The sequence below is a fragment of the Nocardia sp. CC213A genome, from assembly GCF_030766805.1.
In the GTDB taxonomy this organism is placed as follows: Bacteria; Actinomycetota; Actinomycetes; order Mycobacteriales; family Mycobacteriaceae; genus Nocardia; species Nocardia otitidiscaviarum.
In genome coordinates this window covers 1-56,524 of record NZ_JASFXA010000019.1, presented here as the reverse complement: position 1 = coordinate 56,524, position 56,524 = coordinate 1, and the positions used below count along the sequence as shown (strand labels likewise).

General features: G+C 69.2%; 58 protein-coding genes. 21 read left to right on the top strand and 37 right to left on the bottom strand.

The window, feature by feature from the left end; all coding sequences use genetic code 11:
* The first annotated feature begins 101 nt into the window (after positions 1–101).
* Both QJS31_RS28770 and QJS31_RS28765 read left to right on the top strand, forming a co-directional pair.
* Positions 102–647, top strand: coding sequence for a YdcF family protein (locus QJS31_RS28770; protein ID WP_372341721.1), 546 nt, complete (start codon positions 102–104; stop codon positions 645–647).
* Positions 648–756: 109 nt separating this feature from the next.
* Positions 757–2,346: a GMC oxidoreductase gene (locus QJS31_RS28765; RefSeq protein ID WP_282782132.1), complete on the top strand. Its 1,590-nt coding sequence runs from the start codon at positions 757–759 to the stop codon at positions 2,344–2,346.
* 13 nt (positions 2,347–2,359) lie between these two features.
* On the opposite strand, the gene QJS31_RS28760 is transcribed toward QJS31_RS28765, so the two are convergent.
* The 9 genes from QJS31_RS28760 to QJS31_RS28720 are packed head-to-tail and all read right to left on the bottom strand — an operon-like array spanning position 2,360 to position 10,798.
* Entirely contained in the window at positions 2,360–2,938 is a 579-nt protein-coding gene (locus QJS31_RS28760) for a hypothetical protein (protein WP_282782130.1), read from the bottom strand.
* 13 nt (positions 2,939–2,951) lie between these two features.
* Positions 2,952–3,908: an MlaD family protein gene (locus QJS31_RS28755; RefSeq protein ID WP_306358176.1), complete on the bottom strand. Its 957-nt coding sequence runs from the start codon at positions 3,906–3,908 to the stop codon at positions 2,952–2,954.
* Positions 3,905–4,966 (bottom strand): MlaD family protein, encoded by a 1,062-nt coding sequence (locus QJS31_RS28750; protein ID WP_282782126.1) that lies wholly within the window; start codon positions 4,964–4,966, stop codon positions 3,905–3,907. The genes QJS31_RS28755 and QJS31_RS28750 overlap by 4 nt, the downstream gene beginning before the upstream one ends.
* A complete protein-coding gene (locus QJS31_RS28745; RefSeq protein WP_282782124.1) occupies positions 4,963–6,048 on the bottom strand; it encodes an MlaD family protein in 1,086 nt (361 codons plus the stop codon). Before QJS31_RS28745 ends, QJS31_RS28750 begins: the two co-directional genes overlap by 4 nt.
* Complete coding sequence (locus QJS31_RS28740) at positions 6,048–7,064, bottom strand: MlaD family protein (RefSeq protein ID WP_282782122.1); 1,017 nt, start codon at positions 7,062–7,064, stop codon at positions 6,048–6,050. The genes QJS31_RS28745 and QJS31_RS28740 overlap by 1 nt, the downstream gene beginning before the upstream one ends.
* Positions 7,061–8,056, bottom strand: a complete 996-nt coding sequence (locus QJS31_RS28735) for an MlaD family protein (RefSeq protein WP_282782120.1) — start codon at positions 8,054–8,056, stop codon at positions 7,061–7,063. Before QJS31_RS28735 ends, QJS31_RS28740 begins: the two co-directional genes overlap by 4 nt.
* Positions 8,053–9,072 carry an MlaD family protein gene (locus QJS31_RS28730; RefSeq protein WP_306358175.1) on the bottom strand — a complete coding sequence of 340 codons (1,020 nt, stop codon included), beginning with the start codon at positions 9,070–9,072 and terminating at the stop codon, positions 8,053–8,055. The genes QJS31_RS28735 and QJS31_RS28730 overlap by 4 nt, the downstream gene beginning before the upstream one ends.
* Before the next feature lie 17 nt (positions 9,073–9,089).
* Positions 9,090–9,956, bottom strand: a complete 867-nt coding sequence (locus QJS31_RS28725; protein ID WP_029926564.1) for an ABC transporter permease — start codon at positions 9,954–9,956, stop codon at positions 9,090–9,092.
* Entirely contained in the window at positions 9,953–10,798 is an 846-nt protein-coding gene (locus QJS31_RS28720) for an ABC transporter permease (RefSeq protein ID WP_029926563.1), read from the bottom strand. The genes QJS31_RS28725 and QJS31_RS28720 overlap by 4 nt, the downstream gene beginning before the upstream one ends.
* A 369-nt stretch (positions 10,799–11,167) precedes the next feature.
* Here QJS31_RS28720 and QJS31_RS28715 point away from each other — a divergent pair, with 369 nt between their 5' ends.
* A complete protein-coding gene (locus QJS31_RS28715; protein ID WP_039810794.1) occupies positions 11,168–11,395 on the top strand; it encodes a hypothetical protein in 228 nt (75 codons plus the stop codon).
* Between the two features lie 19 nt (positions 11,396–11,414).
* On the opposite strand, the gene QJS31_RS28710 is transcribed toward QJS31_RS28715, so the two are convergent.
* Positions 11,415–12,506, bottom strand: coding sequence for a calcium:proton antiporter (locus QJS31_RS28710; RefSeq protein WP_282782114.1), 1,092 nt, complete (start codon positions 12,504–12,506; stop codon positions 11,415–11,417).
* A gap of 91 nt (positions 12,507–12,597) precedes the next feature.
* Here QJS31_RS28710 and QJS31_RS28705 point away from each other — a divergent pair, with 91 nt between their 5' ends.
* Positions 12,598–13,323: a VIT family protein gene (locus tag QJS31_RS28705; protein ID WP_282782112.1), complete on the top strand. Its 726-nt coding sequence runs from the start codon at positions 12,598–12,600 to the stop codon at positions 13,321–13,323.
* 7 nt (positions 13,324–13,330) lie between these two features.
* Here the strand turns inward: QJS31_RS28705 and QJS31_RS28700 are convergent, their stop codons facing one another.
* From QJS31_RS28700 to QJS31_RS28690, 3 genes are all read right to left on the bottom strand, one after another.
* A complete protein-coding gene (locus QJS31_RS28700; protein ID WP_282782110.1) occupies positions 13,331–13,735 on the bottom strand; it encodes a hypothetical protein in 405 nt (134 codons plus the stop codon).
* A gap of 32 nt (positions 13,736–13,767) precedes the next feature.
* A complete protein-coding gene (locus QJS31_RS28695; RefSeq protein ID WP_306358174.1) occupies positions 13,768–14,250 on the bottom strand; it encodes a hypothetical protein in 483 nt (160 codons plus the stop codon).
* 178 nt (positions 14,251–14,428) lie between these two features.
* Complete coding sequence (locus QJS31_RS28690) at positions 14,429–14,932, bottom strand: nuclear transport factor 2 family protein (protein WP_282782812.1); 504 nt, start codon at positions 14,930–14,932, stop codon at positions 14,429–14,431.
* Positions 14,933–15,052: 120 nt separating this feature from the next.
* Between QJS31_RS28690 and QJS31_RS28685 the strand changes: the two genes are divergently transcribed.
* Positions 15,053–15,946, top strand: a complete 894-nt coding sequence (locus QJS31_RS28685; RefSeq protein WP_282782810.1) for a LysR family transcriptional regulator — start codon at positions 15,053–15,055, stop codon at positions 15,944–15,946.
* 122 nt (positions 15,947–16,068) lie between these two features.
* On the opposite strand, the gene QJS31_RS28680 is transcribed toward QJS31_RS28685, so the two are convergent.
* Positions 16,069–16,677 (bottom strand): NAD(P)-dependent oxidoreductase, encoded by a 609-nt coding sequence (locus QJS31_RS28680; protein ID WP_282782808.1) that lies wholly within the window; start codon positions 16,675–16,677, stop codon positions 16,069–16,071.
* A gap of 33 nt (positions 16,678–16,710) precedes the next feature.
* On the bottom strand, positions 16,711–17,469 hold the full coding sequence (locus QJS31_RS28675; protein WP_282782806.1) for an enoyl-CoA hydratase-related protein: 759 nt from the start codon (positions 17,467–17,469) through the stop codon (positions 16,711–16,713).
* Positions 17,470–17,584: 115 nt separating this feature from the next.
* Between QJS31_RS28675 and QJS31_RS28670 the strand changes: the two genes are divergently transcribed.
* Positions 17,585–18,256: a PadR family transcriptional regulator gene (locus tag QJS31_RS28670; RefSeq protein WP_282782804.1), complete on the top strand. Its 672-nt coding sequence runs from the start codon at positions 17,585–17,587 to the stop codon at positions 18,254–18,256.
* Between the two features lie 195 nt (positions 18,257–18,451).
* Positions 18,452–19,657 carry an FAD-dependent monooxygenase gene (locus QJS31_RS28665; protein WP_282782802.1) on the top strand — a complete coding sequence of 402 codons (1,206 nt, stop codon included), beginning with the start codon at positions 18,452–18,454 and terminating at the stop codon, positions 19,655–19,657.
* 83 nt (positions 19,658–19,740) lie between these two features.
* Here QJS31_RS28665 and QJS31_RS28660 read toward each other — a convergent pair whose 3' ends face one another.
* Together QJS31_RS28660 and QJS31_RS28655 are read right to left on the bottom strand one after the other, a co-directional pair.
* Positions 19,741–21,768: an MDR family MFS transporter gene (locus QJS31_RS28660; RefSeq protein ID WP_306358173.1), complete on the bottom strand. Its 2,028-nt coding sequence runs from the start codon at positions 21,766–21,768 to the stop codon at positions 19,741–19,743.
* Between the two features lie 61 nt (positions 21,769–21,829).
* Positions 21,830–22,495 carry a TetR/AcrR family transcriptional regulator gene (locus tag QJS31_RS28655; protein ID WP_282782798.1) on the bottom strand — a complete coding sequence of 222 codons (666 nt, stop codon included), beginning with the start codon at positions 22,493–22,495 and terminating at the stop codon, positions 21,830–21,832.
* Positions 22,496–22,603: 108 nt separating this feature from the next.
* Between QJS31_RS28655 and QJS31_RS28650 the strand changes: the two genes are divergently transcribed.
* The 5 genes from QJS31_RS28650 to QJS31_RS28630 all read left to right on the top strand — a co-directional run bounded on the left by QJS31_RS28650 (position 22,604) and on the right by QJS31_RS28630 (position 26,960).
* The gene (locus QJS31_RS28650; protein WP_306358172.1) at positions 22,604–23,461 is read left to right on the top strand and encodes an RNA polymerase sigma factor RpoD/SigA; all 858 of its coding nucleotides are present in this window, start codon (positions 22,604–22,606) and stop codon (positions 23,459–23,461) included.
* 123 nt (positions 23,462–23,584) lie between these two features.
* Entirely contained in the window at positions 23,585–25,012 is a 1,428-nt protein-coding gene (locus tag QJS31_RS28645) for a lipase family protein (RefSeq protein ID WP_306358171.1), read from the top strand.
* Between the two features lie 121 nt (positions 25,013–25,133).
* The gene (locus tag QJS31_RS28640) at positions 25,134–26,009 is read left to right on the top strand and encodes an oxidoreductase (RefSeq protein ID WP_282782792.1); all 876 of its coding nucleotides are present in this window, start codon (positions 25,134–25,136) and stop codon (positions 26,007–26,009) included.
* A gap of 70 nt (positions 26,010–26,079) precedes the next feature.
* A complete protein-coding gene (locus QJS31_RS28635) occupies positions 26,080–26,571 on the top strand; it encodes a transcriptional regulator (protein ID WP_306358170.1) in 492 nt (163 codons plus the stop codon).
* Entirely contained in the window at positions 26,568–26,960 is a 393-nt protein-coding gene (locus QJS31_RS28630) for a DUF3817 domain-containing protein (RefSeq protein WP_372341780.1), read from the top strand. Before QJS31_RS28635 ends, QJS31_RS28630 begins: the two co-directional genes overlap by 4 nt.
* Before the next feature lie 74 nt (positions 26,961–27,034).
* On the opposite strand, the gene rdgB is transcribed toward QJS31_RS28630, so the two are convergent.
* The 10 genes from rdgB to clpS form a co-directional block, all read right to left on the bottom strand.
* Positions 27,035–27,643 (bottom strand): RdgB/HAM1 family non-canonical purine NTP pyrophosphatase, encoded by a 609-nt coding sequence (gene rdgB / locus QJS31_RS28625; protein WP_306358169.1) that lies wholly within the window; start codon positions 27,641–27,643, stop codon positions 27,035–27,037.
* Positions 27,640–28,407, bottom strand: coding sequence for a ribonuclease PH (rph, locus tag QJS31_RS28620; RefSeq protein WP_282785438.1), 768 nt, complete (start codon positions 28,405–28,407; stop codon positions 27,640–27,642). The genes rdgB and rph overlap by 4 nt, the downstream gene beginning before the upstream one ends.
* A 41-nt stretch (positions 28,408–28,448) precedes the next feature.
* Positions 28,449–29,213 (bottom strand): cyclic nucleotide-degrading phosphodiesterase, encoded by a 765-nt coding sequence (locus QJS31_RS28615; protein WP_282785437.1) that lies wholly within the window; start codon positions 29,211–29,213, stop codon positions 28,449–28,451.
* Between the two features lie 68 nt (positions 29,214–29,281).
* A complete protein-coding gene (locus QJS31_RS28610) occupies positions 29,282–29,968 on the bottom strand; it encodes a rhomboid family intramembrane serine protease (RefSeq protein ID WP_372341781.1) in 687 nt (228 codons plus the stop codon).
* A 64-nt stretch (positions 29,969–30,032) separates the two neighbouring features.
* Complete coding sequence (locus QJS31_RS28605; protein WP_306358168.1) at positions 30,033–30,995, bottom strand: PLP-dependent cysteine synthase family protein; 963 nt, start codon at positions 30,993–30,995, stop codon at positions 30,033–30,035.
* A gap of 4 nt (positions 30,996–30,999) precedes the next feature.
* Positions 31,000–31,275: a MoaD/ThiS family protein gene (locus tag QJS31_RS28600; protein ID WP_282785434.1), complete on the bottom strand. Its 276-nt coding sequence runs from the start codon at positions 31,273–31,275 to the stop codon at positions 31,000–31,002.
* Positions 31,276–31,322: 47 nt separating this feature from the next.
* Positions 31,323–31,748, bottom strand: coding sequence for a M67 family metallopeptidase (locus QJS31_RS28595; RefSeq protein WP_282785433.1), 426 nt, complete (start codon positions 31,746–31,748; stop codon positions 31,323–31,325).
* 85 nt (positions 31,749–31,833) lie between these two features.
* Positions 31,834–32,898, bottom strand: a complete 1,065-nt coding sequence (locus QJS31_RS28590; protein WP_306358167.1) for a P1 family peptidase — start codon at positions 32,896–32,898, stop codon at positions 31,834–31,836.
* A 26-nt stretch (positions 32,899–32,924) separates the two neighbouring features.
* The gene (locus QJS31_RS28585) at positions 32,925–33,494 is read right to left on the bottom strand and encodes a DUF2017 domain-containing protein (RefSeq protein ID WP_282785431.1); all 570 of its coding nucleotides are present in this window, start codon (positions 33,492–33,494) and stop codon (positions 32,925–32,927) included.
* 22 nt (positions 33,495–33,516) lie between these two features.
* On the bottom strand, positions 33,517–33,873 hold the full coding sequence (gene clpS / locus QJS31_RS28580; RefSeq protein WP_029926511.1) for an ATP-dependent Clp protease adapter ClpS: 357 nt from the start codon (positions 33,871–33,873) through the stop codon (positions 33,517–33,519).
* A gap of 229 nt (positions 33,874–34,102) precedes the next feature.
* On the opposite strand from clpS, the gene QJS31_RS28575 reads away from it, so the two are divergent.
* Together QJS31_RS28575 and QJS31_RS28570 are read left to right on the top strand one after the other, a co-directional pair.
* Entirely contained in the window at positions 34,103–35,410 is a 1,308-nt protein-coding gene (locus QJS31_RS28575) for a nicotinate phosphoribosyltransferase (RefSeq protein WP_306358226.1), read from the top strand.
* 264 nt (positions 35,411–35,674) lie between these two features.
* The gene (locus tag QJS31_RS28570) at positions 35,675–36,241 is read left to right on the top strand and encodes a nicotinamidase (RefSeq protein WP_282780554.1); all 567 of its coding nucleotides are present in this window, start codon (positions 35,675–35,677) and stop codon (positions 36,239–36,241) included.
* 159 nt (positions 36,242–36,400) lie between these two features.
* Here the strand turns inward: QJS31_RS28570 and QJS31_RS28565 are convergent, their stop codons facing one another.
* Positions 36,401–37,261, bottom strand: a complete 861-nt coding sequence (locus QJS31_RS28565) for a metallophosphoesterase (protein WP_282780556.1) — start codon at positions 37,259–37,261, stop codon at positions 36,401–36,403.
* Positions 37,262–37,386: 125 nt separating this feature from the next.
* Here QJS31_RS28565 and QJS31_RS28560 point away from each other — a divergent pair, with 125 nt between their 5' ends.
* Positions 37,387–39,444 carry an ATP-dependent DNA helicase gene (locus QJS31_RS28560; RefSeq protein WP_282780558.1) on the top strand — a complete coding sequence of 686 codons (2,058 nt, stop codon included), beginning with the start codon at positions 37,387–37,389 and terminating at the stop codon, positions 39,442–39,444.
* A gap of 165 nt (positions 39,445–39,609) precedes the next feature.
* Here the strand turns inward: QJS31_RS28560 and QJS31_RS28555 are convergent, their stop codons facing one another.
* From QJS31_RS28555 to glgP, 3 genes are all read right to left on the bottom strand, one after another.
* A complete protein-coding gene (locus QJS31_RS28555; protein ID WP_282780560.1) occupies positions 39,610–40,158 on the bottom strand; it encodes a DoxX family protein in 549 nt (182 codons plus the stop codon).
* Between the two features lie 166 nt (positions 40,159–40,324).
* Complete coding sequence (locus tag QJS31_RS28550; RefSeq protein WP_282780562.1) at positions 40,325–41,689, bottom strand: NCS2 family permease; 1,365 nt, start codon at positions 41,687–41,689, stop codon at positions 40,325–40,327.
* 128 nt (positions 41,690–41,817) lie between these two features.
* Positions 41,818–44,391 (bottom strand): alpha-glucan family phosphorylase, encoded by a 2,574-nt coding sequence (gene glgP, locus QJS31_RS28545; RefSeq protein ID WP_282780564.1) that lies wholly within the window; start codon positions 44,389–44,391, stop codon positions 41,818–41,820.
* A gap of 112 nt (positions 44,392–44,503) precedes the next feature.
* Here glgP and QJS31_RS28540 point away from each other — a divergent pair, with 112 nt between their 5' ends.
* A complete protein-coding gene (locus tag QJS31_RS28540) occupies positions 44,504–45,154 on the top strand; it encodes a PaaI family thioesterase (protein WP_282780565.1) in 651 nt (216 codons plus the stop codon).
* A gap of 158 nt (positions 45,155–45,312) precedes the next feature.
* Entirely contained in the window at positions 45,313–47,316 is a 2,004-nt protein-coding gene (locus QJS31_RS28535; RefSeq protein ID WP_306358166.1) for an alpha-1,4-glucan--maltose-1-phosphate maltosyltransferase, read from the top strand.
* A 24-nt stretch (positions 47,317–47,340) separates the two neighbouring features.
* Here QJS31_RS28535 and QJS31_RS28530 read toward each other — a convergent pair whose 3' ends face one another.
* A complete protein-coding gene (locus QJS31_RS28530; protein WP_306358165.1) occupies positions 47,341–48,207 on the bottom strand; it encodes a class II glutamine amidotransferase in 867 nt (288 codons plus the stop codon).
* A 216-nt stretch (positions 48,208–48,423) separates the two neighbouring features.
* Here QJS31_RS28530 and glgB point away from each other — a divergent pair, with 216 nt between their 5' ends.
* Complete coding sequence (gene glgB, locus QJS31_RS28525) at positions 48,424–50,577, top strand: 1,4-alpha-glucan branching protein GlgB (protein ID WP_306358164.1); 2,154 nt, start codon at positions 48,424–48,426, stop codon at positions 50,575–50,577.
* Positions 50,578–50,724: 147 nt separating this feature from the next.
* The gene (locus QJS31_RS28520; RefSeq protein ID WP_306358163.1) at positions 50,725–50,946 is read left to right on the top strand and encodes a hypothetical protein; all 222 of its coding nucleotides are present in this window, start codon (positions 50,725–50,727) and stop codon (positions 50,944–50,946) included.
* Positions 50,947–51,021: 75 nt separating this feature from the next.
* Here QJS31_RS28520 and QJS31_RS28515 read toward each other — a convergent pair whose 3' ends face one another.
* From QJS31_RS28515 to QJS31_RS28505, 3 genes are all read right to left on the bottom strand, one after another.
* A complete protein-coding gene (locus tag QJS31_RS28515) occupies positions 51,022–51,873 on the bottom strand; it encodes a tetratricopeptide repeat protein (protein WP_282780575.1) in 852 nt (283 codons plus the stop codon).
* Positions 51,874–51,931: 58 nt separating this feature from the next.
* A complete protein-coding gene (locus QJS31_RS28510) occupies positions 51,932–52,345 on the bottom strand; it encodes a DUF3817 domain-containing protein (RefSeq protein WP_306358162.1) in 414 nt (137 codons plus the stop codon).
* Positions 52,346–52,453: 108 nt separating this feature from the next.
* The gene (locus tag QJS31_RS28505) at positions 52,454–53,632 is read right to left on the bottom strand and encodes an acetyl-CoA C-acetyltransferase (RefSeq protein ID WP_306358161.1); all 1,179 of its coding nucleotides are present in this window, start codon (positions 53,630–53,632) and stop codon (positions 52,454–52,456) included.
* A 114-nt stretch (positions 53,633–53,746) separates the two neighbouring features.
* On the opposite strand from QJS31_RS28505, the gene mce reads away from it, so the two are divergent.
* Both mce and QJS31_RS28495 read left to right on the top strand, forming a co-directional pair.
* Positions 53,747–54,217: a methylmalonyl-CoA epimerase gene (gene mce, locus QJS31_RS28500; RefSeq protein WP_282785999.1), complete on the top strand. Its 471-nt coding sequence runs from the start codon at positions 53,747–53,749 to the stop codon at positions 54,215–54,217.
* An 86-nt stretch (positions 54,218–54,303) separates the two neighbouring features.
* Positions 54,304–55,296 (top strand): hypothetical protein, encoded by a 993-nt coding sequence (locus QJS31_RS28495; protein WP_029926480.1) that lies wholly within the window; start codon positions 54,304–54,306, stop codon positions 55,294–55,296.
* Between the two features lie 123 nt (positions 55,297–55,419).
* Here the strand turns inward: QJS31_RS28495 and QJS31_RS28490 are convergent, their stop codons facing one another.
* A complete protein-coding gene (locus QJS31_RS28490; RefSeq protein WP_143982548.1) occupies positions 55,420–55,722 on the bottom strand; it encodes an ATP/GTP-binding protein in 303 nt (100 codons plus the stop codon).
* A gap of 9 nt (positions 55,723–55,731) precedes the next feature.
* A complete protein-coding gene (gene nucS / locus QJS31_RS28485; protein ID WP_282786000.1) occupies positions 55,732–56,409 on the bottom strand; it encodes an endonuclease NucS in 678 nt (225 codons plus the stop codon).
* Between the last annotated feature and the right edge of the window lie 115 nt (positions 56,410–56,524).

The window sequence follows — 56,524 nt, the reverse complement described above, 5'->3', positions numbered from 1 at the left end:
TTGAGCTGGGCCGATGGTACCGGGCGGTAGCCCCGGAGGGAACGCGCGGGGAGGCGGCGGGGAGCCAAAGGGGCTCGGGGACAGTCGGTATCGTCGATACCGTGCCCGCGTTCCGGCGAGCCGTCGCCACCCTCGTCGTACTGGTCGCCCTGGTTGTAGGAATCGGCATCGCCGGGGTGCCGGTGTTCGTCCATCCGCAGGTGGACCCGCTGCGGCCCGCCGACGCCATCGTGGTGCTCGGCGGCACGGCCTACGAGCGCTTCGATCTGGGCCTGCGGCTGGCCCGCCAGGGCTACGCGCCGGAACTGGTCATCTCGCGATCCACCGGCATCGACGACCACGTGATGGACCGCTACTGCGACGGGACGTTCGACTTCCGGGTGTCGTGCTTCGTGCCGGAGCCGTGGACCACCCAGGGCGAGGCGCAGGAGATCGCCCGGCGGGCCGCCACCGGGGACTGGCGGCACATCATCGTGATCACCTACACCCCGCACGTCTCCCGCGCCCGGTACATCGTGGGCAAGTGCTTTCGCGGCGAGTTGACCATGGTGGCCAGCCCCGCGGACTCCGGTCCGCTGTTCTGGGCGTGGATGTACGTGCGCCAGTCGGCGGGGTACGTCCGGGCGTTTCTGCAGCCCGGCTGTTGAGCCGGGTGAAAGATGGGCCACGAACGCGCAATCGAGCGGTTACGATGAGCCCGGACAGTCACTGCGCGTCCGTCTCGGGGGTGGATGCGGGGATCGGAAGGACATTCCGGTGCGTATCGACGACCTGCGGGGGTTGCGGGACGAGGAGCTCTCCGCCGATGTCTGCGTGATCGGTTCCGGACCGGCCGGGTTGACCATCGCCACCGAACTGGCGGGGACAGCGCTGCGGGTACTGGTGCTGGAGAGCGGAGGCCGCGCGGAGCAGCCGGACACCGAGGAGCTCAACGACATCGACAATGTCGGTGCGCCGCGCTCCCTACCGCACCGCCATGCCCGCAATCGGGTGCTGGGTGGCAGCTCGCACACCTGGGCCGGGCGCTGCGCGCCCCTCGACGAGCTGGACTTCGCCCGGCGGGAATGGGTTCCGGACTCCGGCTGGCCGATCGGCGCGAGCGAAATGGAACCGTATCTGGAGCGGGCGGGCGCGCATCTGGGCCTCGGGCACGGGGTCGGGTTCACCGACGACCGGTTCTGGACCCTGGCCGGACGTTCCGCGCCGGCGGCCGAACTCGACCGGCGCTGGCTGCGCCCCTACTTCTGGCAGATCAGCAAGGACCCCGCGGATCCCTTCGACTGCAAGCGTTTCGGCAGACATGCCCCGGCGATCTCCGCCGCGAATGTCCGAGTCGTCCTGAATGCCACCCTGGCCCATATCGATACCGATCCGGACGGCACCCACGTGCGGGCGCTGCGGGTCCTGGACGCCGAGGGCGGCGAACGTCTGGTTGTCGCCCAGCGAATCGTGCTGGCGGCCGGGGGGCTCGAGAATCCGCGCCTGCTGCTGGCCGCCAACCGCATCGTGCCCGCCGGACTGGGCAACCGACACGACATGGTCGGCAGATATCTGCTCGACCATCGCTGCGGCGCGGTCGGGACGCTCGATCCCGCGACCTCCGCCACCGCACGCGACCGCTTCGGCAAGTACGTCGTGAAGGGTCGCGGCGGGAAGCACACCTTCCTGCACGGCGTCGCGCTCTCCCCCGCGATCCAGAAACGCGAGGGACTGCTCAACTGCGCCCTGTGGATTCAGGAGGTGCCCGCCGACGACGACCCCTGGGAATCGGTCAAGCGGCTGTTGCGGGGACAGCTGACCCTGCGGGATACGCGCATCGTGTCGGCCCATCCCGGCCTGCTGCTGTCGGGGGTGCGCCGCCGCCTGGTGCACGGCACCGGACTGCCGCGCAAACTCGCCGAAGTGGAACTGCGCTGCATGGTCGAGCAACAACCCGATCCGGACAGCCGGGTCACCCTGAGCGACAAGGTGGATCGGCTCGGCATCCCCTTGGCCCGGGTGGACTGGAAGGTACATGAAATCGAGGACGCCACCGTCCGGCGCACCGCCGCCCTGGCGGCCGGCGAATTCGCGCGCCTCGGCTTCGATCCCCCGCACCTGCACCGATGGGTGTGCGAGAACAGTTCGGAGCCGGTGCAACTCACCGACTGGGCGCACCCCACCGGCGCGACCCGCATGTCCGCCGACCCGCGCACCGGCGTGGTGGACGCGCGGTGCCGGGTGCACGGGATGGACAACCTGTATATCGCGGGCAGCTCCGTCTTCCCGACCAACGGGCACGCCAATCCCACACTCATGATCGTGGCGTTGGCGATCCGGCTCGCGGACACCCTGCGCACGGGGTGAGGGAGCCCGGCCGCTACTTCCGCGGCAGCGTCATATCCATGCCGCCGACGTCGGCGATCGTCCAGCCGTCGGGGTTGACCGTCACGTTGTAGGTGACGGTGGTCTTGACGCCCTGGGGATTCTGGGCATTGGTACTGGTGACATCGAGGAAGACGTCGACCAGGTACGCGTCGCCGTCCCGACCGGTCACCTTGGCCGCGATGGGCGTGGCACTGGAGGTCCACTTCAAGACGGTGAGCGCCTCGGACAGCTTCGGCCCCGCCGCGTCGAACTGCTCGGACAGCTTGCCGGTGGTGTTCGCCTTCAAGCGGCCCTGCCAGGCGCCGAGATCGGCGAAGTCGATATTCGACGCACCGACCGCGTAGTCGGTGGCGACCTGCTCGGCGTGCTGCTCGGCGGCGGTCGCGGCATGGATGTCGTCGAGGTCGCCGCGCGCCGACAGCCACATGCCGGTGGTCACGACGGCCACGGCGACGAGCACCGCCGCGACGGCCCCCGCCACCAGGGTGGACACCGGCAGCGATACGGTCTTGCGCGCGGTCGCCGCGGTGGCGTCGCGCTTCTCGGCGTCCTTCTCGGCGTCCTCGGACATCCGCTTCCTCCTACTACTTCACATTCACCCGCACGCGCACGGCATCGTCACCGGTGTCGGCGAGCGCCTGCGAGATCAGGGTGCTGATATCGATCTGGGGTCCCGTACCGCGCACCGCGTCCGCCAGGGGTTGCAGGGCGGGTGCGACGGTCTGCAATTCGGGTCCGGCCTGCCGCAACCAGTCGTTCAGCCGTGCCAGGAAGGTAGCCAGCCCGTTGTCGGCCAGATACGCATCGGGTCCGGGGGCACCGTCGACCAGTCTACCGACCGCCTCGACCAGGGCGGTCAGAGCATGCGAGAACTCGACAAATGCCGGGGCGGCGGCGCCCGTGGCCTCGCCCATACCGTCGATATCGGCCGCCGCGGCCTGGAAGCTGTTCAGTAGCTGGGCGATCTTGGGCTCCCGGCTCATAATGGCCGCGGCCAGCAGATCACCGGACCGCTGCAGGGCGGGCATGGCGCCGTCGGTGCCGATGAAGGCCTCGCCCAGGGTGCTCACCAGGGAGCCGACCGCCTCCGGATCGAGCTGGTTCATGGTCTTGGTGACCAGCCGGGCGACCTCAGGGATGGACAGCGGCGGACGCACCGCGGAGGCGTCCAACCGCTGGCCGTCGGCGAGATACGGTCCACCGGGGCCGTTGGGGCGGAACTCCACGTACGGTTCGCCCAGCGCCGACAGGTGTTCGATGACGACGGTGCTGTCGGTCGGCACCCGCCGATCCGCGGCCACCCGGAAGCGCACCTCCACCCCGTCGGCGGTGCCCCGCACGGCGGTCACCTCACCGACCTCGACACCGGTCAGCAGAATCGGCGAACCCACCTCGAGCGATCCCGAATTCGGCAGCACCATGGCGGCGTCGGTGAACTCCGCGAACGGATCCGCCCGCACCACACCGAAGGTCAGATAGCTCGCGCCGACCACGGTGACGACGCCGATACCGGCCAGCGAGGCCAGCGATCCCCATTTCATCGCACGGCTCCGATCATGCGCAGGGTGGCGACCATGCGATCCACCTGCTCGTCCTTGCCAACCGAATCCACCGACACCCCGGTGACATTCACCTTCGCGCCCTGTTCGAAGAACGGAATCACCTTGTCCCGCAACAGCGCGATGAGCAGATTCAGATTGCCCGGCGCGGACAGATCCAGCGGCGCACCCGACATCGCCAGCGGCACGAACGCCTGCGCGGCCGCATCACCCGAGGTGGCGATGGGGGCCAGCCAGGTCAGCGAGGTGCCCAGCGTGCCGAGCGCGGTGAACAGGCCCGCCACCCCGTCGATGGAATGGGTGATGCCGTTCATCTGGTCCACCGAGACCTGGCTCAGCTCATGGTCCAGGAAGCCCATCTTGTCGTGCAGCACTTGCGCATTGGTGCCGAGTCCGTTGAGCAGCAGATCGACCTGGTCCAGGTTGGCGGCCAGGTCGACGGCGTCGGCGGCGAGCACCTGCGCGATGCGCTTGGTCTCGGCCGGATCCTGCGGCAGCACCGCGTTGAACCGGTGGATGATGTCCTGGAGTTGGTCGATGGCGCCGCCCTGGGTGAAGGTGGCCAGCGCGGCCATGGTGTCCTCGAGCTGCACCGGCGGCGCGGTGCGCTCGAGTGGAATGGTGCCGCCGTCGGTCAGCAGATCGCCGAAACCGTCGGTCGGAGTGGTCAACGCCAGGTGGATGTCGCCGAGCACGGTGTTCTGCCGCAGTTCGGCCACGGTGGTGGCGGGCAGCCGCACCGCGCGGGAGATGTCGACATCCACCACCACGTAGCCGCCGCGACCGGCGGGGGCCTGCGCGGCGTCCACCACCCGCACCCCGGCCACCGTGCCGACCATCGCGCCATTGGCGATGACCTTCGCCTTGGCGGGCAGGTTCAGCACATTGTCGAACTCGATGTGCAGCCGATAGGTGGGCCCCGACACCGTGGTGCCGGGCACCGGCACCGAGGCGGGATCGAAGCCACAACCGCCGACACCGGCCAGCAGCGCCGCCGCCAGCACCGCGATTCCGGTGCGGCGCAAGAGTTTCGCCGTCATCGCGCACCCGCCGTTCCCAGCACCAGCTGAACCAGAGGAATCTCGACCATGCCGTTCGCCGCACCGGCGCACCGTCCGGGTGCGACGGCATCGATCGCCGCGCACACCTGCTCGGCGTCCGGCGCGGGCAGTGCCACCCGCGGCGACCCGTAGGTGATGCCGTCGGGACCGGTGACCGCCTGCGCCACCGAGGTGATCACCGGCAGCTTGCGCACCACCTCCGCCAGCGAACCGATATTCGCGCGCAGCAGCCGCACCATGGGCACGGCGTCGTTGAGCGCGTCCATGATCGGATCGCCCGCCAGCACGACCAGGTCGTTGAGCATCGGCAGCACCGCGCCGAGCCGGTCGACCAGCACCGCGCCGGGACCGATCAGCTCGTCGCTGGCGATGGTGAGCGCCGGAGCCAGCCGCAGCAGCATGCTGCGCAGGTCGCCCCAGTGCGTCTCCACCTTCTCGGCCACCGAGGCGAAGGAGTCGAAAATGCCCACCAGATGCGCGATATCGGCGTCCGGTGCGGCCATGGCCGCACCCAGCTTGTTGACGATGTCGTTGATCTCGCGGCCGGTGCCCCGGGTGGCGTCGTCGAGCGCGATCAGGCCGCGGCCCAGCGCGTCCGGGGCGTCGGGGCGCTGGATCTCGGCGGACAGATCCGCCAGCGCGGTCAGCGTCTCGGTGATGCTCTTGGGGGTGAGGGTATTGGTGATGGGCCGGGCCGGATCCCACAGCGCCCGATCCGCGCCGCTGGACAGCACCGCCAGATTCCGGTCGGCCACAATCGATTCGGCGACGGTGGTGGCGGCGGCGTCGGCGTACACCGGATGGTCCGCGTCCACCGAGAAACCGACGGTCACCTTGCCGTTCTCCGGCTCGACCGAATCCACGGTGCCGACCGCGATGCCGCGCATGGTCACCTTGTTGCCCACGTACAGGCCCACCGCGTCGGGCATGATCGCGGTGTAGGAGATGGTCTTCTTCATCGGGTCGAAGATGACGACATAGCCGACCAGGGCGACGAGCACGATCACCAGCGCCCCGGCGACCGACATGAACGCCTGCGATCCGAGCATCCGCTTGAACATCAGCAGTCCCTCCCGGGCAGCGGTACGCAGATGGCGGCCGGCGCGGTGATGGTCTGGCCGGACCGGTCCACACCCACCCCGCCGTCGGGAATCACCAACTGCGACAACTTGTCCTGCAAACTCTGCGCGGCGGTGAGCATGGGCTGGAACTCGCCGCTGAGGCCGCGCAGCGCCGCCACCGCGTCGGTGACCCTGGTCTTCAGCTGGTCGTTCCACACCGGGCCCAGCACGGCCACCCGGTCGAGCACGCCGCTGAGCAACCGGATCGCCTCGGCCATCTCGGCGTGCTTGTCGAGCAGCACCGTGACCAGCAGGTTGGCATTGTCCATGAGGCGGCCGAGATCGGTCTTCGCGCCGTCGTACATGCGCACGTACTCGTCCAGCACCGCGACGGCGTTCGAGACCTGGGTGCGCTGCCGGTTCAACGCGTCGACGTAGGTGCCGAGCGTGTCCAGGGTGGTGCGCAGGGTGTCCGGCGCGGTCTCCAGCGAATCGCCGAGCGCGGTCAGATTGCGGTGCAGCGAGTCGCCGTCGAGCTGCTGCAACGGCGCGGCCGCGGCCTGGAAGGTCTGGATCAGGCTGTAAGGCAGCCGAACTCGGTCCGCGGGGATCGGGGCGTCGCCCAGCGGCCGCTCCCCCGCCGGGAACATCGCCACGTAATGGCCGCCGACCACGGTGAGCATGCGGATGTCCAGCGAGGTCTGATCACCCACGAACACATTGGAATTCACGGTGAAGCGCATGACGACCCGGTCCGGCTTCAGCTCCAGCGATTCCACCTCGCCGACCGAGATGCCGGCGATGCGCACATCGTCACCGGCCTTCACCGACTGTGCCTCGGTCAATTCCGCGGTGTAGGTGTGCTTTCCGAACGGCACCACGTACAGCGCGCCCACCGCCAGCAGGCAGATGGCGAGCAGGATCGCGCCGACGACGCCGCGGCGCAGCTCCCGGCGCTTGCGGGTGTGGTCGTCGATGACCCTGCTCTCGCGGGGCAGCAGGCTCGACAGTCTCATCCGTTGCACAGCACCACCCGCTGACCGGAGACCAGCACCTGGAGCAGACCCGGCAGCTCCGCGGTTCCCCTGCTGCACTGCGGTGTCCAGCCCGAGGCCGACGGCAGCGCGGCGTCCGCGGCGGCCAGCACCGCGGGCAGCCGCCCGAACACCGCCACCGCCTCCTGCGGATCGGGGAACAGCCGCCGGATCAGCTCGTCCACGTCATTGCCCTCGGCCAGGCCCAGGGTGCGCAGCAGCGAGTCGACGGGGGCCAGCACCGACGGCGCGGTCACCGCGAATTGCGCCAGGCCGCCGATGTTCTCGCGCAGCGATTCGAAGATGTCCGACAGTCGAGCCAGCAGCGGCACCAGGTGGTGCACCCGGCCGCCGACCTTGTCCGACAGCTCCGACATATTGCGGATCAGGGTGCCGATCACCTGCTGGCGGTTGTCCACATAGGAGGCGAGTTGGCCGATGGCGTCCAGGGCCGGGCCGACGCCGCTGCCGTCACCCTCGATCACCGCCACCATACTGGCGCTGAACTGGTTGATCGCCTCGGGCGAGATGGTGGCCAGCACCGGCCGTAGGCCGTTGAACAGGCTGGTGACATCGAAGGACGGCACCGTCTGCTCGACGCCGACGGTGGCGTCGGCGGGCAGGCGCACCCCGGGCCGCGGCTGCTGTTGCAGGTCGATGTAGCGCTGCCCGGTCAGGTTCTGGTAGCGGATGGCCAGCGTGCTGTTGTCGTAGATGGCCGCGTCGGTCTTGACGGTCAGGCGCACCCGCGCCCGGGTGCCGTCCAGGTCGATGCCGCGCACCTTGCCCACCTGCACGCCGTACATGCGCACGTCATCGCCCACCTTGAGGCCGTTGGCATCGGTGAACAGCGCGTCGTGCGCCTCGGTCTCGCCCGCGACGGGCCGTTCGATGAGCTGGATGACCATGGCCAGCACGGCCACGATCACCACCGCGAACAGTCCCAGCCGCCAGGCGGCGGCCCCCACCTTCATCGGCCACCTCCCGCACCCAGGAGCGGCACCGCCACGGCGGGCACGCCGCGCAGGTCCACTTCGACATTCAGCACCGGTCCGTTCGGGGTGTCCGGCATGGCGGCGCGCAGCCGGTGCAGCAGTTCGGTCAGCTCGGCGGCGGTGCGCTGCGGCGCGGGCACCATCTGCGCCAGCACCGACAGAATGGCGGCGAGGGTGTCGGTGGTGGCCGAGAGCTGGGTTCCGGCCTGCCCCAGCGTTTCCGACAGGGTGGGCAGCAGCTTGTTCACCACGATGTCCACCCCGTGGTCGTAGGATTCGCGATCCTGTTGCAGCCGTTCGATACTGCGGATCACGTCCACCACCTCGACCGCCGCGCCCGCGAACCGGCCGCCGCCGTCGAAGGCCGGGCCGAGATTGCCGAACAGCTGCGAGGGCGGCATCTTCTGGTTGTCCACCACGGTGCGCGAGGCGGTCACGATGGCCTGCGCCAGCGGCGTGAACGCCTCCACATCCGCCGCGACCTGCGCGATGACCGTGGCCAGCTGCGGAGTCAGCACCGAATCGCCGACCTGCGACATGCTGCGCAGCAGCGAACCCATGGTGGCGTCGTAGACGGCCGCCGACTTGGCGCCGGTCAGGTCGATCTCGGTGCCGGTGCGCAGCGGCGCGCCGCCCGGGCCCCGGCGCAGCTCGATCTCGCTGATGCCGAACAGGTTCTGCGGCGCGTAGTCCACCAGCAGCGAGTCGTCCAGGCCGTACAGCCGCGACTCGTCGAGTCGCAGGGCGATGCGCTGGGTGCCGCGCGCGGCGGGCGTGATGTCCACGACCTTGCCGACCAGCACGCCGTCCAGGCGCACCTGGGTGCCCGCCAGCACGCCGTCACCGATCTGCTCGGTGTGCAGTGAGATGCGCAGTCCCGCATCGGCGGTCATGGCGCGAATGCCGTACCAGGCCGCGGTCACGGCCACCACCACCGCGACCGCGATGGCTCCCACCTTCATCGCCCGGCCGCGGTCCACCGCGACCCCGGGCATTCCGTAATTCGGCATCCCTACCCCGTGAACGTGATCGCCGAGTTGAAGCCCCACAGCGCGATGGACAGCACCATGTCGATGGCGACGATCGCCACGGAGCTGGCCCGCACCGCCTTACCCGACGCGATGCCCACACCCTCCGGGCCGCCGGTGGCGAAGAACCCGTAGTAGCAGTGGATGAGGATGACCACGGTGGCGAAGATGGCCACCTTGATCACCGCCGCGATCACGTCGAATCCGGTGACGAACTGGAAGAAATAGTGGTCGTACACGCCCGCGGCGGACCCGTGCACCAGCGTGATCAGGCCACGGCAGGACAGGTACGACAGGATGAGCGCGATCAGGAAGGTCGGGATGATGGCGACCGCACCGGCCAGCACGCGGGTGGTGACCACGAACGGCACCGAGCGCAGGCCGAGCGATTCGATGGCGTCGATCTCCTCGGAGATGCGCATGGAGCCGATCTCGGCGGTCATCCGGCAGCCCGCCTGCGCGGCGAAGCCGATGGCGGCCGCGATGGGCGCGAGTTCGCGCGTGGTCGCGTAGGCCGACACCAGGCCGGTCACCGGTCCCATGCCGAGCATGTCCAGGGTGGCGAACGATTCCACCGCCACCGACGCGCCCATGACCAGGCCGAGCACGATCATCATGGGGACGGTGCCGCCGCCCACGATGACCGAGCCGCGGCCCCAGGTCATATTGGTGATGGCGCGCATGGTCTCGTCGCGATAGCGCTGCAGCGTCAACGGAATCGACGACAGCACCTGCCAGACGAAGGCCAGCACGAAGCCGAGATTCTCGATGCGGCGCAGGATCAGCCCGCGGCGGCGATAGAAGCGCGCGAACCAGCCGAGTCCCTTGGGGACGTAGGTCGATGTGGTCATGCCAGCCTCGTGGGCAGGAACATGGCGGTGATCTGAGTGGCGACCAGGTTCACCACGACGATGGACACCACCGAGAGCACCACCGCGGCGTTCACGGCGTCGGCCACGCCGCGCGGGCCGCCCTTGGCCTCGAGTCCGCGCTGACAGGCGATGACGACCACCAGGAAGCCGAAGATGACCGCCTTCACCAGCGACACCCACACGTCGGCGGTGGTGGCGAAGGAGCCGAAGGTGGCCCAGTAGCTGCCCGGCGTGACGTTCTGGCCGCCGACCGCCACCGCGTATCCGGCGAGGACGCCGACGAAGATGATGAGGATGTTCAGCAGCGGGGCCACGAACAGCATGGCCACCATGCGCGGGATGACCAGCCGGTGAATCGGGCTGATGCCCATGGTGTTCAGCGCGTCGATCTCCTCGCGGATGGTGCGCGCCCCGAGGTCGGCGGCGATGGCCGCCGCGCCCGCACCGCCGAGCAGGAAGCCGGTAGCCAGTGGCGCTCCCTGTTTGATGACGCCGAGCCCGCCCGCCGCGCCCAGCAGCGAATCCGCGCCGAGGGTGTGGATGATATTGCCGACCTGCACCGAGACGATGACGCCGAACGGGATGGCGATGAGGATCGCGGGCAGCGCCGTGACGGTGATGAGCCGCCACGCCTGGATGATGGCCTCCCGCCACTGGAACTGCCCGCGCGCGATATCGCTCACCGCGCCGGTGACGGTCTCCTGGGCGATACCGGCGGCCCGTCCGAAGGTACGCAGGGAGGACACGACGGTTCCGGAGAAGTTGTCGCGCACGATCCGTGCGGCGGATGGGGTCGGTAGCGACCGGGTGTCGGGCTTCAAATCATTCTTCTCCGTGATCGGCAACACTGCCTGCCATCAAAGCTAATGGTTACGGGCAGTTACAACAAATCGGGTTACGGTGTGACCGACACCGCCAAGCTACCGGCCGGTATCAACGCCGACCCCCAGGTCAAGAGGCTATATCTGCATGTTAAGGCGTGTTCTGGAACCCGTTATCAGCGGTAACAGCTATCGCTGTGGCGGATATCACCGCCCCGGCGAACCGCCGGCATCGAGGTTTCGGAGCCCTCGGTCATACCTCGGCCGCGCAGTAAGTGAACTGTCAGCAATCGCGATGGCCGTCGTCAGCGCCGTACGAATTCGCGTGAATCGGCTCCCCCGCACCGCTGGGAGGAGTTCACTGGCGGTGTGGATCAGACAGTGACCGCGATCCTGGGGGCCATCGAAGCCGACGACTGGACCACATTCGCGAAACTCGTTCACCCCTACGTGCACTGGTCCGAGAGCGGCCACATCACCCGGGGCCGCACCCGGGTGATGGCCATGCTCGCCGGACGTCCGCACAATGGCGATTCGACACCGCCCGCCCGCGCCTACGAACTACGCGACGGACAGGTGTACCGCTGGACCTCGTGAAGCGCGAGGCTCGTGAAGCTCAGGGACTGACGGCCAGGAACAGGAAGCCGGAGAACACCACCAGGTGCACACAGCCCTGGAGCAGCGTGGCCCGGCCGGGCACCACCGTGAGCGCGCCGACCACCACCGTCAGCGCCAGCAGCACCATCTGAGTGGCGCCGAGCCCCAGCATGAGCGGCCCCTCGATCCAGATCGAGGCCAGCGCGATGGCCGGAATCGTCAGCCCGATACTGGCCATGGCCGAGCCCAGCGCCAGATTCATGCTGATCTGCACCCGGCCCCGCCGGGCCGACCGCACCGCCGCGAGCGCCTCCGGCAGTAGCACCAGCAGCGCGATCACCACACCGACCGCGGACTGCGGCAGCCCAGCCGAGGCGATGGCGGATTCGATATTCGGGGATACGGTCTTGGCCAGACCGACCACGCCGACCAGGGCCAGCAGCAACAGGCCCAGGCTGGCCAGCGCCCGCCCACCGGTCGGCGGCTGTTCGTGCTCATCGTGGACCACGGTGGCGGGACCGCCCTCGACCGGCAGGAAATCGTCCGGATGCCGGACCGTCTGGACCATGACGAAGACGCCGTAGAGCACCAGCGCCGCCACCGCCGCGAAGGCCAACTGCCCACCCGAGAACACCGGACCCGGTTCACTGGTGGTGAACGTCGGCAGCACCAGGCACAGGGTGGCCAGGGTCGCCACCGTGGCCAGCGCCGCGCCGGTGCCCTCGGCGTTGAAGACCGCCACCCGCCGCCGCAACGCACCCACCAGCAGCGACAGACCGACGATGCCGTTGCAGGTGATCATCACCGCCGCGAAGACGGTGTCGCGGGCCAGCGATGCCGCCTTGTCACCGCTGGAGATCATGAGCGTGACGATCAGGCCGACCTCGATGACCGTCACCGCGACCGCGAGCACCAGCGCGCCCAGCGGTTCGCCCACCTTGTGCGCGACCACCTCGGCGTGATGCACCGCCGACAGCACCGCCCCTATCAGGGCCGCGCTCACCAGAATCACCGCTGCCCCGTTCAGATCGCGACCCCAGGAAACCGCCAGCACCAGGGCGGCGAAGAGGGGAACGAGCGTGGACCAGTGACGCAGAAAGAAGCGGGCCATACTGTCCAGTTTCGCAGCTAATCCGGTGCACACCTGGAAAGGAGAGCTTTACCTCGCTTGATTCATGGGAGGAATCACTTAGGCTGCGGTCGTGGACCAGACAACCGGGCCCCAGGCGCACCCGCACGAACCGCATGCAGAAGGGTTCGCATCCAAGCTCAACTGGCTGCGGGCCGGGGTGCTCGGCGCCAACGACGGCATCGTCTCCACCGCCGGTCTGGTGGTGGGCGTCGCGGCGGCGACCACGGACGCCACCAATATCCTCACCGCGGGCGTCGCCGGACTCACCGCCGGTGCGATCTCCATGGCGGCCGGCGAGTACGTCTCGGTGAGCACCCAGCGCGACTCCGAGAAGGCGTTGCTGGCCAGGGAGAGACGCGAACTGGCCGAGCAGCCGGACTACGAACTCGACGAGCTCACCGATATCTACCGGGCCAAGGGACTCTCACCGGAGACCGCTCGCAAGGTCGCCGAGGAACTCACCGCCCACGACGCCTTCGCCGCGCACGCCGAGGCCGAACTGCGTTTGGACCCCGACGAACTCACCAATCCGTGGCAGGCCGCGCTCTCCTCGGCCGTGGCGTTCACCGTCGGCGCGCTGCTGCCGCTGCTGGCCATCCTGCTGCCGCCGGTGTCGTGGCGGATTCCGGTCACCTTCGCGGCAGTGGTGGTGGCACTGGCCATCACGGGTTCGGTGAGTGCGCGGCTGGGCGGCGGCAACCCGCGCCGCGCGGTGCTGCGCGTGGTGATCGGCGGTGCGCTGGCCATGGCCGTCACCTACGGAATCGGCCAGCTCGCGGGAGTCTCCGGAATCTGACGCGCGGTCAGCGACCCGGGTACACCGCCTCGGCCGGAATGTAGTTCTCGGTGCCCGGCGGCTTGGGCACACAGACCCAGTCGCCGTCCCGGAACTCCCACGCCGAGATGACATTGTCGTGCGTGCAGTCGTCACCCACGCGGCGGTCGGCCAGGTCTATCGGCGGCGCCACCGGAGTGGGAATGCGCACGGCGGGTGCGGGTTCCGGGGCGAACGCGGTGGTCGTCGGCGCGAGCGCGGTGGTGGACGGCGCGAGCGTGCTCGCGGGGACTCGCTCACCGCCCGTTCGCGTGTCGTCGCGACCGGTGAGCAGCATGCCCGCCGCGACGGCGAGCACCAGCACGCCCGCGATCACCACGACCACCGCGAGGGCGCGCGGTGTGATGTCACCATCGCTGTGTCCTTCGGCCATACCTGGACTCCTTCGATGCGCGGCCGCCCGGACTACGGGGCGGGCGGCGGGGGCGGCGGGGGCACCAGCCAGGGTGGCAGGAACGGCACCAGCACCTCCGGTACCGGGGGCGGCGGGGGCGGCGGCGGGGGTGCGGGAGCCGGTTCGGGGGCGGGCGGCGGCTCGGGCGCCGGTTCCACGTAGACCGGTTCCGGCGCGGGAGCCGGTTCCGGCGCGGGAGCCGGGGCCGGGGCGGGAGCCGGGGCCGGGGCGGGCGGGGCCTCGGCGGACGAGCGGGCGGGTTCGACGGGGGCGGTCCGCGTCGCACTCGACGCCGGGGGCACGGTGCTCTCCTCGGTCCGACCGTGACTGCCCTCGAACCAGGTCAGCGGATTGCCGCCGAGGACGGCGAAGGTGAGCACCAGTGCCGCCGCGACCATGAGTCCGACGGCACGCGGCGGTACGGCACCGTTGGCGGACACGCCGAGCATGCCCTCGGTCTCCCGGGTGCCGCGCCCCTGCGTGCCGCCTGCCATTTGCTGAGACTCCCTCGGTTCCAAGCACCTGCTCCAGTAATCCGAAAAGCTCCTCCCCCAGACGCTACACAGATTTGCTGCGAGACAGTGGCAGCAGATCCCAAGGCTAATATTCCAGCTGAGTATCTATTGCATACGTTTGCGAGAAATTAGCGCAATAGCATTCGCCGAGCCGTGCTCACGCGCCGAAGATCGCGCGCGGATCGCCCTGGTACCAGACATTGTCGATGCGGATGCGCCGCAGCAGCCAGCGCCCGCCATCTCGCACCAGCTCGACGTCGTAGAGGTTCTTCAGCAGGGCGAAGGTGTCGTGCTCGACCGTGAGCAGGTGCTGCGCCTCCACCAGAGCGGTCAGGCGTGCGGTGTCATCGTCGACGACGATGCGCGGATTGGTGACCTGATGGGTGGTGTCCACGCGGCCGACGAAGCCGTCGAGGATGGTGGTGACGATGGCGTCGCGACCGGTCATGAGCGGGACGACGCCACCCCACGCCGCGGCGGCCGGCTGGAAGTCGAGTTCGGCGTCCGCGGCGAAGGCCGAGGCGAACAGCTCCTTGTCCTGGAGATCCTGGCCGAGGCCGAATCGGTACAGCGCATCCAGAATCTCGGCCCGGTCGGCGAGTTCACGAACGGCGGCCTCGGCGGTGCCGGCGGCGAGGGCGCGGGTCTCGGTGACGTACATGGTTCCTCCTGGTGGAGCGCTATCGGACTCCTACAACCTCGCTCGCCACGCGATCGGGAACAATGAGAACCTGCGCAATGATCATCAAGCTTGGATTAACGATCGAGGGGATCACCCGGCATGCTGGAGCGGCACGAACTCGAGACGTTCCTCGTCCTCGCCGAGGAGCTGCATTTCGGCCGCACCGCCGAACGGCTGCGCGTCACCACCGCGCGGGTGAGCCAGACCATCGCGAAAATGGAACGGCGACTGGGGGTTCCGCTGTTCGAGCGCAGCAGCCGCCGGGTGCGCACGACACCGGCCGGGCGGGAACTGTACGCCGAACTGCGCCCGGCCTGGGATCGCGTCACCGCCGCGGTGCGCCGCACCATGGACACCGGCCGCGGCCGCGCCGGCACCCTGGAGGTCGCCTTCGTGGACGCGGCGACCGGACAGCTGCTGGTGCGCGCCGCCGAACAGTTCCGCGCACGCCTGCCCGATGTCGCGGTGCGGCTGCGCGAAGCCCAACCGGCACAGGTGATCCCGTGGCTGCACGCGGGGGAGATCGATATGGCGCTGGATATGGTGCCGTTCCCGGCTGAGGGCATCACCGCCGGTCCCGACCTCGTCACCGAGGCGCGCCTGCTGGCGGTGCCGGCCGCCCACCCCTTCGCCGCCCGCACCGCGATCACCCTGGCCGAGCTGGCCCGGGTCACCGTATTGCGGCTGCCGCCCGAGATCCCCGCGGCCATCCGCGATATCCGCACTCCCCCGGCCACGCCCGCGGGCCATCCGATTCCGGCCGGACCCACCGCCGCCACCTACGGCGAACTGCTCACCCTGGTGGCCGCGGGGCAGGGCGTCTTCCCGATCGGGGCGCACGCACGCCGCTACAACGCCCGGCCCGACGTGGCGTTCGTTCCCATCCGCGACGCACCGCCGGTGCGCTGGGCGCTGCTGTGGCGTACCGCGGGCGAGAACGCCTCGGTTCGCGAATTCGCCCGCGCCGCCGCCGACCTCGCGCGGACCTCATGACTTCCTTCTACAACCTGCGGGCCGATGTCCCGGGGTTGCCGACCGAACCCGAGGCGGTAGTCGCACGCGTCGACGATCTCGCCCCTGGTCATGGGCCGGTCGCCTCCCGACGGTGCCGAGGCCTACTCGACGGGCTCGATATCGCGCGCCGAACCGTCGACGAGGCGGTAGACCCCCGGCGTGAGGTCGAGGGCGAGCAGACTGCGGTCGGCGGCCTCGGCGACGTGGATACGCGGATCGTCGGGCATGTCGTCGGGGTAATACGTTCCGGGACCGTAGAATTGGCCGTACCGCAACACCACCCCGTCGACCGCCAGCACCGCGTCCTCCAGGAACTCCGCGGCCCGCTGCCCCTCACCACCCAACTCCCACGCCACGCTCTGGGCGATGACGCGCGGCGCTCCGGCCGCGGCGGCGGCCGCCAGCAGATTGCGGGTGCCCTCGACGCGAATCCGCGCGTTCGCACCGCGCCCCTCGGCGATCCGGGCCGGATCGTCGGGCAGATCGGTGAGCTGGTGCATGATCAGGTCCGGAGCGTAGGCGACGACGGCATCGGTCAATGCCGCGGCGTCGTACACATCGCAGACCACCGGTTCCGCGCCCGCGGCGCGCACACCGGCCGCCTTGTCCGCCGACCGCGTCATACCCGCCACCTGATATCCCGCCGCGATGAGCAGCGGCACCAGCCGACCACCGAGGACGCCGGTCGCGCCCGCCAGGAAGATGCGCATGTCACCGACCCTAGGGGACGTGAGGACCGATGATCACTCCGGCCAGACCGGCGGACGCTTCTCCAGGAAGGCGGTCATGCCCTCCTTGGCGGCGGGGAGCTGCGATGCCTGGGCCATGGCCTCGAGCGCGATGTCGTAGGCGTCCGCCTCCGGGCGGTCCAACTGCGCGTAGACGGTGCGCTTGCCCAGCGCCTTGCTGGCGCGGCTGCCCCGGGTGGCGCGGGCCAGCAGTTCGTCCACGGCGGCGTCCAGATCCGCGAGCGGCACCGCGCGGTTGATCAGGCCCCATTCGGCGGCAGTGGCGGCGTCGACGGGGTCGCCGGTGAGGACGAGTTCCATGAAGCGTTTGCGGCCGACCGAGCGGGCGACCGGTACCGCCGGGGTGTGGCAGAACCAGCCGCCCTTGCCGCCGGGCAGGGCGAAGGCGGCGGTGTCGGCGGCGATGGCGAGGTCGCAGGAGGCCACCAGTTGGCAGCCCGCCGCGGTGGCCAGCGCGTGCACGCGGGCGATCACCACCTGGGGGACGCTCTGCACGGTGCGCATGAGCTCGGTGCACAGGTGCAGCAGTTCCCGCACACCCTCGAGGTCGCGCGTCGCCACATCGGCGAAATCGTGCCCGGCCGAGAACACCGGGCCCTCGGCGGCCAGCACGATGCCGGTGGCATCCGACTCGCCCGCCGCCCGGAAGGCCGTCAGCAACTCCTCCAGGTGCTGGTGGGACAGGGCGTTGCGCTTGGCCGGGCGGTTCATGGTGATGCGGAGGGTGGATCCGGATCGCTGCACGTCAACCATGCCTTCGCAGGCTACCGGAGCGGGGGTGCGAGCCGCCGGAAAAGCCGAATCGGGGATTGCTTGCCGATGAATACTCGTAGGCGTATATTCGTCTACGAGTAAGGAGGTGAACGGGATGGCCCGCAAACGCAAGGTCGGCAATCTGCTCGCCCTCGGCGTGCTGTCGGTCCTGGTCGAGCGGCCCATGCACCGCTACGAGATCGCCGCCACGCTCGAGGCCCGCGGCAAGGACCGGGATATGGCGATCAAATGGGGATCGCTGTACACCGTCGTCGGAAATCTGGCGAAGCACGGCTTCCTCGAGGTCGTGGGCAGCGAGCGCGACGGCGCCCGCCCCGAACGCGTCATCTATCGCATCACCGCGGCCGGACGCGCCGAACTCGCCGACTGGACCCGTGAACTCATCGCCGACCCACAGCCCGAGCCGCGCCGCTTCGTGGCCGGGCTCTCCGTCATGTCGGGACTGGCTCCGGACGAGGTGATCGAACTGCTGGGGCAACGCCTCACCAAGCTGGAGGCCGAGATCACCTCCGGCCGTGCGCAATTGGCCGACCTCGACGGCACCCTGCCGCGACTCTTCCTGGTCGAGAACGATTTCGAGTTGGCCATGCTGGAGGCCGAGGCGGCCTGGGTGCGCGCCCTGCGCGACTCCTTCGCCGACGGCAGCTTTCCCGAGGTGGAGCTGTGGCGGCGCTGGTACGGCGAGGGCGCCTCCCCCGCCGACATCACGGCCGAGGTGAACGACCGGATCGAGAAGGGAGCGCCGACCAGGCCCGACACGAACTGAACGATACGTCCGGGGCGAACGCCCCTGATACCGACCGAGCCCCGACGAGGTGCGGCAACACCTGCGTCGAGGCCCGGGTAACACCGTCTCGAACCGACCCGTACGGGTGAAACCGGATCCGAGTTTGGCAACCACAGGATAACCGGGTTCACCTGGCATGAGCCGGTTCGGGTAGACACACCCGAGGAGAAACCCATGTCCCCCATTCGCACCGCCATCGTCATCGGCGGCGGCATCTCCGGCCCGGTAGCCGCGACCGCGCTCCGCAGGGCGGGTATCGACGCCCGCGTCTTCGAGGCGTATCCGGGTCCGGCCTACGGCATCGGCTCGGTGCTGGCCTTGGCCCCCAATGGGCTGGCCGCGCTGGACATCATCGGCGGAGGTGATGCCGTACGCGCGGTGTCGGCACCCATCCGGCACCAGCTCATGAGCGTCGGCGGCCGACGGGTGGCCGCACCGTCGCTCACCGATGTGGAACCGCTGCACCTGGTCGAACGCTCGACCCTGCACCGCGTGCTGCACGACAACGCGGTCGCCGCCGGGGTCCCGTTCGAATACGGCAGGCGGCTCACCGATGTCGAGGAGCATGCCGATGGAGTCACCGCGATCTTCGCCGACGGCACCACCGCCACCGCCGATGTGCTGATCGGAGCCGACGGAATTCGCTCCACCGTGCGCGGGCTCATTGATCCGAACGCGCCCGGTCCGAGATTCCTGCGGATGCTCGGCTTCGGCGCGGCCACCACCTGCCCGGTCGAGGTGCCGCCCGAGACCATGGTCTTCGCCTTCGGCGCGCAGGCGTACTACCTGTACTGGGCACTGCCCGACGGTCGCGTCGGGTGGGGCGCGAATCTGCCGCACGACCAGTATCTGTCCTTGACCGAGGCCCGCTCCGTGCCCGCCGACCGATGGCTGCGGACCCTGCGGGAGACCTACGCCGCGGACGATGCGGGTGCGGAACTGGCCGCGGCTACCACCCCCGAGCAACTGGAGGTGGCCGGCGCACTGCACATCATGCCGTCGGTGCCGCACTGGCATCGCGGCCGGATGGTACTCAGCGGCGACGCGGTCCACGCGCCGAGCAACACCTCCGGGCAGGGCGCGTCACTGGCCATCGAGAGCGCGCTCGAACTGGCCCGTTGCCTGCGCGACATCGACGATCCGACAACGGCTTTCACCACCTACGAGGCCATGCGCCGCCCCCGGGTGGAAGGCGTGGCGGCCCGGGTGGCGCGGATGAACCGAACCAAGGCGGCAGGGCCGATCGCCCGGCGGGCCATGTATCTGTTGCTGCCGCTCGTGGTGAAGATGATGGATCCGGAGAAGACTCTCGGACCCGAACAACGGTTCCGGATCGATTGGGACGCGCCGGTGCGCCCCGTCGCGGCGGCAGCCGGATGATCGAGGGCTCTCACCACCGTCGGACCTGAACGCTGAAAGCAGTGCTGCCGTGGCCCTTTCCGTCAGGGTCGCGGCCGCGTGCGCTAGGTCTTCAGCGGCAATACATCCGGGCGGTCGGCCTCGTCCAGCAGTTTCGTGGCGATATTGTCCAAGGCCCGGTCCAGCAGGGCGCGATCGTCGGGGTCGCTGAGATTCCAATCCACCAGTTGGGTGTCGAGCCAGGCGCGCCACGCCCCTTTGATCCGCTCGGCTTCGATCCGACCGGTGTCGGTGAGGGTCAGCCGGTCGCCGTCGATCTCGAGCTGGCCGTGCTGTCGCGCCCGCTCGTACAGCGGGGCGATCACTTCCGGCGGGATCCAGTGCGTGCGAGCGATATCCGTGAGCGTCGCCGCTCCGCGCAGCCGCTCGTACAGCCGGACCTGTCCCAGCGCCCACGCCTCGTCCGGGGTGAGCGAACTGCCCGCCGCGGCCGCGATCCGCGGTGCTGGGACCGCGTCGTCGCGCAGGCCGCGGATCACTCGCGCGACGGCGTTCTCCAACTGCACCAGGCGATCCGGGGAGTCCGGCACCGAGAAGCCGCCGCCCACATCCGATGCCTCGGCGCGCACGCTGTCGCGCAGCGGAACCTGTTTGAGGAACCACGCCACCAGGAAGCCGAGCACCGCCACCGGCACCACCCAGCGGAACACGTAGCCGATGGATTCGGCGTAGGCGTGCACGATCGGCGCGATCTCGGTGAACGGCAGCCGCCACAGCGCCTCGGGATTCGAAGCGACCTGCGGGGAAACGACTTTCGACTCCTCCAGCGCCGCCGCCAGGTTCGGGGTGAGCTGATTGGTGTACAGGGTGCCGAACACCGTGGTGCCGAAGGCGCTGCCGATGGTCCGGAAGAAGGTCACCCCGGAGGTGGCGGTGCCCAGATCGGCGTACGGCACGGTGTTCTGCACGACGATGGTGAGCACCTGCATGGTCAGGCCGATGCCCAGACCCAGGATCATCATGTACGCCGACTGCTCCCAGAACCCGGTGTTCTCGTCCATGGTCGACATGAGGAACAGGCCGACCGCCATCACCGCGGTGCCGAGGATGGGAAAGATCTTGTACGTGCCGGTGCGGCCGACCACCACACCCGAGAGGATCGAGGTGGCGAAGAGGCCGATCACCAGTGGCAGCGTGCGCAGTCCGGACGCGGTGGCCGAAACGCCCATGACGTACTGGAGGAAGGCGGGCAGGAAGGTCATCGCGCCGAGCATGGCGAAACCCACGATGAAGCTCAGCACCGAGCACACGGTGAAGACATTGCCGCGGAACAGGTGCATGGGCAGCATCGGCTCCTCGGCCCGCAACTCCACCGCGACGAAGGCCGCCAGCGCCACCGCCGCACCGACGAACAGGCCGATGATGGTGGGCGATCCCCACGCGTATTCCTGTCCGCCCCATTCCAATCCGAGGATCAGGCAGGTGACGCCGATGGCGACCAGCGCGATGCCGAGATAGTCGACGATCGGTTTCACCTCGGCGCGCAGCGTCGGAATGAAGCGCGCGGCCATGAGGATCATGAGCACGGCCAGCGGCACGTTCACGTAGAAGCACCACCGCCAGCTCAGATGGTCGGTGAACAGGCCGCCCAGTGTCGGGCCGAGCACCGTGGTCAGGCCGAAGACCGCACCCAGCGCGCCCTGGTACTTGCCGCGTTCGCGCAGCGGGATCACATCGGCGATGAGGGCCATGGAGGTGACCATGAGCCCACCCGCGCCGACGCCCTGGATGCCGCGCGCCACGATGAGCAGGGTCATGTCCTGCGCCATGCCGGCGACGATGGAGCCGAGGATGAAGATCGCGCCGCTCACCTGGAATACCAGCTTGCGGCCGAACAGGTCGCCGAACTTGCCCGCCAACGCGGTCGCGATGGCCTCGGTCACCAGGTAGGCGGTCACCACCCAGGCCATATGGCCCGCGCCGCCCAGGTCGGCGACGATGGTGGGCAGGGCGGTGGACACGATGGTCTGGTCCAGCGCCGCCATGAGCATGCCGAGCACCACCGTCGCGAAGACGAGGTGCACACCGGCTCGGCTCACGGACGGGGGCGCGGCCACGCTGGCACCGGTCATCGGCCCAGTATCCGAGGCGGCGCGACCGATCTACAGCAACGACACGGCTAATACACCGGTATCAGGCGGCGCGTACGGCGTAGTTCCCCAGCGACGGTTCCAGCAGATCGAAGGCGGTGCCGATACAGCCGAGGATCGCGGTGGCGACAGTGTCGTCGTCCTCACCGGATAGCGTGCGGCGCAAGGTTTCTTCGAACAGTGCCCGGTGCACGCCGCCGAGTTGAGCGGCGGCGATCCGCGGTGTGATGTCGACCGCGCCGTCCACGCCGGTCTCCGCGGCCAAGGTCTCGGCGAGGGCGCGCTCGCGCTCCTCGTGAAATTCCCGCAACCGAGCCACCAGGGCCGGGCTGCCGGTGATGAGGCGGGCGAACTCCAGGCCGGAGAAGCCGACCACCGGGTTCCGGGCGGCGGCGTCGGCGAGGTAGGCGCGACGCAGCGCGGCCAGGGCGGATTCACCCGCGCGCCGCTCCAGCACGGTGCGGGCGAGTCCGCTCACGAACTCGTCGTGCAGATCCAGGACGAGGTCTTCCTTACGGGGGAAGTAGTTGGTGACGGTCATCTTCGCGACGTCGGCCGCCGCGGCGATCTCGGCGATGGTCACCGGGTCGAAGCCGCGTTCCAGGAACAGGCGGGTGGCGGTATCGGAGATGTTCTGCCTGGTCTGCAGCTTCTTGCGCTCCCGAAGGCCGAGCGGGGCCGCCGTCGGAGTCGAAGTCCGTGTGCTCATACCGACCAGCATATCCGATCTCGTCATAAATTCGATGTTGACATATTTTTAGGTCTGATCTAACTTTGTTCCGTCACCACCACACGGCGGCCGAACCGGAGGCAACGCATGAAACACAGCACCGCGATCACCGTCAGCATCGATCCGGTCAAGGACTACCTGCGCGCCATCGGCCGCACGGCCCTGCTCACCGCCGAACAGGAGTACGAGTTGGGTGCGCGCATCGCGCGGGGCGGTCCCGACGGCCGCCGCGCGGCGGACCACATGGTGCGGGCCAATCTGCGGCTCGTGGTCTCCATCGCCAAGCACTATCCGGTTCCGGCCGGATGGTCGCTGCTGGATCTCGTCCAGGAGGGCACACTCGGACTGATGCGGGCGGTCGAGAAGTTCGAACACGAACGGGGACTGAAGTTCTCGACCTACGCGACCTGGTGGATCAAGCAGTCCATCGGGCGTGCGCTGGCCGACCGCAGCCGCACCATCCGACTGCCGGGGCACGTCTCGGAGGTGCTCAACCGGGTGGTGCGCACCGGGCGGGCACTGTCGCAGCAGCTCGGGCGCGAGGCCACCGCGGCGGAGATCGCGGCCGAACTCGAACTGGAACCCGAGCGGGTGCGTGAGCTCATGCGCCAAGGGCGAGAACCGATTTCGCTGCACACGCCGGTGGGCGAGGATGATGCGGAGTTGGGTGCGCTCATCGCCGACCAGGCCCCGGATCCGTCGGAGACCGTCACCTCGGGCGCCCTGCGCGAGCAACTGGCCAAGGCGCTGCGGACGCTGCCCGAGCGGGAGGCGCAGGTGCTCGCGCTGCGGTACGGGCTCGACACCGGTGAACCGCGCACCCTGGAGGAGGTCGGCCGAATCTTCGGGGTGTCGCGGGAACGAGTGCGGCAGATCGAGGCCAAGGCGATGCGAACCCTGCGACAGCCGGGACGCAGCGCACTGCTCGCGGATCTGCTGGGATAGGTCACACCCGTCTGGGTCACGTCATGACCAGGCGCTCTTGTGACCCGCGTCATGGCTGGTGCATACTCGAACCCACTTTTGAGACCAGGCGGACTCACATGAGTCCGCTCAGAGAGGTTCACCGTGGCACCACTCCGCATTCGCGCATCGAAATCGCTGGTCGCCGTCGCCGCCATCGCGGCGGCGCTGCCGCTGGCACTGTCCGGGACGGCGGCTGCCGACCCCGTCCCGGACCCGCCGTCCCAGCCGGTCGAGGTTCCGGTTCGTCCGGCTCTGCCCTTCCCGCAGCTACCGCTGCCGCCCGGCTTCGATCCGGACTTCTACCGGCCCGCACCCGAGACCTATCGCGACAAACAACCCGGCGACATCATCGCGGCCCGACAGGTCAACCTCGCCAACCTGTCGTTCCTGCCGGTGAACATCGACGCCTGGCAGCTGTCCTACCGGTCCAGCGATTCGCGCGGCGAACCGATCGCGGCCGTGGCGACCGTGATGAAGCCGCGCGGCCACGTCGCCGACCGGCCGCTGTTCTCGTATCAGATCGCCGAGGACTCCACCGGCAACTACTGCATGCCCTCCTATCAGCTGCAAATGGGCTCGGCGCCCGCGCCGATCACCGGCTCACTGCTGGTGCCCGCGCAGTTCCTGGAGGTGCAGGCCGCGCTGGCGCAGGGCTGGGCCGCCGTGGTGCCGGATCACCAGGGTCCCGATTCCGCCTATGCGGCAGGCCCTTTGGCGGCGCACATCACCCTCGACGGCATCCGGGCGGCGCAACGATTCGCGCCCATGGAGTTGCCGGGGACGGCGACCCGGGTCGGGCTCATGGGGTACTCCGGCGGAGCCATCGCCACCGGGCACGCCGCGGAATCACAGGCCGCCTACGCACCGGAGCTGAATGTGGTCGGCGCGGCCTACGGCGGCGTGCCGGCCGATCTGGCGGCGGCACTGCGACTGGCCAACGGGAATCTGTCCTCCGGACTCATCTTGGCGGCCGTGCTGGGACTGTCACGGGAGTATCCGCAGCTGGCGAATTTCCTGGAGCGGCACATGAATCCGCTCGGGCGCGGGCTGCTGGCGATCAAGGATCAGCTGTGCGCGAGCTACCAGTCCTACCTGGTGCCGTTCGCGAACAATCTCGGCATGCTCGACGCCGATCCCTTCCAGGACCCGGGGGTGCTCGAGGTGCTCGACCGCACGCGGATGGGGCAGGCCGTTCCGAACATGCCGGTGTACCTGTACCAGGCCAATATGGACTGGCTCATCCCGGTCGGCCCGGTGAATGAGTTGGTGGACACCTACTGCGTCGACCCGAACGCCAGTGTCGAGTACACCCGCGATCACTTCAGCGAACACCTGACCCTCGACCCCATCGCCGCGCCCCGCGCCCTGCTCTGGCTGAAGGACCGCTTCGCCGGACTCCCGGCCGACTCCGGATGCCGGACCACCGATGTCGGTTCCATGACCCTCGACCCGGTCACCTGGCAGGTCTGGGGCGAGACCGTCGGCACCACCCTGGCGGCCGCCTTCGGCCAGCCCATCGGCAGCCGCTGACCGGCCGCCGCGCCGAAATTGGCGGGTATCGTCTACCCCTGGAACTTACTCTGAAGTAAGGTCGAGTGCGGGGCCGCCGTCTGCGGCTCCGCACCGAACCGGAACCAGTGAGGTCTGACCCATGGCGTGGAAGCCCAGCGAGATCCCGGACCAGTCCGGACGCACTGTCGTGATCACCGGAGCCAATGGCGGCATCGGCGAGCAGACCACCACGGTCCTCGCGAGCAAGGGTGCCACAGTCGTCATGGCCTGTCGCAATACCGCCAAGGCGCAGGAGATCGCCGACCGCATCCCCGGCGATGTGCGGGTGGCCGAACTGGATCTGGCCGACCTGGGTTCGGTGCGCCGCTTCGCCGACAGCAGCGGCGAATTCGACGTGCTCATCAATAACGCGGGCCTGATGAACATTCCGTTCTCGCGCACCCGGGACGGGTTCGAAACCCAGTGGGGCGTCAATCATCTCGGGCACTTCGCACTGACCGGGCTGCTGCTGGACCGGATCGGCGACCGGGTGGTCACGCTGGCCTCCATCGCGCACCGGCAGACCCCCAAGCTGTGGATCGACGATCTCAACTATGAGCACCGCCGCTACCAGCGCAACCTCGCCTACGCGCAGTCCAAGCTGTCGAACCTCATGTTCGCCCGCGAACTGCAACGCCGCCTGAGCGAATCCGGCTCCGCCAAGCGCTCCTACGGCGTGCACCCCGGCGTCTCGGCCACCGATCTGTTCGCGCGCACCGAGACCCCCTTGGACAAGATCTCCAAGCCCTTCGTCCGCATGATCGGCCACTCCCCCGCCCGCGCCGCGCACTCCTCCCTCTTCGCGGCCACCATGCCCGACGCCGACCCCACCGTGTACTGGGGTCCGACTCGGCTGTTCGGCAGCCAGGGGCCGGTCGAGCCCTCCCCTTCCAGCCACCTGTCGCAGAATCGGGAACTCTGGAAGCGGCTGTGGGAGGAGTCCGAGCGCCGCACCGGCGTCACCTACAAGTTCTGATCCCGAGCGCGGTGTCCGCCGCGCCACCTGCCTACTACGGGGTGCGTAGTAGGCGGGTACCGTGGAGGGCGTGTCCGCTCCCCACCGCCGCCCGGCGCTCATCATCCTGGTGGTCGTGACGGCCGTGGCCTGTCTTGGGCTCGGCTACTGGCAGTGGACGCGATTCGAGTCCGGCAACGGCACCGCGCAGAATCTCGGTTACGCCCTGCAGTGGCCGCTGTTCGCCGGGTTCGCGCTGTGGGCGTATTTCCGCTTCGTGCGGTTGGAACGCGACGCCGAAGCCGGGTCCGAGACCGACGACCGAACCGAGCCGACGCCGCGGACCGAGACCACCGATGAACGCGGCGGTATCCGGGGCGTCCTGGCGACGTGGCGCGCCGGGCGGTCCGGACCGCGCGAGATACCGGCGGGCCTGCTGCCGGAGCGCCCCACCGCCGCCCGCGACGAGGACCCCGTCCTCGCCGAATACAACCAGTACCTGGCCGACCTGCACGCCCGCGATATCGAGGAGCAGATGCGCGGTGCGGGCATGCGCCCCGACACCGAGAGGAGCGCCGGGTGAGCACCCGCGACAACTCCGCCGATACCCCCACCCTGGCGCCCCGCCCCGCCGGAGCCGCGGCACCCGAGAAGATCCGCGGCGCACTGCTGCGCTACCGGGTACTGGCCTGGATCACCGGCCTGTGGCTGCTGGTCCTCACCGGCGAGATGATCTACAAGTACGTGCTGCTCGAGGACTCGAGCACCGCACCCGAGTGGCTGTTCTACATCGGCCAGATCCACGGCATCTTCTACATGCTCTACCTGGTGTTCACCATCGACCTCGGCATCAAGGCGCGCTGGCAGCCCATGACCACCTTCGCCACCGCGCTCGCGGGCACCATCCCATTCCTCTCCTTCGTCTTCGAGCACAAGCGCACGCAAGAGGTGAAGGCCACCTTCGGCCTCTGAGCCGCCGCAGACCAGTGCGCCCCGCCGGTGATCCGGCGGGGCGCACTCGTTCGTGGGATCAGGCGTTCGTGGGATCAGGGTCGGGCCAGGGCCGCCAAGGGGGGTAGGAGTTGGCGCAGGGCGCGGCCGCGATGCGAGGCGGCGTCCTTCTCGGCGGGCGTGAGTTCGGCCGCGCTGACCGTACCGCCGTCCGGGACGAACAGCGGATCGTAGCCGAATCCGCCGTCTCCCAGCGGCTTCCGGTTGATGACGCCGGGCCACTCGCCGCGAACCACCTCTTCCACGCCGTCGGCGACCAGGGCGCAGGCGGAGACGAAGCGCGCGCCGCGGCGCTCGTCGGGGACGTCGCCGAGCTGGGCCAGCAGCAGCCGGTTGTTGGCCTCGTCATCACCGTGCACACCGGACCAGCGTGCCGACAGCACACCCGGCATACCGTTCAGCGCGTCCACGGCGATACCGGAATCGTCCGCGACACAGGGCAATCCGGTGGCGGCGAAACCGTCGCGGGCCTTGGCGAGGGCGTTCTCCTCGAAGGTCGCGCCGGTCTCGGGAGCCTCGTCGTAGGGCGACACGTCGTTCAGGCCGACGATCTCGATGCCCGCGATACCCGCCTCGTCGAGAATGCGGCGCAGCTCCGCGAGCTTCTTGGCATTGCGGCTGGCGACCAGCACGCGGCGGCTCACTTCTTCTTCTCCCCCGGCTCCGGCAGCACACCCGGATACGGCAGCGCGAGCGCCTCCTTCTGGATGGCGAAGATCTGCTCACAGCCCGCCAGCGCGGCATCGAGCAGCTTGTCGAGGGTGGAGCGCGGGAAGGTCGCGCCCTCACCGGTGCCCTGGATCTCGACCAGGGTGCCGGTATCGGTCGCCACCACGTTCATATCGACCTCGGCGCGCGAATCCTCCTCGTACGGCAGGTCCAGCCGCACCCGGCCGTCCACCACACCGACGCTCACCGCGGCGATGGCGCACGAGATGGGCTGCGGATCGGTGAGCTGACCGGCCGCCGCCAGATAGGTGACGGCATCGGAGAGCGCCACGTACGCGCCGGTGATGGCGGCGGTGCGGGTGCCGCCGTCGGCCTGCAGCACATCGCAGTCGATGGCGATGGTGTTCTCACCGATGGTGGACAGGTCGATGCAGGCGCGCAGCGAGCGGCCGATGAGGCGGGAGATCTCCTGGGTGCGGCCGCCGACCTTGCCCTTGACCGATTCCCGGCCGCTGCGGGTGTGGGTGGCGGCGGGCAGCATGGCGTACTCGGCGGTCAGCCAGCCCAGGCCGGAATCGCGCCGCCACGGGGGCACGCCGTCGGTGACACTCGCGGTGCACATCACCCGCGTCTGACCGAACTCCACCAGCACCGATCCCGCCGGATGCGTGGTGAATCCCCGGGTGATGCGTACGTCGCGGAGCTCGTCGTCCGCCCTGCCATCGGCTCGTTTCGACACGGACACAGCCTAGTGCGCGGCGGACTCGGTGACCCAGTGGGTCAGATGTCGAAGGTCTCGCCGGGCGATACGGCGTGGACGGGGCCGGTGAAGACGGCCTTGGCCTCGGCGATCACGTCTTCGCGGGAGGTCCACGGGGGGATGTGGGTGAGGAGCAGTTCGCCGACGCCCGCCTCGGCGGCGATCATGCCCGCCTCGGTACCCGAAAGGTGAATGCCGGGTGGGCGATTGGCCGGATCGTGAGTCCAGGACGCCTCGGAGAGCAGGACGTCCGCACCGCGGGCCAGCTCGTACACCTCGTCGCAGAGGGCGGTGTCACCGGTGTAGACGAGGGTGCGCCCGGTGGCGGTGGTGATGCGCAGACCGTAGGACTCCGGCGGATGGAACATGCGGCGGGCCTCGACGGTGTGGCCGGGGCCGAAGGCGATGGGCGCGCCGACCGACCACTGCCGCATATCGATGACATCGGACCAGTCGTCGCATTCACCGCCGATTTCGGCGGAGGCGTTGCCGATCCGCAGCGAGGTGTCCGACGGCCCGTACACGACCGCCTTGCCGGACGGCGGATTGGGGTGATACCGGCGCCACACCAGCAGCCCGGGCAGATCCAGACAATGGTCGGCGTGCAGATGCGTGAGGAAGATGTCGACCTCACCCGGATCCAGATACTTCTGCAGCGCGCCCAGCACACCCGGACCGAAATCGATAACGGTGGGCGTCATATCCGGGCCGGTGAGCAGATATCCCGACGCCGGCGAATCCGGGCCGGACACGCTACCCGAACACCCGACGACTGTGAGGCGCATTCCCCCATGCTGCCACGCTGCTGTCTCATTCAAGGAGGGATCCCCCATATCGCCGACCGGATCCGCTGTCACCCCGACGACGCGAGACGGCCGGCGTTAGCCCCGCGACGATGACGACGTGCATCACCAGAGAGTACCCACCCGGCAACCAGGCCACCCATCGCCCCGAAAAGATGCCCTTGCCAAGAGATTCCGTCCTGTCCCGGCAGCACTCCCAACAGGATGGACCCGTACAGCAACCCCACCACCAGACCGATCACGATCTGGGTGGCGTTCCGGGCGAAGAAGCCCCGGGAAATCAGATAGGTGAGCCAGCCGAACACCAGCACCGAAGCGCCGATGTGCACCGAATTCACCTCCCCGGTGAGCCAGGTGCCGAATCCACCGATCACCCAGATGATGGCCGTCGCCGCCAAGCCGCGCCCGATTCCGCTGAGCAGCGTGAGCAGACCGAGCACCAGCACCGGCACCGTATTGCCGAAGAGGTGTTCCCAATTGGCGTGCAATACGGGCGCGAACAGAATGCCGGCCAGGCCCTCGTCGGTTCGCGGGCGCACACCCTCGTAATCGAGATTGTGCCCCGTTACCGAATCCACGCCCTCTACCCCGTAGAGAAACGCGGTAAACGCAAGAATTATCGCAATGGCGCGCTGCCACAACAGCTTCAGCGCCGTGGATCCCCGCGTGCTGGTCTCGGGGTTGGTCAGCTGTCCGCGCAGTCGTCCGATCCGGTCCGGATCGAACGACGCACCCATGCCGGCACCGCCGCTCATGGCACGACCTCCTAGAACGCTCGTATCTCCGAGCGTACCGGGCGCACTAGGCCCAGAGCTGACCGTCGAGCCGCTCCTCCGCCTCCTCGAGGGTGCCGTCGTACGCGCCGGTGGACAGGTACTTCCATCCGGCGTCGGCCACCACGAAGGCGATATCGGCGCGCTTGCCCGCCTGCAGCGCCTTGCGGCCGACGCCGAGCGCGGCGTGCAGGATCGCGCCGGTGGAGATGCCCGCGAAGATGCCCTCCTCCAGCACCAGCTCCCGGGTGCGGCGCACCGCGTCGTAGGGGCCGACCGAGAAACGGGAGGTGAGCACGGACTCGTCGTAGAGTTCGGGCACGAAGCCCTCGTCGAGGTTGCGCAGCCCGTAGACCAGTTCGCCGTAGCGCGGTTCGGCGGCGACGATATCGATCTCGGGCAGCTTCTCGCGCAGGAAGCGGCCGGTGCCCATGAGGGTGCCGGTGGTGCCCAGACCCGCCACGAAATGCGTGATCTCGGGCAGGTCGGCTAGGATCTCCGGGCCGGTGGTCTCGTAGTGCGCCAGCGCGTTGGCCGGATTGCCGTACTGGTAGAGCATCACCCAGTCCGGGTGTTCGGCGGCGATCTGCTTGGCCCGCGCCACCGCCTGATTGGAGCCGCCCGCCGCCGGGGAGTCGATGATCTCCGCGCCGAACATGGTGAGCAGCTGCCGCCGCTCCACCGAGGTGTTCTCCGGCATCACGCACACCAGCCGGTAGCCCTTGAGCTTGGCCGCCATGGCCAGCGAGATCCCCGTATTGCCGCTGGTGGGCTCGAGGATCGTGCAGCCGGGGGTGAGCCTGCCCTCGGCCTCGGCCTGCTCGATCATCCGCAACGCCGGACGGTCCTTGATGGACCCGGTCGGATTGCGGTCCTCGAGCTTGGCCCACAGCCGCACGTGGTCGTCGCCGTCCCAGCGCGGGGACAGGTTCTTCAGCCCGACCAGCGGAGTGTTGCCGAGGGTCTCGATCAGCGACTCGAAGCGTGCCACGGTATTACGCGCCGCCCGCGACGGCCGGGAGGATGGTGACGGTGCCGCCGTCGGTGACCTCGGCCGCGAGCCCGCCCTCGAAGCGCACGTCCTCGTCGTCGACGTAGATGTTGACGAAGCGGTTCAGCTTGCCGTCGGAGAGCAGCCGATCCTTCAGTCCCGGGTAGTTCGATTCCAGATCGTCGATGACCGCGGCCAGGGTCGAGCCCTCGGCCTGCACCCGCTTCTCGCCCTTGGTGATGGGCCGCATGATGGTGGGGATGGACACGGTGACCGGCATGGGTGCTCCTTGCTCGTTTCCTGCTGGCGTGGTCGCGCGGGGAGTGCTCAGGCGTCCACCGCGTAGTCGGCGACGACCCGGACCGGCTCCTCGGTGACCTGGCCGTCGATGATGCGGTAGCTGCGCAGTTCGTGCTGTTCGGGGTCGCGGGTGGAGACCAGCACGTAGTGGGCGTCGGGTTCGGAGGCGAACGAGACGTCGGTGCGGCTCGGGTAGGCCTCGGTGGCGGTGTGCGAATGGTAGATGACCACGGGCGCCTCGTCGCGGTCGTCCATCTCGCGCCACACCCGCAGCTGTTCGGCGGAATCGAACCGGTAGAAGGTGGGCGAGCGCTCGGCGTTGATCATGGCGATGAACCGCTCGGGACGATCGGAACCCTCCGGACCGGCGATGACACCGCACGCCTCATCCGGGTGATCGGCGCGCGCGTGCGCCACCATCTTGTCGACGAGGTCGGCCTTGATCACCAGCACTGTCGCATTCCTTCCGCTCACCGGCCCTCAACAGTCGAGAATATGCGGCTATTCCCGACGAACCGGAACCGGGAGGCGCGGGCGGTCAGCCCGGGAACAGGTCGGCATAGGCCGGAACGCCCGCGACGGCGGTGGCGCTGCGGATGGCGTCGACCACCGCGCGCTCGACGCAGACGGCGGCGGCCGTGCAGAGCTGATCCAGGATCAGCAGTTCCGCCGCGAAGGCGGGCGGCAGGCGAACGCCCTGGTCGGCGGCCTGCACGGTACCGGTGGCGACGGCGAACAGGGTATCGCCGTCCAGCGGGGAGTGGACCGGGCGGATGGCGCGGGCCAGCCCGTCATGACCGGTGGTGGCCAGGCGGCGGCAGGCGGCCGGGCCGAGGTCGGCGTCGGTGGCCACCACGCCGATGGTGGTATTGAGCACAGTGCCCTTCACCGGCAGCGCGTTGGCGGCGGCGAGCTGTTCGGCGGTGGCGGGCCGCAGGCCGAAATAGTCGGGACCGTCCGTGCCCGCACCCCACGGCAATCCGGTGCGCGGGTCGAAGACCGAACCCACCGGATTGGCGACCACGAGTGCGCCCACGGTGACCCCGGCGGCCGGCCCGTCGGTGAAACGCACACTGGCGGTGCCGATTCCGCCCTTGATCGACCCGGCCCGCGCGCCGACGCCCGCACCCACCGACCCGCGCGCGAAATCCACGGCGGCCGCCTCGGCGGCCAGGAAGCCGAAGTCGGCGGTGGGCCGAATATTCCACGCCCCCACCGGAAGATCGAAGATCACCGCGCTCGGCACGATCGGCACCACCCGGCTCGGATCGGCGGGATCCATCGGAATGCCCTCGCCCCGTTCCTCGAGCCAGCGCATCACGCCGTCGGCGGCGGCCAGACCGTAGGCGCTGCCGCCGGTCAGCAGTATCGCGTTGGCCTGGCGCACGGTATTCGACGGATCGAGCAGATCGGTTTCCCGGGTACCGGGACCGCCGCCGCGCACGTCCACGGCCGCGACCGCACCGCCCGGCGCGCGCACCACGGTGCAGCCGGTCGCCGCACCGGAGCCGAGCGTGGCATCGGCGTCGAGCACATGGTGGTGCCCGACCAGCAGGCCGGTCACATCGGTGAGCGAATCGCGCGGTCCAGCAGCCGTGTTCACGCAGCCCACGCTAGCGGTGCCCACGGTCAGGGAGCCAGGGCCTGTAGCAGCGAATCCTGCATCCAGGTCAGCCAGTGGTAGACATCCAGGTGCGGGGCCCGGGGATCGTCCGGGTCCAGCATGTCGGGCGTGTCGGCGTCGATGCCGAGGGCGGTGCCGAGGGCGAGCCGAATGTCGTTGAGGGAGGTCAGCCAGGCGTCGGCCTGCTCGGGCGAAAGGTTGATCTTCCCGCCCTGGGCCGGAACGGTGTCGAGGACCACCTGTCCGGCCGTGACCTTGGCCTCGATGATGTCGGGTTCGTGCAGGCTGCGCAGCGCGCTGTTGAGGTCGGCGCGGTCGGCGTCGGGAGAACCGGGTTCGGGGCGGTGGAAGTCGGGCAGCAGGCGGCGCAGCCGGGGATCGTCCGGCGGGGCAGCATTGCCCATCTGTAGCCCGGTGAGGGCCGCGAGATCGTCCTCGGGGGCCTCACCCGCCCGGTCGGTCAGCAACCCGGTGACCGCGCCGACGAGGGAACGCAACACCTCCGCCTCGTGGGCGTCCATTTCCGAGCGTAGTTTCGGCCCGCTCAGGGAGTTCTTCCTGCTCCACTTCCGCACGGGCCTACCGTAGTCGTCCGGATCAGTCGTCACGCTGCATGGTCGCCCACAGTCCGGCCGCGTGCAGGCGCTGTACGTCGTGTTCCATCTTGTCCCGCGACCCGGAGGACACCACGGCCTTGCCCTCGTTGTGCACCTTGAGCATCAACTCGGTTGCCTTGCCTTTGCTGTAGCCGAACAGCTTCTGGAAGATGTAGGTGACGTAGTGCATGAGATTGACCGGATCGTCCCAGACCACGGTCACCCACGGCCGGTCCTCGGCCTCCAGGATCTCGGTGTACTCGACCGCCTCGGGGGTCGCCTGCGCCGCCGACAATGTCAGGTTCGCGCCGACCGGACCGGCGGCGATCCGGACAGCGTCTTCTATGCACAGACCCATAACACCCAGGGTACGACTTGACCCCGGAGAAACAACAGACGCCGCGGCTGTGTTCGATTGCCCTCCGCTGCGCTCCGGGCGGGTTCGCGGCGCTGGAAGTCTCGGTTCTTCCCTCCCTCCGCTCCTCCGCTTCGCTCCCCCGCTCCGGTCAGTCCAGAACCGAGACGCGCCGCGAACCAACCCAGCGTACGAGTTCGGGTATACGGCGTGCAGCAGAATGGGGCGTGTGATGCCTGACCGTGATTCCAGCACCGCGTTGTTGACCGACCAGTATGAGTTGACCATGCTGGCGGCGGCCTTGGCCGACGGGTCGGCACAGCGGCGCTGCACCTTCGAGGTATTCGCCCGGCGCTTGCCGCACGGGCGGCGCTACGGCGTGGTCGCGGGTACCGGGCGACTGCTCGACGCGCTGCGCGACTTCCGTTTCGGTGCGGCGGAACTCGCGGTGGTCGAGCGGTTCCTGGACGCGGACACCGTGGCGTGGCTGCGCGACTACCGCTTCGGCGGCGATATCGACGGCTACCCCGAGGGCGAACTGTTCTTCCCCGGCTCCCCCATTCTCACGGTGCGCGGCAGTTTCGCCGAATGCGTCCTGCTGGAAACGCTCATCCTGTCGATCTACAACCACGACAGCGCCATCGCCGCGGCCGCCGCCCGCATGGTGAGCGCCGCCGGGGGCCGCACCCTGATCGAGATGGGCTCGCGACGCACCCACGAACTCGCCGCGCCCGCCAGCGCCCGCGCCGCCTACCTGGCCGGGTTCGACGCCACCTCGAATCTGGAGGCCGCCCGCGCCTTCGGGGTGCCCAGCGCGGGCACCAGCGCGCACGCCTTCACGCTGCTGCACAGCGGGGCGGACGGCGCGCACGAGGCGGCGGCCTTCCGCAGCCAGGTGGACGCGCTCGGCGTCGGCACCACCCTGCTGGTGGACACCTTCGACATCACCCGCGGCGTGGCCACCGCCATCGAGGTGGCCGGACCCGAATTGGGCGGCGTGCGTATCGATTCCGGCGATCTGGGCGTGCTGGCCCGGCAGGTGCGCGAGCAGCTGGACGCGCTCGGCGCGACCCGCACCAAGATCGTGGTGTCCGGGGACCTGGACGAATACGCCATCGCGGCACTGCGCGCCGAACCCGTCGACGCCTACGGCGTGGGCACCTCCCTGGTCACCGGCTCCGGCGCGCCCACCGCGGGCATGGTCTACAAGCTGGTGGAGGTCGAGGGGGTGCCGGTGGCGAAACGCAGCTCGCACAAGGAATCCCGGGGCGGCGCCAAGCGGGCGGTGCGGCTGTCCCGGCGCACCGGAACCATGGTGGAGGAGATCGTCTACCCGGCTGCCGGAGAACGCCCGGCCCCCAACGGTTTCGAGGTACGCGATCTCCAGACGCCGCTGGTGCGCGGCGGCGAGGTGGTCGCCGATCCGCCCACCCTGCCCGAGAGCCGGGACCGGCTGGCCCGCGCGCTGGTCAGCCTGCCGTGGGAGGGTCTGAAACTGTCCGTCGGCGATCCGGCGATTCCGACGACCTTCGTCCGCTGAACGGGCGTCGCCACGACCAGGCGGCGACCACCGCCATGCCGACGGCGGCGCCGACGACCGCGATGAACGGGTCCACCGCGTCGCCACCTCCGCTCCACGCCTTGACCACGGTCGCGATACCGGCGAAGGCGATCAGCACCAGACCCGCGTATACGAACCTCATCGAATCCTCCTGCGGACACTTCCGCATGGACCCCTGTCGGTCCGAGCGGCAGAATGCAATACGCAGGCAGCACCGCCGCAGTTCAACCGGGAGGTCGCCCCATGAGCCGAGCCCTGATCGTCGTCGATGTGCAGAACGATTTCTGCGAGGGCGGATCGCTGGCCGTCACGGGCGGGGCGGCGGTGGCGGACCGGATCACCGAGTACCTCGGCGTCTCCGACTACGCCGCCGTCGTGGCCACCCGCGACTTCCACATCGATCCCGGACCGCATTTCTCCGACACGCCCGACTACCTGGACACCTGGCCGCCGCACTGCCGCGCGGATACGCCGGGTGCGCACTTCCACCCCAACCTCGACACCAGCCGCATCGAGCAGGTGTTCTCCAAGGGCGCGTACAGCGCGGCCTACTCCGGTTTCGAGGGCAGCGCCGAGGACGGCACCGCACTCGCGGACTGGCTGCGCGACCACGGCATCGACACCGTGGACGTGTGCGGTATCGCCACCGACCACTGCGTCCGCGCGACCGCCCTGGACGCCCGCGCCGCCGGGTTCGACACGCGGGTGCTGCTGGGCCTCACCGCCGCGGTTTCCCCGGCGACCGCCGACACCGCGCTGGAACAGCTGCGCGCCGCGGGAGTGGAACTGGCGGGCACGCTGGAGAGCTGAGCCGCCGGAGCCGGACGCGCACCGGACCTGGCGAGCGACGTCGGCGGATACGGCCGCGGCAGCTCAGCGCGGGGCCGGTGAACTCAGCCGTTCGAGCGCCAGCGCCTCGCATCACCAGGCGTCAGCGGGCTCGCCACACTCGAGTCCGCGGCAGGCTCGTCAGCTCGCCGCGCGGGACGTCTCCTCGCCATCGCGGGCGTGCGGCAGCGGCAGCACGTACCAGGAGTCGTCGCGGTGGTAGTCCGGGCGCGGGGAGGCATCCGGGTCGGCCGCCAGGCCCTCGACGCGGGTCCACTCGTCGCCGCCGAGGGCGATCCGGTCGGTGTAGCGGTAGTGGAAATGGCCGTGGAACAGGACCGCGGGGCGCAGGGTTTCGACCGCGCGCTGGATGCGGTCCTGGTTCGGTAGGCAGTCCGGGTGTTTCTTGCGGTCGAAATCCGGCGCGGCGGCGCGGGGCTTGTCGTGAGTGAACAGCACGTCCACCGGTGAGCTGTCGGCGTCGAGCAGGGCGTCGAGTTCGGCGTCGGTCATCTGCTCCTCCGGGAACCACAGCGTCCCGGCGGTCTCGCGGACGCGGCGGGAACCGCGGGCGCGCCGCCGTTCGCCGGAGGCGGCGCGCTGCGCCTCCCACTGCAGGCGGCGCTGCTTGTCCACCGAGTACGCCCCGCCGAAGGCGGCGAAGCGGGTGTCCGCCCACGTCCATCGGTGTCCGCGCGGGGCGTAGCGCAGATTGCTGCGGCACCGCAGGAAGCCCTCGTCATCGAGCTTCTCCCCGTACAGCTCGTGCACCAGCGAACTCTTGTCGTGATTGCCGTCCAGGAAGTACACGGTCAGCTCCGCGCGCCGCGCGGCCTTGTTCACCACGTCGAAGTACCGCCGCCCCGAGGGCACGTGTTCCCAGGCCCCGAAGTCGCCGAGCGCGAAGACCCGATCGCATCCGCGCGCCGTCGCCTCCCGCAGGAGCGCCAGCGCGTGTTCGGTGTTGCCGTGCAGGTCGCCGATGATGAGCACCTTCCCCATTCGCATATCCTCCCAGCGCCGCCCGATTCGGTCACTCGCGTTTCGCACCGACACGCCCGCGCCGCCGACCGATCGGTCTCGCACGGACCGTCGGCTTGTCGGCCGGAGTCGCTACGCTGACGGCCGTGCCCGAACTCCCACCCGTGCCGAAACTGTTGTCCACCGCCGTCGAGGCTCTGGGCGGGAAGGAACGCACCGGGCAGCAGACCATGGCGGCGGCGGTCGCGCACGCCATCGACACCGGGGAGCATCTGGCCGTGCAGGCCGGGACGGGCACCGGCAAGTCACTGGCCTATCTGGTGCCGAGTCTGCGCCACGCGGTGCGCACCGGGCGCACGGTGGTGGTCTCCACCGCCACCATCGCGCTGCAGCGGCAGCTGGTGGATCGCGATCTGCCGCGACTGTCGGAGGCGCTGGCCAAGCCGCTGGGCCGGGTGCCGCAGTACGCGATTCTCAAGGGCCGCAACAACTATCTGTGCCTCAACAAAATCAACAGCGCCATTCCGGACGAGCCCGCCGAGGCCGAGCTGTTCGACGCCTTCGCCATCTCCCGGCTGGGCCGCGAGGTGCAGCGGCTCAACGACTGGGCCTCCGACACCGAGACCGGCGACCGCGACGAACTCGCCCCCGGGGTGAGTGACCGCGCCTGGCGGCAGGTCAGCGTCTCCTCCCGCGAATGTCTGGGCAAATCCCGCTGCCCGTTCGGCGTGGACTGCTTCGCGGAGAAGGCCCGCGCCGAGTCCGGACAGGCCGATGTGGTGGTCACCAATCACGCGCTGCTGGCCATCGACGCCATCAGCGGCATCCAGGTGCTGCCCGAACACGATGTGGTGATCGTGGACGAGGCGCACGAACTGGTGGACCGGGTCACCGGGGTGGCCACCGCGGAGCTGTCCACCGCCGCCATCAGCGCCGCCGCCAAACGCTGCGCCAAACTGATCGACGAGCGGGAGGTCGATCGGCTGGAGAGCGCCGCCGAGGCGTGGCACGCCTTCCTGGACGAGCTGCCCGCGGGCCGCTGGGACACCCTGCCCGAGGGCGCGGCCCCGGCGCTGGCGCTGGTGCGCGACGCCGCCTGGAATGCCCGCACCGCGCTCAATCCACAGGGTTCCGGTGCGCCGCAGGGAGATCCGGAGACGGCCGCCACCCGCAATCAGGCCCTCGCCGCGGTGGAGGAGGCGCACGACGCCGCGGTGCGGGTGTTGGAGACGTTCGAGGAGTCCGATCCGGCCGCGCACCGCGATGTGGTCTGGCTGGCCGTGGACGAGATGCGCGGGGTCGCGCGCCGCACCCTGCACATGGCCCCGCTTTCGGTGGGCGGACTGCTGCGCAGCCGCCTGTTCGGCACCGCCACCGTGGTGCTGGCCTCGGCCACCCTCCAGGTGGGCGGTTCCTTCGACAATCTCGCCGTCACCTGGGGGCTGCCGCCGCAGTCCCCCGGACGGGTGGACGCCGCGCTCGCCAACGGGGCGCAGGCCCCCGCCGATGCGGAGCAGGTGCGCTGGAACTCCCTGGACGTGGGCTCCCCGTTCGATCATGCCAAGGCCGGAATCCTCTATGTGGCAAAGCATCTCCCGGCCCCGGGGCGCGACGGCCTGCCGCCCGCCTACCTGGACGAGATCGAACGTCTGGTGACCGCCGCGGGCGGGCGCACCCTGGGCCTGTTCTCCTCCATGCGAGCGGCCAAGGCGGCCACCGAGATCCTGCGCGAGCGGCTCGACACCCCCGTGCTGTGCCAGGGTGACGACGCCACCGGCGCGCTGGTGCGCAAGTTCGCCGAGGTTCCGGAAACCTCGCTGTTCGGCACGCTGTCGCTGTGGCAGGGCGTGGACGTTCCCGGTCCGTCGCTGAGTCTGGTGATCCTGGACCGCATTCCGTTCCCGCGTCCGGACGACCCGCTGCTGGTGGCCCGGCAGCGCGCGGTAGAATCGCGGGGCGGCAATGGATTTCTCTCGGTGGCGGCCAATCACGCGGCGCTGTTGCTGGCGCAGGGCACCGGCCGCCTGTTGCGCAGTGTCGACGATCGCGGGGTTATCGCGATTCTCGATTCCCGTTTGGCCACAGCACGTTACGGCGGATATCTGCGTGCGTCATTGCCGCCGTATTGGGAGACTTCCGATCCCGAGGTGGTTGCCCAGGCTTTGCGACGCCTGACCGGATCACCCGCCGCCGCCTCGAAATAAACCTATCGACGAAAAGCTCCGGTGTGAAACCACTCACATCGGCACCGTTATACTTCCGGACAGAAGTAAATTGGCATGCGGTACTCCGATGACCCCCAATTCCCACATCGAAGTATCCGTGGTCCCCGCGCCAAGCCCTGCACGCGGCGCGGGGACACACAATCCTCAGAGAACCGCCTTCAGAATCAGCGTGAGCACGCCCGCCACAATGGCCAGCACCACCGCGGCGACACCCCACACCACACCCTGCCGGGCCCACGGCCGACCGTGGTCGAGCGAGAACCGGCCCGGACCGGTGAAGGCGAGCGCCGCGGCCGCGAGGGCGAACAGCGCGCCCATCTCCCACATCGCGAAGCCGTCGGACCAGGTGGCGTTGAGGATATTGACGGTGGTGCCGAGCACGATGGCGGCGGCCAGCGGCGTGAGCAGCCCCAGCAGCAAGAGCAGGCCGCCGACGAGTTCACTCAGCCCGGCGAGGGTGCCGAAGAACGCACCGGGGTTGTATCCCATCTGATCGAAGCCGGCATTGGTGGCCTCGAGGCCGTAGCCGTTGAACCAGCCGAACAGCTTCTGACTGCCGTGCACGGCGAACAGGCCGCCGAAACCGACGCGGGCGATCAGCAGGCCGATATCGGTGGCGGTGGCGTCCACGCCCTCCCGGGCCGCCAGGAGGGAGCGGGTCGAACTGGTACCACCGGTGGTGGGTGCGGTCATCGTCTTTTCCTCATCTGTCGACGTCGGTTCGTTACTTCGGCAAAGCATCCGGACCGTGGTCCGCTTCGCATTCAGTGGTAGCCAACCTACGGGACCGGGAGCCTATTCCGGAACCTTCGAAATAGGATGTAATCCCCGTTACATCGACGCGGCGACGCGAATAACGCTATTCGGCGAGGAAGAAGAAGTACGCCAGGAACACCAGCAGCAGCGCCCACATGACCGGATGCACCTCACGCGCGCGGCCTTTCGCCACCATGATCAGCGGGTAGAACAGCAGCCCCATGGCGATGCCATTCGCGATGGAGAAGGTCAGCGGCATCATGACGACGGTGATGAAGGCCGGGACCGCGTATTCCAGCTTGTCCCATTCGATTTCCCCGAGCGCCCGGGACATGAGCACGCCGACCACGATGAGCGCGGGCGCGGTCACCGCCGGAACGCCCGCCACCACGGCGAACAGCGGGAAGAAGAACATGGCGATCAGGAACCAGAACGCCGTGGCGACGGCCGTGAGCCCGGTGCGGCCGCCCGCCGAAACACCCGCGGTGGACTCCACGTAGGCGGTGGTGGTGGAGGTGCCGATGATCGCGCCCGCCGCGGTGCCGATGGAGTCGGCGGCCAGCGCCCGCCCGGCACGCTCGAGCTTGCCGTCCTTGGTGAGCATGCCCGCCTGGTGGGCGACGCCGATCAGGGTGCCCGAGGAGTCGAAGAAGTCGACGAACAGCATCGTCAGCACGACGATGATCATCTTCTCGTTGGTGAAGACGTTCGGCAGATTGACGATGGCCTGACCGAAGGTCTCGTTCAGTCCGTGCGGCAGGTCGACCACCGCACTCGGCAGCTCCACCAGACCCGAGACCATGCCGACGACGGCGGTGACCAGAATGCCGTAGAGTACCGCGCCCTTCCAGCGCAGCACCATGAAGACGACCGTCAGCAGCAGCCCGAGCAGCGCCAGCAGCGTGGTGCCCTGATGGAAGTCGCCCAGATGCACCAGGGTGGCCTCGCTCGCGACCACGATGCCCGCGTTCTTGAAGCCGAGGAAGGCCACGAACAGGCCGATACCCGCGCCCACGGCCAGCTTCATCTGCATGGGGATGGCGTCGATGATCTTCTCGCGCACCTTGGTGACCGCGAGGACGAAGAAGATGATGCCGGACAGCAGCGTGCCCGACAGCGCCTCCTCCCACGGGATGCCCATACTCAGCACGACCGTGTACGCGAAGAACGCGTTGAGCCCCATGCCCGGGGCCAGTGCGACCGGATAACGCGCCCACAGGCCCATCACCAGGGTGCCGACCACGGCGGCCACGGCGGTGGCCGTGAAGACCGCCTGCATGGGCATGCCCTGATCGCCCAGCGGACCGCCGTCGCCGAGCACCGTCGGATTGACCGCGAGGACATAGGACATCGCCAGGAAGGTGACGGTGCCCGCCATGAATTCACGCTTCATGGTCGAGCCGTGGCGGCTGACGCCGAGATACTCGTCGATGCGCCCCTTGGCGCGCGACAGGACGTCGGTGGTCATCGGTGTTCTGCTCCAGTCGGCCGGATGGTGCGGGAGTGCCCCGCAGGCACGTTAGCCGCTCGCATACCGGACGACCGCATCCGACCCGGCGAATAGTGGGCAAATTATCAGGCCGGGTGGCGCGCCCGCTACGGGCTCGGCGTGGCGACCACCCCGAGCTCGGACGACGTGGCGAGCAGCGGATGCTCCGGCAGCACCCGAATGGTGTAGCCGACCGCGCCGGACAGCGGGACCGGGGTCCGCACCTCGAACAACTCGGTGCCCGATTCGGACCCGACGTGGTCCATCGGCACGGTCACGACATCGGACAGCTCGTCGGTGGTCGAGACCCGGCCCAGCACCGCCTGCACCGTGACGTCCACCGGAGCGAGGCCGCCGAGGTCGATGCGGGCGCGCAGCGCCAGGTTCGCGCCGATGACCGGGGTGTCGGGCAGGCCGGAGCTGTCCACCTGGACGACCTTCACCCCGGGCCAAGCGGTCTCGACACGGCGGCGGTATTCGGCCAGCGCGCGGGCGCCGCCGAAATCGTCGCGCGCGACCGCGGCACCGGCCGCGGCGGCGGGACGGTAGTAGTCCACCGCGTAGTCGCGCACCATGCGGGAGGCCAGCACCTTCGGGCCCAGCGTCTGCAGGGTGTGACGCACCATCTCCATCCAGCGCACCGGCATGCCGTCGCGATCGCGATCGTAGAAGCGCGGCAGCACCGATCGTTCCAGCAGTTCGTACAGGGCGGCGGCCTCGAGGTCGTCGCGGCGATGCTCGTCGCGGACGCCGTCGGCGGTGGGGATGGCCCAACCGTTCTCGCCGTCGTACATCTCGTCCCACCAGCCGTCCCGGATGGAGAGGTTCAGCCCGCCGTTGAGCGCGGACTTCATGCCCGAGGTGCCGCACGCCTCCAGCGGGCGCAGCGGATTGTTCAGCCACACATCGCATCCCCAGTACAGGTAGCGGGCCATGGACATGTCGTAGTCGGGCAGGAAGACGATGCGGTGGCGCACCGCCGGATCGTCGGCGAAGCGCACGATCTGCTGGATGAGCGCCTTGCCGCCGTCGTCGGCCGGATGCGATTTGCCCGCCACCACCAGCTGCACCGGACGGTCCGGATCCAGCAGCAGGGCGCGCAACCGGTCCGGATCGCGCAGCATCAGGGTGAGTCGCTTGTAGGTGGGCACCCGGCGGGCGAAACCGACGGTGAGCACATCCGGATCGAAAACCTCGTCCACCCAACCGAGTTCGGCCGGTGCCGCCCCGCGTTCCAGCCAGGACGCCCGCAGTCGGCGGCGCACCTCGGCCACCAGGATCCCGCGCAGCGCGGTGCGGGTAGACCACAGTTCGCCGAGATCGACGTCGCTGAGCCGCTCCCAGCCGCGCGCCTCCTCCACCAGCTCGTCACCGATGAGTTCGCGGGCCTTGTCGATCCATTCGCGGGCGGCCCAGGTCGGGGCGTGCACACCGTTGGTGACCGAGCCGATGGGCACCTCGGCGGTGTCGAAGCCCGGCCACAGCGGGTTGAACATGCCGCGGCTGACCTCGCCGTGCAGGCGTGAGACGCCATTGGCGCGCTGGGCGAGTCGCAGCCCGAGATGGGCCATATTGAACACCGACGGATCGTGCTCGCGCCCCAGGGCCAGAATGCGGTCCACCGAAACCCCGGGCAGCAGCACCGATTCCCGCTCACCATGGGAGCCGCCGAAGTAGCGGCGCACCAGTCCGGCCGCGAACCGGTCGATCCCGGCGGGCACCGGGGTGTGCGTGGTGAAGACGGTCCCGGCCCGCACCGCGGCCAGCGCGGAGTCGAAATCCATTCCGGTGGCCATGAATTCGCGAATGCGCTCGACGCCCAGGAATCCGGCGTGGCCCTCGTTCATGTGGAAGACGTCCGGATCGGGCAGGTCGTGCGCCCGAGTGTAGGCGCGCACCGCGCGCACGCCGCCCACGCCCGCCAGCATCTCCTGTTTGATGCGGTGGTCCTGATCGCCGCCGTACAGCCGGTCGGTGACCGCGCGCAGTTCCGCGTCGTTGTCGGCGATATCGGAGTCCAGCAGCAGCAACGGGATTCGCCCCACCTGCGCGATCCAGACCCGGGCCCGCAGCACCCGGCCCTCCGGCATGGGGACGTGCAGCAGCACGGGCGCGCCGCCCTCGGCGAGCAGGCGCAGCGGCAGGCCCTGCGGGTCCAGGGCCGGGTAGTGCTCGGTCTGCCAGCCGTCGGCGGACAGCGACTGGCGAAAGTAGCCGGAGCGGTACAGCAGGCCCACCCCGATGAGCGGCAGCCCCAGGTCCGAGGCGGCCTTGAGGTGGTCACCGGCCAGAATGCCGAGGCCGCCGGAGTAGTTGGGCAGCACCTCGGTGACACCGAACTCCATGGAGAAGTACGCGATGCCGCGCGGTCGGTCGTGTTCGGGTTGCCGCTGGAACCAGCGCGGCCGGGTCAGATAGTCACGCAGATCGGCCGCCCCCGCGTCCACCCGGCGCACGTAGTCGGCATCGGCGGCGAACTCGTCGAGTCGCGCCGCGGGCACCTCGCCCAGCATCCGCACCGGATCGCGGCCCACCTCCACCCACAGCTCCGGGTCGAGCGCGGCGAACAGATCCTGCGTCGGCGCGTGCCAGGACCACCGCAGGTTGGTCGCCAGCTCGGTCAGCGCGGACAGCCGCTCGGGCAGATGGGCGCGAACGGTGAATCGACGCAGTGCCTTCACCCGCTCGACCCTACCGGGTGGCCGCGCGGCGGCGGGCGGGCGACGGCACGGCTCACACCGCGCGATCGGCCCTCGGCACGAGCTTCTCGCGAGCAACCGATAACGTGTTCTCATGACTGAGCAGCAGGTCGAGTCGGTTCCGACCGCCGAGCACCACGAAGGCGGGTTCCGGCCGATGGCGGAACTCGCGCGGGACAACTCCGCGGGTGGACCGCACTACGGGGAACTGATCGAGCAGGTCCGCGAGCTCATGGACAAGGTGCGACTGTGCGCGCCGAGCGATGACGTGGCCCTCGATGCCATCGCCATGCTGAAGCAGCTCAACGACCGGCTCGACGAGGCCGTGGTGGACGAGTGGTCGGCCCCGACCTGGCGGCGACACGATCTGCCCTCGCGCGGCAATATCACCCTGCCCCCGTTCTGGATCGACCGCGCCGCGCGCGACGGGGTGGACGCCCGGCTCACCTTCCGCACCTTCCATCTGGGCGGCAATGCGGCCGCGCACGGCGGGCACATCGCGCTCGCCTTCGACGACCTGCTCGGCATGACCGCCGCCGTGCACACCAAGCAGGTCACCCGCACCGCCTCCCTCACCATCGACTACCGCTCCATCACCCCGCTCGACACCGAGCTGCGGGTGCACGGCCGGGTGGAGCGCGTGGAGGGCCGCAAGGTGTACGTCCGGGCCACCATGTCCGATGGCGACCGGCTGTGCGCCGAGGCCAACGGCCTGTTCATCGTGCTGAAGCCCGGACAGGCGTAGCGCCCCCGCATCCGGACGTCGGCCGGAAACCGCGCCGCCGCCCGTACGGCCGACCGCGATCCGTTGTCGGTCGGCCCGCGTGATCGGATGGTGCGCCCGCCATGGCACGGACGGTGCCCGTCGCGACCGTCCGGGTCCGCGAAAGGTAAGTTCGGGGCGTGACCGGCCGCATCGCCATCGATGACACCGCCCCTGCAATTCCCGGCGGCCGACCGGCGAAAGCCGTGGTCGGCGAGGTATTTCCGGTGCGGGCGGTGGTCTGGCGCGAGGGGCACGCCGCGGTGGCGGCGACACTGGCGGTGCGCGCGCCCGGCTCCTCGCGGCCCCGGCGGATCCGCATGACGCCGGACTACCAGCCCGACGTGTTCAACGGCGTGTTCACGCCGACCTCACCCGGCCGGTGGACCTTCCGCATCGAGGGCTGGAGCGATCCCGTCGCCACCTGGCGCGCGGCGGTGGAGGCCAAACTCGCGGTCGGGCAGAGCGCGGCCGATCTGGCCAACGACCTGGAGATCGGTGCGCGACTGCTGGAGCGCGCAGCCCAGGCGGTGCCGAAGAAGCAGTGGGAGACGCTGCGGGCCGCGGCCGCCGCCCTGCGCAGCGACGTACAGCTGCCCGCGCGGGTGGCCCCGGCCTTCAGCACCGAGGTGGGCGAGATCCTGCGCGCCACTCCGCTGCGCGACATGGTGACGCGCGGCCCCCAGCACACCGTGCTGGTGGAACGGCAGCGGGCGCTGTACGGAGCCTGGTACGAATTCTTCCCGCGTTCCACGGGCGGCTGGGACGCCGAGGGCAGGCCGGTGCACGGCACCTTCGCCACCGCCGCCAAGGAGCTGCCCCGCATCGCGGCCATGGGCTTCGATGTGGTGTACCTGCCGCCCATCCACCCCATCGGGAAGGTGAATCGCAAGGGCCGCAACAACTCTCTCACCGCCGAGCCCGGCGATGTGGGGTCGCCGTGGGCCATCGGCTCCGACGAGGGCGGGCACGACGCCATTCACCCGGCCCTGGGCACCGAGTCCGACTTCGCCGGCTTCATCGGTGCGGCAACGGCATTGGGTATGGAGGTGGCGCTTGATCTGGCGTTGCAGTGCGCCCCGGACCATCCGTGGGTGGCGGCGCATCCGGAGTGGTTCACCACCCTGCCCGACGGCACCATCGCCTTCGCCGAGAATCCGCCGAAGAAGTACCAGGACATCTACCCGGTCGATTTCGACAATGATCCGGACGGGCTGTACGCCGAAGTACTGCGGGTGGTGAAGCACTGGATCGGCCTGGGGGTGCGAATCTTCCGGGTCGACAATCCGCACACCAAACCGGCCGACTTCTGGGAGTGGCTGATCGGCCAGGTGCGTCGCGAACACCCGGACGTGATCTTCCTGTCCGAGGCGTTCACCCGCCCGGCCCGCCTCTACGGCCTGGCCCGGCGCGGATTCAGCCAGTCCTACACCTATTTCACCTGGCGCACCACCAAACAGGATTTCATCGAGTTCGGAAAAGAGCTGGCCACCAAGGCCGATGAGGCGCGGCCCAACCTGTTCGTGAATACGCCCGACATCCTGCACGAGAGCCTCCAGCACGGCGGGCCCGGCATGTTCGCCATTCGCGCGGTGCTGGCCGCCACCCTCGCACCCAGCTGGGGCGTGTACTCCGGATTCGAGCTGTTCGAGCATCAGGCCGTGCACGCGGGCAGCGAGGAGTACCTCGACTCGGAGAAGTACGAGCTGCGCCCGCGCCGCTTCGCCGAGGCGGCCGCGCGCGGAGAATCGTTGGAGCCGTGGATAACCCGGCTCAACGAGATCCGCCGCGCCCATCCGGCGCTACAGCAGCTGCGCTGCATCCACTTCCACCACACCGACAACGACGCGCTGCTGGCCTACTCCAAATTCGACCCCACCACCGGGGACGCCGTGTTGATCGTGGTCAACCTCAACCCCTTCGGTGCCGAGCAGGGCATGGTGTCGCTGGATCTGCCCGCCATCGGCCGCGAATGGCACGACCGGCCGGTGGTGTACGACGAGGTGAGCGGCGAGGAATACCACTGGGGCCAGACCAATTACGTGCGGTTGGATCCCGCCCGCGCGGTGGCGCACATCCTGAACCTGCCCCCGGTGCCGATCCAGGCCCGCCAGGAACTGGCGTACCGGCACAGCTTCCACTGAGCACCGCACCCGACCGCGCGGCGTTCAGGCTCCGGTCTGGGAAGCGGCGGCGGCCGGTTCCAGCTGTGCCAGCGACAGCGCATGCCGGGGCGGGCGGTTCAGCACCCGGGTGGAGCGCACCCGAAGCCGCTCGTCGACGTGCAGCAGCTCGCCCGGCCGCAGCAGCCGCCAGCCCGGATCCTCGTCCATGCGCTCACTGGCCACCACCACGGCCGGATGCCGCGCGAGATGCCCGCTCCGCGCCCGGATTCCGATGCGGCCCGCATGGTCGAGATGCCGTTCGCCACCCGCTCCGCCCGCCGCCCGCTCCAGCACGTACAGCTCGTGAGTGGCCGGGTAGCGCAGCGCCCACAGCTCGGTCGCGGTGGTCAGCACCAGATTGAGCGCGTACACCGGCAGCCGATCCGCGATCCACGCGACGGCGTCGGCGATGCCCGCGGTGACATCGCCGTCGTACTTGTCGATGCGCTTGGTGATCAGGGCGAAGAACCGTTCGGATTCGGTATCCCCCTGCACCAGTTCGCGATACGCGCCGAGTTCGGCATCCAGCTCGGACAGCCCGTGCAGCACCCCGTTGTGCGCGAACAGTCGCTTGAACTGCTGGAACGGATGGGTGTTTCGCGGTTCCACGGCCCCGGTGGAGGCGTAGCGCACATGGGCGACGAAGGTGGCCGACGCCCGCTCCCGCGCCTCCCTGCCGAACCGGGCGTCCTCGTACGCGGCCAGCGGCTGCTTCTCGACCAGCGGGGTGCCATCGGCGGCGAAGGTGCCCAGGCCCACCCCGTCCGGCTCCCGCCGACTCTGCCGCGCCAGGCTGTCCGGCGCGTCCAGCAGCCAGAAGGTGGCCTTCACCCGTTGCGGCGCGGCCGACAATCCGAACAATCGACACATCAGCGCTCCTACCCGAGCGTGGTTCGAGCGTTCCGTATCCACCCTCGATCGTAAACGCCGCCGGTTGCCCACGGGCGAACCCGCCCCCGCTCGGCGCTGCGGGTGCGGTGTCCGGTTGCCTCGGCGCGCCGGTTCGACCCCGCCGCGCCGAGTGCCGCGCAGTAAGTTGGCAGATGTGTGCGCCACCCGTGAGCCCGTTCGCCCGGAATGCCTCGCATGAATCGTCGTGACCTCATGCTGTTGGCGGCGGGCACCCACCCGGACCCGCATACGGTGCTGGGCGCGCATCCGCACCCCGGTGGCACGGTGATCCGGGCGATCCGCCCGCACGCCGACACCGTGGCGGCCCGCATCGGCGACGCCGACCATCCACTAGAGCACCTCGAGCACGGGGTGTTCGAGGGCGTGGTCCCGTTCCCGGAGCTGTGGGACTACCGCCTGGTCACCTCGTATCCGGGCGGGCGCACCACCGTGGACGCCGACGGCTACCGCTTCCTGCCCACCCTCGGGGAGCTGGATCTGCACCTGATCGGCGAGGGACGGCACCAGCGGCTGTGGGAGGCGCTGGGCGCGCATCCGCGCCGCTACACCACGCTGGACGGCGAGGTGACCGGCACCTCGTTCGCGGTCTGGGCCCCGCATGCCCGTGGGGTGGCGGTCATCGGCGACTTCGACGGGTGGAGCGGGCACACCGCGCCCATGCGGCGGCTCGGCGGCTCCGGGGTCTGGGAGCTGTTCGTGCCGGGGCTGGGTCCGGGCGACAAGTACAAGTACCGCGTGCACGGCGCCGACGGCCGGGTCGTCGACCACGCCGATCCGCTGGCCTTCGCCACCGAGCCACCGCCCGCCACCGCCTCGGTGATCACCGCGAGCACCTTCGAGTGGGGTGACGACCGGTGGCTGCGCGCCCGCGCCCGGCTCGATCCCACCCGCGCGCCGATCAGCGTCTACGAGGTGCACCTCGGCTCCTGGCGGCCCGGCCTCGGCTATCGGGCGCTCGCCGAGCAGCTGGCCGAATACGTTGCCGCCCAAGGTTTCACCCATGTGGAGCTGCTGCCGGTGGCCGAACACCCCTTCGGCGGCTCCTGGGGCTACCAGGTCACCTCCTACTACGCCCCCACCGCGCGCTTCGGCTCCCCCGACGACTTCCGCTGGTTCGTGGATCACCTGCACCGCAAGGGCATCGGCGTCATCCTGGACTGGGTGCCCGCGCACTTCCCGCGCGACGAATGGGCACTGGCCCGCTTCGACGGCACCGCCCTGTACGAACACCCCGACCCGCGTCGCGGTGAGCAACTCGACTGGGGCACTTATGTTTTCGACTTCGGTCGCAACGAAGTGCGCAATTTCCTGGTCGCCAACGCCCGCTACTGGATCGAGGAATTCCACATCGACGGTCTGCGGGTGGACGCCGTCGCCTCCATGCTGTACCTGGACTATTCGCGCCCCGAGGGCGGCTGGGAGCCCAATGCGCACGGCGGCCGCGAGAATCTGGAGGCCGTCGCCTTCCTGCAGGAGATGAACGCCACCGTCCACGGCCACCATCCGGGCGTACTCACCGTCGCCGAGGAGTCCACCACCTGGCCCGGCGTCACCCGCTCCACCGAGGTCGGCGGGCTGGGCTTCACCATGAAATGGAATATGGGCTGGATGCACGACACGCTCGGCTATCTCGGCCACGATCCGGTGCACCGCACCTGGCACCACAACGAGATCACCTTCTCGCTCACCTATGCCTGGAGCGAGAACTACGTGCTGCCCATCAGCCACGACGAGGTCGTGCACGGCAAGGGCACCCTGTGGACGCGCATGCCCGGCGACGATTTCGCCAGAGCGAGCGGCGTACGCGCCCTGCTGGCGTACATGTGGTCGCATCCGGGTAAGCAGTTGCTGTTCATGGGGCAGGAATTCGGTCAGTTCCGGGAGTGGGACCACGACCGCGGCCTGGACTGGTACGAACTCGACAACCCGCTGCACCGGGGCATCCACACCCTGGTGCGCGACCTCAACGAGCTCTACACCGGGCATCGCGCGCTGTGGAGCCAGGACACCTCACCCGGCGGGTACTCCTGGATCGACGCCGACGACCGCGACCGCAATGTGCTGTCGTTCCTGCGCTACGGCAGCGACGGCGCCATCATCGCGTGCGTGTACAACTTCTCCGGCGCCGAGCACCCGGACTATCGCGTGGGATTACCGTGCGGCGGGCGCTGGCGGGAGATTCTCAATACCGATGCCACGGCCTACGGCGGCAGCGGGATCGGCAATCTGGGCGGTGTGACGGCCGATGGCGAGCCTCGCCACGGCCGTCCGGTGTCGGCCGCGGTCACGCTGGCCCCCAACAGCGCGCTGTGGCTCACCCCGGAGTGAGTGTCCCGCCTGCCGCTCACCGCCCCCGGAAATGGGGGCGCGGATATTCGGGTCTGCCGAGATCGGTTGGCATGTAGTGGATTTGACCGTGCGGCGTCGCAACCGAAGCGTAATTATCTCAGATCCACCGAAGAGGAACAGATCTCCATGAAGAAGCTGGGTACCGCCATGTTCATCGCCGCCGCCGCGGCCGGATTCCTGGGCGCGGGCGCCGGTATGGCCGCCGCCGACGTCCCGGTCACCGTCGCGCCGGTCGTCGCCCCCGGCGAGCCCGACCCGAGCGGCACCGGCTCGTCCTCGGCCCTGGTCGACGTGATCAAGTCGCTCAGCACCATGAGCGCCGGCAAGGGCACCACGCCGGACGCCTGATGAAACGCACCGGTTCCCCACTTCGCGTTGAAGCCGGGGAACCGGTGCTGGTCGATGTGGCCGCTACCGACCGGGTCAGTAGAGCGCGGCGGCCAACTTGCGCCGGGCCGCCACCACGATGGGCTCGGCCGGATCGAACAGTTCGAACAGTTCCAGCAGATGGGTGCGGACGCGGGTGCGATCATCGCCCGCGGTGCGCCTCACCAACGCGATGAGGCGTTCGAAGGCCTGCTCCGGCTGCTGGTTGAACATTTCCAGATCGGCGGCGGCCAGGGCCGCGTCGAGATCCGCCGGATCGGCGTCGGCCTTGGCGACCGAACTCGGGTCCAACTCCTGGACCCGGGCCACGAACTGCACCTGGCGCAGCGCGGCCTTGGCCTCGGCATTGCCGGGCTCGGCATTGAGGATGGCCTGGTACGCGGCCTCGGCGGTGGCGAAATCCCCACGCTCCAAGGCTTCTTCGGCGGCTACGAAGCGCGGGTCCTCCGGCGCTTCCGGCTCCCCCTCGCCGCCCGCACCGACGCCGGGCAGTTTGCCGCGCACCGCGTCCACGACGGCGGCGAGCCACTGCCGCACCTGCTCCTCCGGCTGGTTGCCGGTGAAGTCGGCGAGCGGCTGCCCCGCGGCCACCGCGACCACCGTCGGGATGCCCTGCACCCCGAAGGCCTGCGCGATGCGCATATTGGCCTCGGCCTCGATGCTGGCCAGCTCCCAGTCGGTGGTTTCGGCGGCCAGCTTCTCCAGCAGTTTCACCAGTTCGATGCTGCCGGGGCTGCGCTGGGAGTACAGCGCCACCACCACCGGCACCTGGGTGGAGCGGCGCAGCACCTTGGTTTCGAAGTCAGCCTCGGTGACGGCATGCCCCTGGGGAGCGTCCCCGCTCACCGCGGGCTGCTTCAATGCGGACAGATCCACCGCACCGGACATAGCGGCGGCGACGGCGGCTGAAGGTCGTCGTGCAGGTCGAGTCACGACATCCAGTCTGTCACGAACGCGTCGCGGCCGGGGCGGCGCCTGCCGCCCCGGCGCCGGCGCTCAGCTCACCCAACTGCCCGGTGCGGACGGCCCAGCGCTCGAACCAGACGGTGGCGAACGGCGGAATGCTCGCGACCAGCGCCAACAGCGTGGTCCGGCGGCTCCACTCCAGTTCCCGCGCCGCCAGCAGGGCGATGAGCACGTAGAAGATGAACACGCCGCCGTGGATCGGACCGAAGATCTTCACCCCGACCACGATCTGCGGATCGGTCACGCCGAGATTCAAGGCGTCCAGCAGTCGCGGAATCCACTTGAACGCCATTCCGATCAGCAGACCCGCCCAGGACACCGCCTCGAGCACCGCGAAGAATCGGAAGCGCTTCGCCACCGTGCCGAGATCGAAGAAATCACCCATGCGGACCATTGTGCCCTGAGACCTACGACACCGCGTAGTGGAGGTAGGTCACAGCGCCCCGCGCGAACGCGAACGCCCCCGATTCGAGCTCGAATCGGGGGCGGATACGCCGGAGTGCTAGACGCGGACGATCAGGGCGTCACCCTGGCCGCCGCCACCGCACAGCGCGGCCGCGCCGACGCCGCCGCCACGCCGCTTCAGCTCGTAGGCCAGGTGCAGCAGGATGCGGGCGCCGGACATGCCGAGCGGGTGGCCGATGGCGATGGCCCCGCCGTTGACATTGACCTTCTCCGGGTCGATGCCGAGCTTGCGGGTGGACGCCACGCCGACGGCGGCGAAGGCCTCGTTGATCTCCACCAGATCCAGGTCGGCGGGCGAGATACCCTCCCGCTCACAGGCTTTCAGGATGGCGTTGGCGGGCTGGTCCTGGAGGGTGGAGTCCGGTCCGGCGACCACACCGGCCGCGCCGATCTCGGCGATCCAGGTCAGGCCCAGTTCCTGCGCCTTGGCCTTGGACATGACGACCACCGCGGCCGCGCCGTCGGAGATCTGCGAGGCGGTACCGGCGGTGATGGAGCCGTCCTTGCGGAAGGCGGGACGCAGCTTGGCCAGCGATTCGGCGGTCGTGTCCGCGCGAATACCCTCGTCCTCGGCGAACACGATGGGATCGCCCTTGCGCTGCGGAATGGAGACCGGCACGACCTCGTCGGCGAAGACACCGTTCTTCCAGGCCGCGGCGGCCTTCTGGTGCGAGGCGGCGGCGAAGGCGTCCTGCTCCTCGCGGCTGATCTTGTCGGTGTCGTTGCGCTGCTCGGTGAGCGCGCCCATGGGCTGCTCGGTGAAGATGTCGTGCAGGCCGTCGTAGGCCATGTGGTCGCGCAGCGTCACGTCGCCGTACTTGAAGCCCTCGCGGCTCTTCTCCAGCAGGTGCGGGGCCTGGGACATGGACTCCATACCGCCGGCGACCACGATCTCGTACTCACCGGCGCGAATCAGCTGATCCGCCAGCGCGATGGCGTTGATGCCGGACAGACAGACCTTGTTGACGGTCAGCGCGGGCACATCCATCGGGATGCCGCCCGCCACGGCCGCCTGCCGCGCCGGGATCTGTCCCGCACCCGCGGTCAGCACCTGGCCCATGATCACGTAGTCGACCTGTTCGGGCGTCACGCCGCCCTGCTCCAGGGCCGCCTTGATGGCGATGCCGCCCAGATCGGAGCCGCTGAAGTCCTTCAGCGATCCCAGCAACCGCCCCACCGGGGTGCGGGCGCCGGAGACGATGACGGTGGTGGTCACGATGAGCCCTCGCTTACGTCGGATGATCGGACCCCTGCCACAGTCGAGGCCCTACTCAAAGGTAACCCGCTGCCTCCCGCCCCTCGTCCTCAGGTGCGCGCTACCGTTCGGTACGTGAGCAACACCGAAAAGCCCGAATTCGTCCCCGCGGAGTATGTGACCGCCGTCGACCACGTCGGCATCGCCGTTCCCGATCTCGATACCGCCATCGCCTGGTACGCCGAGAATCTCGGCATGGTCGAGACGCATCGGGAGATCAACGAGGCCCAGGGCGTGCACGAGGCCATGCTGTCGTGCCCGGGCGCGCCCGCGGGCTCGAGTGCTCTCCAGTTGCTGGCCCCGCTGAACGCGGACTCCACCATTGCCAAGTTCATCGACCGAAATGGGCCCGGCCTGCAGCAGCTCGCATACCGTGTCACGGATATCGAAGCTGTCTCCGAGTATCTCCGTACACGGGGCTTGCGTTTGCTGTACGAGGCCCCGCGCGGCGGAACAGCAGGTTCCCGCATCAATTTCATCCACCCGAAGGATGCTGGCGGTGTGCTGGTCGAACTCGTCGAGCCCGCCGCGAAAACTACTCACTAGTACCGACATCCACGACGGGAAAGAGGCTGTAACAACATTCGCGGTCGGGTCACCATCAGTGGTCGACAGGCTGTAGTTTGTGGGGCATGTCGTCCACTGAGCCCGATCGTAATCGCTTCGTCGCTCTGCCCTTTACCGTAGTGCGGAAGGGGTATGACCGTGATGAGGTGCGCAACTACTTCGACCGATTCGACGCCGAGCTAAGGGTAACCGCTACCGATCGCGACGCCGCTGCCGCCCAGGCCCGAAACCTGGCCGCGCAGTTGGAAGACGCGCGCGACGAGATCGATGAGCTGCGCAAGGAGGTCGACCGGCTCTCGGTGCCGCCGACCACCGCGGAAGGTATGTCCGACCGCATCTCCCGCATGCTGCGCCTGGCCTCCGACGAGGCATCCGAGGTGCGCGCCCAGGCTCAGGCCGAGGCCGCGGAAATGATCTCGATCGCCGAACAGCAGGCGGCCGAGATGCGCGGAAAGTACGAATCGCTGCTCTCCGAGACCAAGGAGAAGCGCGAGGCGCTGGAGGTCGAGTTCGAGCAGACCCTCGCCAATGCCCGCGCCGAGGCCGCGAAGATCATCGACGCCGCCAATGCCGAGGCCGACCGCATCACCAAGGAGTCCGAGGCCAAGCGCAAGGCCGCGCAGCAGGACTTCGAGGTCACCATGGCCGAGCGTCGCACCAAGCTCACCCGCGCCATGGAGGAGCTCGAGGCCACCTCCCGCGCCGAGGCCGCCCAGCGCATCAAGGACGCCACCGACGAGTCCAACCGCCTTATCACCAACGCCACCAACACGGCCGATCGCAAGATCGCGCACGCCAAGGAGCTGGCCGAGGAGATGCGCGTGCTGCGCGGACGAGTGTTGGCTCAGCTCTTGGGCATTCGCGGTCAGCTCGATTCGGTTCCGGCCATGCTGGCCGCGGTCAACCGCGAGAGCGAACTGCTCGACGGCAACCCGGAGCCGCGCTCACTGCAGAGCAAGCAGTCCGGTCGCAAGGCCATCCAGGACTCCAAGTCCGAGTCCGAGGAAGAGCAGAACGTCGACGAAGAACAGCGTGAAAACGCCGAGGTCTCCAGCTAGTCCCTCACATTCGACGCCGACCGGGCGACACCCATCCACTCCGAGGCCGCCCCCGCACGGGGCGGCCTCGCCTATTTCCGCTGTTGTTTCGGATACCGCACAGTGGACGCGTAGCAGCTTCGACTAGGACCAGCGGCGGGTAATTCGCCTGGTATGTCGGCCTTTCCAGCAGCCGGTGTGCCAGTGGCGGCGGTCGTCCTCGCCTCCGTAGGCGGGCCAGGCGACGATGTGGGCGACACCCGGCATGATCTCCTGATCGCAGCCGGGGCAGCGGTAGCGCTTGACGGCGCGGGTGCCGGGCACGGTACGGACGACATACATCTCCCCGCCCGGCCCCTCCTCCTGGCGGCCGAAGACATCACCCAGCGGGCGCGGTTCCGGGTGGGACCGCGCCGACTGCTGGGGTCTCGGCTTGCGACGGGGCATGATCCGAGGTTAGAACAGCCGGAATTCGTCGCTCTCGGTGCCACGCAGGGCGTCGTAATCCAGCGTGAGGCAGCGGATCCCGCGGTCGGTCGCGAGGGTCTTGGCCTGCGGCTTGATCTGCTGGGCGGCGAAGACTCCGGTGACCGGGGCCAGCAGCGGGTCGCGGTTGAGCAGCTCCAGGTAGCGGGTCAGCTGCTCCACCCCGTCGATCTCGCCGCGGCGCTTGATCTCCACCGCCACCGTCGCGCCGTCGGCGTCCCGGCACAGGATGTCCACCGGGCCGATGGCGGTCATGTACTCGCGGCGAATGAGTGTGTAACCCGCGCCGAGGGTTTCGATGTGCTCGGCCAGCAGCTCCTGCAGATGCGCCTCCACGCCGTCCTTCACCAGGCCCGGATCCACACCCAGTTCGTGCTGGGAATCGTGCTCGATCTCGGCGACGGTGATGCGCAGTTCCTCGCCCGCCTTGTTGGTGACCACCCAGAGCTTGGCCGCCTCCGCCTCGCTGTCACGCTCCTCCAGCCAGCACGGCGGGCTCATCCAGTTCAACGGCTTGTACGAACCGCCGTCGGAATGCACCAGCACCGAACCGTCCGCCTTCATGAGCAGCAGGCGACGAGCCATCGGGAGGTGAGCGGTGAGACGGCCGACGTAGTCCACTTGGCAGCGAGCAATCACGAGGCGCACCGGGACCACTCTAGTGCCCGAACCCGGCCGGAAATGCCAGGGGGCAGGGGAATTCGACGGTTCTTTCTCCGGAGGTGAAACGTCGAGGGGGGTGAAACGCGGAAGGCCCCGACCG

Coding starts and splice junctions, on each gene's coding strand:
- QJS31_RS28735 (WP_282782120.1), bottom strand. CDS start 8,056: ATGAAGGTGGGGGCCGCCGCCTGGCGGCTGGGACTGTTCGCGGTGGTG.
- QJS31_RS28490 (WP_143982548.1), bottom strand. CDS start 55,722: ATGCCCCGTCGCAAGCCGAGACCCCAGCAGTCGGCGCGGTCCCACCCG.
- QJS31_RS28570 (WP_282780554.1), top strand. CDS start 35,675: ATGAGCCGAGCCCTGATCGTCGTCGATGTGCAGAACGATTTCTGCGAG.
- QJS31_RS28725 (WP_029926564.1), bottom strand. CDS start 9,956: ATGACCACATCGACCTACGTCCCCAAGGGACTCGGCTGGTTCGCGCGC.
- QJS31_RS28700 (WP_282782110.1), bottom strand. CDS start 13,735: ATGGCCGAAGGACACAGCGATGGTGACATCACACCGCGCGCCCTCGCG.
- QJS31_RS28550 (WP_282780562.1), bottom strand. CDS start 41,689: ATGACCACCGACGTCCTGTCGCGCGCCAAGGGGCGCATCGACGAGTAT.
- QJS31_RS28610 (WP_372341781.1), bottom strand. CDS start 29,968: ATGGGTGCGTCGTTCGATCCGGACCGGATCGGACGACTGCGCGGACAG.
- glgB (WP_306358164.1), top strand. CDS start 48,424: ATGAATCGTCGTGACCTCATGCTGTTGGCGGCGGGCACCCACCCGGAC.
- QJS31_RS28600 (WP_282785434.1), bottom strand. CDS start 31,275: ATGCCGGTCACCGTGTCCATCCCCACCATCATGCGGCCCATCACCAAG.
- QJS31_RS28680 (WP_282782808.1), bottom strand. CDS start 16,677: ATGCGCATCTTCCTGGCGGGCGCGACCGGCGTCCTCGGTGGTCGGCTG.
- QJS31_RS28655 (WP_282782798.1), bottom strand. CDS start 22,495: ATGAGCACACGGACTTCGACTCCGACGGCGGCCCCGCTCGGCCTTCGG.
- QJS31_RS28540 (WP_282780565.1), top strand. CDS start 44,504: ATGACTGAGCAGCAGGTCGAGTCGGTTCCGACCGCCGAGCACCACGAA.
- QJS31_RS28555 (WP_282780560.1), bottom strand. CDS start 40,158: ATGACCGCACCCACCACCGGTGGTACCAGTTCGACCCGCTCCCTCCTG.
- QJS31_RS28565 (WP_282780556.1), bottom strand. CDS start 37,261: ATGGGGAAGGTGCTCATCATCGGCGACCTGCACGGCAACACCGAACAC.
- QJS31_RS28675 (WP_282782806.1), bottom strand. CDS start 17,469: ATGGTTGACGTGCAGCGATCCGGATCCACCCTCCGCATCACCATGAAC.
- QJS31_RS28615 (WP_282785437.1), bottom strand. CDS start 29,213: ATGCGCCTCACAGTCGTCGGGTGTTCGGGTAGCGTGTCCGGCCCGGAT.
- QJS31_RS28495 (WP_029926480.1), top strand. CDS start 54,304: ATGTCGTCCACTGAGCCCGATCGTAATCGCTTCGTCGCTCTGCCCTTT.
- QJS31_RS28730 (WP_306358175.1), bottom strand. CDS start 9,072: ATGCCCGGGGTCGCGGTGGACCGCGGCCGGGCGATGAAGGTGGGAGCC.
- QJS31_RS28575 (WP_306358226.1), top strand. CDS start 34,103: ATGCCTGACCGTGATTCCAGCACCGCGTTGTTGACCGACCAGTATGAG.
- QJS31_RS28745 (WP_282782124.1), bottom strand. CDS start 6,048: ATGTTCAAGCGGATGCTCGGATCGCAGGCGTTCATGTCGGTCGCCGGG.
- QJS31_RS28740 (WP_282782122.1), bottom strand. CDS start 7,064: ATGAGACTGTCGAGCCTGCTGCCCCGCGAGAGCAGGGTCATCGACGAC.
- QJS31_RS28750 (WP_282782126.1), bottom strand. CDS start 4,966: ATGACGGCGAAACTCTTGCGCCGCACCGGAATCGCGGTGCTGGCGGCG.
- QJS31_RS28695 (WP_306358174.1), bottom strand. CDS start 14,250: ATGGCAGGCGGCACGCAGGGGCGCGGCACCCGGGAGACCGAGGGCATG.
- QJS31_RS28665 (WP_282782802.1), top strand. CDS start 18,452: ATGTCCCCCATTCGCACCGCCATCGTCATCGGCGGCGGCATCTCCGGC.
- QJS31_RS28530 (WP_306358165.1), bottom strand. CDS start 48,207: ATGTGTCGATTGTTCGGATTGTCGGCCGCGCCGCAACGGGTGAAGGCC.
- QJS31_RS28640 (WP_282782792.1), top strand. CDS start 25,134: ATGGCGTGGAAGCCCAGCGAGATCCCGGACCAGTCCGGACGCACTGTC.
- QJS31_RS28685 (WP_282782810.1), top strand. CDS start 15,053: ATGCTGGAGCGGCACGAACTCGAGACGTTCCTCGTCCTCGCCGAGGAG.
- QJS31_RS28670 (WP_282782804.1), top strand. CDS start 17,585: ATGGCCCGCAAACGCAAGGTCGGCAATCTGCTCGCCCTCGGCGTGCTG.
- QJS31_RS28710 (WP_282782114.1), bottom strand. CDS start 12,506: ATGGCCCGCTTCTTTCTGCGTCACTGGTCCACGCTCGTTCCCCTCTTC.
- QJS31_RS28690 (WP_282782812.1), bottom strand. CDS start 14,932: ATGTACGTCACCGAGACCCGCGCCCTCGCCGCCGGCACCGCCGAGGCC.
- QJS31_RS28760 (WP_282782130.1), bottom strand. CDS start 2,938: ATGTCCGAGGACGCCGAGAAGGACGCCGAGAAGCGCGACGCCACCGCG.
- clpS (WP_029926511.1), bottom strand. CDS start 33,873: ATGGGTCTGTGCATAGAAGACGCTGTCCGGATCGCCGCCGGTCCGGTC.
- QJS31_RS28515 (WP_282780575.1), bottom strand. CDS start 51,873: ATGTCCGGTGCGGTGGATCTGTCCGCATTGAAGCAGCCCGCGGTGAGC.
- QJS31_RS28660 (WP_306358173.1), bottom strand. CDS start 21,768: ATGACCGGTGCCAGCGTGGCCGCGCCCCCGTCCGTGAGCCGAGCCGGT.
- QJS31_RS28650 (WP_306358172.1), top strand. CDS start 22,604: ATGAAACACAGCACCGCGATCACCGTCAGCATCGATCCGGTCAAGGAC.
- QJS31_RS28520 (WP_306358163.1), top strand. CDS start 50,725: ATGAAGAAGCTGGGTACCGCCATGTTCATCGCCGCCGCCGCGGCCGGA.
- QJS31_RS28755 (WP_306358176.1), bottom strand. CDS start 3,908: ATGAAATGGGGATCGCTGGCCTCGCTGGCCGGTATCGGCGTCGTCACC.
- QJS31_RS28510 (WP_306358162.1), bottom strand. CDS start 52,345: ATGGTCCGCATGGGTGATTTCTTCGATCTCGGCACGGTGGCGAAGCGC.